Source organism: Neorhodopirellula pilleata (assembly GCF_007859915.1).
GTDB classification, from domain to species: Bacteria; Planctomycetota; Planctomycetia; order Pirellulales; family Pirellulaceae; genus Rhodopirellula; species Rhodopirellula pilleata.
Genome location: NZ_SJPM01000020.1, coordinates 1 through 57671, shown reverse-complemented (window position 1 = coordinate 57671; position 57671 = coordinate 1). Strand labels below are relative to the sequence as shown.

The 57671-nt window shown below is 56.3% G+C and carries 41 protein-coding genes and 1 tRNA gene (1 of these 42 running past the window's edge); 17 read left to right on the top strand and 25 right to left on the bottom strand.

Annotation, left to right across the window (positions count from 1 at the left end):
- The 16 genes from Pla100_RS27190 to Pla100_RS27105 all read right to left on the bottom strand — a co-directional run.
- Window positions 1-354: the start of an ABC transporter permease gene (locus tag Pla100_RS27190; protein WP_146581991.1), read on the bottom strand. The gene continues 2214 nt to the left of window position 1, outside the view; only the first 354 of its 2568 coding nucleotides appear in the window; its start codon is at window positions 352-354; its stop codon lies off the left edge, out of view.
- Window positions 351-2822, bottom strand: coding sequence for an ABC transporter permease (locus Pla100_RS27185; RefSeq protein WP_146581989.1), 2472 nt, complete (start codon window positions 2820-2822; stop codon window positions 351-353). The genes Pla100_RS27190 and Pla100_RS27185 overlap by 4 nt, the downstream gene beginning before the upstream one ends.
- A complete protein-coding gene (locus Pla100_RS27180; RefSeq protein WP_146581987.1) occupies window positions 2819-3775 on the bottom strand; it encodes an ABC transporter ATP-binding protein in 957 nt (318 codons plus the stop codon). The genes Pla100_RS27185 and Pla100_RS27180 overlap by 4 nt, the downstream gene beginning before the upstream one ends.
- Window positions 3776-3822: 47 nt before the next feature.
- A complete protein-coding gene (locus tag Pla100_RS27175) occupies window positions 3823-4230 on the bottom strand; it encodes a GntR family transcriptional regulator (RefSeq protein ID WP_146581985.1) in 408 nt (135 codons plus the stop codon).
- A 215-nt stretch (window positions 4231-4445) separates the two neighbouring features.
- Window positions 4446-4649, bottom strand: a complete 204-nt coding sequence (locus Pla100_RS27170; protein WP_146581983.1) for a cytochrome c — start codon at window positions 4647-4649, stop codon at window positions 4446-4448.
- 75 nt (window positions 4650-4724) lie between these two features.
- Window positions 4725-9038 carry an autotransporter outer membrane beta-barrel domain-containing protein gene (locus tag Pla100_RS27165; protein ID WP_197168272.1) on the bottom strand — a complete coding sequence of 1438 codons (4314 nt, stop codon included), beginning with the start codon at window positions 9036-9038 and terminating at the stop codon, window positions 4725-4727.
- Window positions 9039-9230: 192 nt separating this feature from the next.
- Window positions 9231-10169, bottom strand: coding sequence for a patatin-like phospholipase family protein (locus Pla100_RS27150; RefSeq protein WP_146581977.1), 939 nt, complete (start codon window positions 10167-10169; stop codon window positions 9231-9233).
- A 277-nt stretch (window positions 10170-10446) separates the two neighbouring features.
- Complete coding sequence (locus Pla100_RS27145; RefSeq protein ID WP_231603689.1) at window positions 10447-12372, bottom strand: acyl-CoA dehydrogenase family protein; 1926 nt, start codon at window positions 12370-12372, stop codon at window positions 10447-10449.
- A 98-nt stretch (window positions 12373-12470) separates the two neighbouring features.
- Window positions 12471-14663 carry a 3-hydroxyacyl-CoA dehydrogenase NAD-binding domain-containing protein gene (locus tag Pla100_RS27140; RefSeq protein ID WP_146581975.1) on the bottom strand — a complete coding sequence of 731 codons (2193 nt, stop codon included), beginning with the start codon at window positions 14661-14663 and terminating at the stop codon, window positions 12471-12473.
- Window positions 14660-15967 carry a thiolase family protein gene (locus Pla100_RS27135; RefSeq protein WP_146581973.1) on the bottom strand — a complete coding sequence of 436 codons (1308 nt, stop codon included), beginning with the start codon at window positions 15965-15967 and terminating at the stop codon, window positions 14660-14662. The genes Pla100_RS27140 and Pla100_RS27135 overlap by 4 nt, the downstream gene beginning before the upstream one ends.
- The gene (locus Pla100_RS27130; RefSeq protein WP_146581972.1) at window positions 15967-17691 is read right to left on the bottom strand and encodes a long-chain-fatty-acid--CoA ligase; all 1725 of its coding nucleotides are present in this window, start codon (window positions 17689-17691) and stop codon (window positions 15967-15969) included. Before Pla100_RS27130 ends, Pla100_RS27135 begins: the two co-directional genes overlap by 1 nt.
- A gap of 343 nt (window positions 17692-18034) precedes the next feature.
- Window positions 18035-19585 (bottom strand): DUF7133 domain-containing protein, encoded by a 1551-nt coding sequence (locus Pla100_RS27125; protein ID WP_146581970.1) that lies wholly within the window; start codon window positions 19583-19585, stop codon window positions 18035-18037.
- Window positions 19579-21900, bottom strand: coding sequence for a c-type cytochrome (locus Pla100_RS27120; protein ID WP_146581968.1), 2322 nt, complete (start codon window positions 21898-21900; stop codon window positions 19579-19581). Before Pla100_RS27120 ends, Pla100_RS27125 begins: the two co-directional genes overlap by 7 nt.
- 72 nt (window positions 21901-21972) lie before the next feature.
- The gene (locus Pla100_RS27115; RefSeq protein ID WP_146581966.1) at window positions 21973-22563 is read right to left on the bottom strand and encodes a pyroglutamyl-peptidase I; all 591 of its coding nucleotides are present in this window, start codon (window positions 22561-22563) and stop codon (window positions 21973-21975) included.
- A gap of 111 nt (window positions 22564-22674) precedes the next feature.
- A complete protein-coding gene (locus Pla100_RS27110) occupies window positions 22675-24834 on the bottom strand; it encodes a spermidine synthase (RefSeq protein ID WP_146581965.1) in 2160 nt (719 codons plus the stop codon).
- 178 nt (window positions 24835-25012) lie between these two features.
- Window positions 25013-29296, bottom strand: a complete 4284-nt coding sequence (locus tag Pla100_RS27105) for a spondin domain-containing protein (RefSeq protein ID WP_197168271.1) — start codon at window positions 29294-29296, stop codon at window positions 25013-25015.
- A 101-nt stretch (window positions 29297-29397) separates the two neighbouring features.
- Between Pla100_RS27105 and Pla100_RS32255 the strand changes: the two genes are divergently transcribed.
- Both Pla100_RS32255 and Pla100_RS32585 read left to right on the top strand, forming a co-directional pair.
- On the top strand, window positions 29398-30168 hold the full coding sequence (locus Pla100_RS32255; RefSeq protein WP_261344828.1) for a sigma-70 family RNA polymerase sigma factor: 771 nt from the start codon (window positions 29398-29400) through the stop codon (window positions 30166-30168).
- Window positions 30147-30461, top strand: a complete 315-nt coding sequence (locus tag Pla100_RS32585; protein WP_456238274.1) for an anti-sigma factor family protein — start codon at window positions 30147-30149, stop codon at window positions 30459-30461. Before Pla100_RS32255 ends, Pla100_RS32585 begins: the two co-directional genes overlap by 22 nt.
- Here the strand turns inward: Pla100_RS32585 and Pla100_RS27095 are convergent.
- The 6 genes from Pla100_RS27095 to Pla100_RS27070 form a co-directional block, all read right to left on the bottom strand.
- Window positions 30440-31213, bottom strand: a complete 774-nt coding sequence (locus Pla100_RS27095; protein WP_146581959.1) for an N-formylglutamate amidohydrolase — start codon at window positions 31211-31213, stop codon at window positions 30440-30442. The genes Pla100_RS32585 and Pla100_RS27095 overlap by 22 nt on opposite strands.
- Window positions 31210-32481, bottom strand: coding sequence for a carboxylate-amine ligase (locus tag Pla100_RS27090; RefSeq protein WP_231603688.1), 1272 nt, complete (start codon window positions 32479-32481; stop codon window positions 31210-31212). The genes Pla100_RS27095 and Pla100_RS27090 overlap by 4 nt, the downstream gene beginning before the upstream one ends.
- A complete protein-coding gene (locus Pla100_RS27085) occupies window positions 32481-33938 on the bottom strand; it encodes a RimK family protein (protein ID WP_146581957.1) in 1458 nt (485 codons plus the stop codon). The genes Pla100_RS27090 and Pla100_RS27085 overlap by 1 nt, the downstream gene beginning before the upstream one ends.
- 2 nt (window positions 33939-33940) lie before the next feature.
- On the bottom strand, window positions 33941-34693 hold the full coding sequence (locus Pla100_RS27080) for a C39 family peptidase (protein WP_146581955.1): 753 nt from the start codon (window positions 34691-34693) through the stop codon (window positions 33941-33943).
- Between the two features lie 116 nt (window positions 34694-34809).
- Window positions 34810-36102 carry an MFS transporter gene (locus Pla100_RS27075; protein ID WP_231603687.1) on the bottom strand — a complete coding sequence of 431 codons (1293 nt, stop codon included), beginning with the start codon at window positions 36100-36102 and terminating at the stop codon, window positions 34810-34812.
- Window positions 36103-36142: 40 nt separating this feature from the next.
- Window positions 36143-37678, bottom strand: a complete 1536-nt coding sequence (locus tag Pla100_RS27070) for a sialate O-acetylesterase (protein ID WP_146581953.1) — start codon at window positions 37676-37678, stop codon at window positions 36143-36145.
- A 143-nt stretch (window positions 37679-37821) separates the two neighbouring features.
- Here Pla100_RS27070 and Pla100_RS27065 point away from each other — a divergent pair.
- From Pla100_RS27065 to Pla100_RS27035, 7 genes are all read left to right on the top strand, one after another.
- Window positions 37822-37895 (top strand) — tRNA-Pro (locus tag Pla100_RS27065).
- Window positions 37896-38664: 769 nt separating this feature from the next.
- On the top strand, window positions 38665-38871 hold the full coding sequence (locus Pla100_RS27060; RefSeq protein ID WP_146581951.1) for an addiction module protein: 207 nt from the start codon (window positions 38665-38667) through the stop codon (window positions 38869-38871).
- Window positions 38864-39163: a type II toxin-antitoxin system RelE/ParE family toxin gene (locus tag Pla100_RS27055; RefSeq protein ID WP_146581949.1), complete on the top strand. Its 300-nt coding sequence runs from the start codon at window positions 38864-38866 to the stop codon at window positions 39161-39163. The genes Pla100_RS27060 and Pla100_RS27055 overlap by 8 nt, the downstream gene beginning before the upstream one ends.
- Window positions 39164-40951: 1788 nt before the next feature.
- A complete protein-coding gene (locus tag Pla100_RS27050; protein WP_146581947.1) occupies window positions 40952-42172 on the top strand; it encodes a DUF1559 domain-containing protein in 1221 nt (406 codons plus the stop codon).
- Window positions 42173-42705: 533 nt separating this feature from the next.
- Complete coding sequence (locus tag Pla100_RS27045; protein ID WP_146581946.1) at window positions 42706-43194, top strand: DinB family protein; 489 nt, start codon at window positions 42706-42708, stop codon at window positions 43192-43194.
- 284 nt (window positions 43195-43478) lie between these two features.
- Window positions 43479-43946, top strand: a complete 468-nt coding sequence (locus Pla100_RS27040; RefSeq protein WP_231603686.1) for a hypothetical protein — start codon at window positions 43479-43481, stop codon at window positions 43944-43946.
- 202 nt (window positions 43947-44148) lie between these two features.
- Window positions 44149-45264 carry an EAL domain-containing protein gene (locus Pla100_RS27035; RefSeq protein WP_146581944.1) on the top strand — a complete coding sequence of 372 codons (1116 nt, stop codon included), beginning with the start codon at window positions 44149-44151 and terminating at the stop codon, window positions 45262-45264.
- 8 nt (window positions 45265-45272) lie between these two features.
- Here Pla100_RS27035 and Pla100_RS27030 read toward each other — a convergent pair whose 3' ends face one another.
- Window positions 45273-45821, bottom strand: a complete 549-nt coding sequence (locus tag Pla100_RS27030) for a cell division protein FtsH (RefSeq protein ID WP_146582008.1) — start codon at window positions 45819-45821, stop codon at window positions 45273-45275.
- A gap of 14 nt (window positions 45822-45835) precedes the next feature.
- Between Pla100_RS27030 and Pla100_RS32525 the strand changes: the two genes are divergently transcribed.
- The 5 genes from Pla100_RS32525 (at window position 45836) to Pla100_RS27010 (ending at window position 51770) form a co-directional block, all read left to right on the top strand.
- Window positions 45836-45964 (top strand): hypothetical protein, encoded by a 129-nt coding sequence (locus Pla100_RS32525; protein WP_390620667.1) that lies wholly within the window; start codon window positions 45836-45838, stop codon window positions 45962-45964.
- Between the two features lie 96 nt (window positions 45965-46060).
- Window positions 46061-47227 (top strand): TIGR01212 family radical SAM protein, encoded by a 1167-nt coding sequence (locus tag Pla100_RS27025; protein WP_146581942.1) that lies wholly within the window; start codon window positions 46061-46063, stop codon window positions 47225-47227.
- Window positions 47208-48197 carry an exonuclease domain-containing protein gene (locus Pla100_RS27020; protein WP_146581940.1) on the top strand — a complete coding sequence of 330 codons (990 nt, stop codon included), beginning with the start codon at window positions 47208-47210 and terminating at the stop codon, window positions 48195-48197. Before Pla100_RS27025 ends, Pla100_RS27020 begins: the two co-directional genes overlap by 20 nt.
- 96 nt (window positions 48198-48293) lie before the next feature.
- Window positions 48294-49880 (top strand): methyltransferase regulatory domain-containing protein, encoded by a 1587-nt coding sequence (locus tag Pla100_RS27015; protein ID WP_146581938.1) that lies wholly within the window; start codon window positions 48294-48296, stop codon window positions 49878-49880.
- Window positions 49881-50075: 195 nt separating this feature from the next.
- Window positions 50076-51770 (top strand): hypothetical protein, encoded by a 1695-nt coding sequence (locus tag Pla100_RS27010; protein ID WP_146581936.1) that lies wholly within the window; start codon window positions 50076-50078, stop codon window positions 51768-51770.
- Window positions 51771-52140: 370 nt separating this feature from the next.
- On the opposite strand, the gene Pla100_RS27005 is transcribed toward Pla100_RS27010, so the two are convergent.
- A complete protein-coding gene (locus Pla100_RS27005; RefSeq protein WP_197168270.1) occupies window positions 52141-53058 on the bottom strand; it encodes a phosphoadenylyl-sulfate reductase in 918 nt (305 codons plus the stop codon).
- Between the two features lie 468 nt (window positions 53059-53526).
- Between Pla100_RS27005 and Pla100_RS27000 the strand changes: the two genes are divergently transcribed.
- The 3 genes from Pla100_RS27000 (at window position 53527) to Pla100_RS26990 (ending at window position 57403) form a co-directional block, all read left to right on the top strand.
- Window positions 53527-54792 (top strand): HEAT repeat domain-containing protein, encoded by a 1266-nt coding sequence (locus Pla100_RS27000; protein WP_231603685.1) that lies wholly within the window; start codon window positions 53527-53529, stop codon window positions 54790-54792.
- A gap of 134 nt (window positions 54793-54926) precedes the next feature.
- Window positions 54927-55955, top strand: a complete 1029-nt coding sequence (locus tag Pla100_RS26995) for a GNAT family N-acetyltransferase (RefSeq protein ID WP_146581934.1) — start codon at window positions 54927-54929, stop codon at window positions 55953-55955.
- Entirely contained in the window at window positions 55952-57403 is a 1452-nt protein-coding gene (locus Pla100_RS26990) for a sulfatase (protein WP_231603684.1), read from the top strand. The genes Pla100_RS26995 and Pla100_RS26990 overlap by 4 nt, the downstream gene beginning before the upstream one ends.
- An 82-nt stretch (window positions 57404-57485) precedes the next feature.
- Here the strand turns inward: Pla100_RS26990 and Pla100_RS31975 are convergent.
- Window positions 57486-57671: hypothetical protein (locus tag Pla100_RS31975; protein WP_231603683.1), on the bottom strand; the 186-nt coding region annotated here is incomplete at its 5' end.

Genomic DNA, 57671 nt, shown 5'->3' with positions numbered 1-57671 from the left:
CACGACAATCCGGTGGCTGATGGGAATCGTCCGCAACCAGTCCAACGTGCGGTCGTCGTTCTCACCACTGATCAACGCGGCCGGCAATCCCAGGGCGATTAAGTTGGGCAGCAAGACCCACAACGCTGAAAACGCGGATCGTTCGACGACCCATTCGCCAAGGTACCAGCGGAGCATCGCGGCCAAGAGAAACAGGCCCGCCGTTCCCAGCATCGCTACGGTCCACATTGGTGCCGCCAGCCGCGCATCTTTCCACAACAAACTGAAAAACACGCCGGGACGCCGCCGCACCGCAGCGACTTGATATTCCCCATTCGACTCTCGGACACGATCATGAAAAGAGATGGAACTCATAATGCCTCAGCCGCTTTCTGAAGTCGTGCAATCAGTTCTTCGTGTTCGATCAGGAAGATCGGGACATCCTCGGGGATGGCGAAGAAGGTGTCGGTCTGAATTCGCGCTGTCGGGGTGTAAATCGCTAACTTCCACAGACGAATCTGTTCCGGCGTTTGAAAGTCCATGCGAGATGGCAAGGTCGTCTCGAGCTGTTGCAGAACCGTGCGCGTGCCCTGGTCGATCAAACGACGGACGCGTCGCATCTCGATTCCCAATCGATAGCGTGGGTCCGAGAAAGAATGTCCAGCAAACGAGGTTGGACTGGACTGAAAACGTTTCCAATCACTCAGCAACGCGATTCGTCGCGACTGAAGTCGGAGTTGCTCAGACGGAATCAAACCGACTAAACGGACAAAGGCTGCCCGTTCGTCGACCTCGGATTGGGATGCTGGCGGTTTGATGTCGGCTTCGAACAAGCCTTGTGCCTTGGCAATCCGCTGAAGCCAAAACAGTCCTTCTCGTTCACTCGGTTCGGCCACCTGCAGCAAGAAAGAAAGTGAACCCGTTTCGGCGGCGTGCAGACGGGCGGCCGTCGCGTTGCGCAAAGCACGCGAGGCCGATGCGATTCGATGCCAGTGCGTCAGCGATTCCTGGTCTGCTGGGGCGAACGAAATTCGAATCTCTTTCGGCATCTGAGCGGGCTGATCGCTTGTTAGCGACCGAAAATCACTGGCGGAGAAGTCCTGAAAGTCTGGCTGGAAATCGTAATGCGATGGCAGATCAAACGATGGGCGACGAAGCCGGACCGCCGCGGCTTCTTCTGCGGTGTACTCAGTTTCGTCCCAAAGCCCGGCAGACAATTGCGGTATTTCAGACGACAAAGTCTTGGCTTTCCATGTCGGCATCGCCGGCGGTGTTGTCCACCAGATGCTTCCAAAGACTCCCGCCGAGATGACGCCCATGGCAAGCATCGCGTAAGCCAGTCCGCGAACCCACAATCCCGGCCCGGTTTGTCCCTCGATTAATCTTGGCATCAAACGCCAAGTGGCGAATAGCCAAACCACGGCGGCCGGCCACAATGTCCAAGACTGTTCAGGATAAACTATCAATTGATTAAAGACGGGTGAGCACCACAGCGACGTCCAGAATGGCGCGAGCAAGTAAGACAGCGTGGGCTTGCGTCCCCACTGGCTGGCCGCCGCACCGATCGAGAACAGCAGGAGTTGTGAAACAAAGATCGTGGGCAACATGGAAAACACGATCGGCATTGGCCGGTTAAACTCCCCTGTCCTGACACTTGCCATGCACAAAATCACGTTGGTCCCGATTACGAGGCTCACCAATAAAGACGGTAATAAACGTGTCCACCAAACCTTCGTAACCGAGATGCCTCGTTCGGCAAAAAAGCCAGTGCGTTGCCGTTGCCGATCACCGTAGAACGTGGTGACGCCTAATACGACGTGGATCGTAGCAAGAAATAGCAAGGCCAAGGGTGCAATTGCGGCACTGAAGACATGGTCGACCGGCATGCTCCCCAGATAGGCAGTCCCGGCAAACGCGACCGCGAGGCAACCGGCCAACACCCAACGGGTTTGTCGAACCTGTTGCCAAAGCAGCGACACCACGATGGGAGGCCGACCGCCGACGGCCATCGAGCGAGTGGGCACCCACGTCGACTCAGTGGCCAGTGCTGGTCGTACTCGGTTGGCACGCCCAAGCGATCGAGGCAATCCGAACGGTGATTGATCGCAGAAGCCCGCAAGTCGCCGTTTCGCCAAGACGAGCAATATCACGACGCCCGTAGCAACATGCCCAAGTGCCAAACAACCGAAAGCGGTATCGGATCGATATTGAGGGGGAAGGTTCCACGCAATGAAACTACTCAGCCATAAGCAACCACCCATCAGCGGAATCACTAACAGCGCGGCATAGATCGGACTGCGAAATATAAAACTGGATACGAAAGAAGCCAACATCACCGAAGCACCGCAGAGCAAGACAATCAACACCAATTCATGACTCTGCGACACACCTTGCCCAGGGCCGATTCCTCGGCTGATGCAAGTAACCTGCCAAAGCAAGATGGCGATGATCGCAAGGCTCAGCCAAACGCTCACGGCGACCAACGCTTTCGATGCCAAAACACCTCGCCATGAGATCGGCAGGCCCCGCACCCAATCCAAAGTCCGGTCTTCGTTTTCGGTCCCGATCAACATCGGCGGCAATCCCAACGCAACGAGGGTGGGGATCATGATGAACAAACCCATCAGTGCATTGGAATCCGGAAACTGCGACACCCACGGCAAACATAAAATCAAGAATACCACCGCGACCGAAATCAAGCCCGCGATCCACAGCGATCGCACCAATCGCACGTCTTTCCAGATCAATCGGCCGAAAGCGGAATGTCCCCAGACCGACGGCTTGGGCCGCGAAACGGAAACCGAATTGCTGGCGGAGTGCACGTCTCGAGTCACCACGCTCATGTCATCATCTCCGCTTCCTCATCGACCTCGTTCGGTTCAGTGGATGGTTCAAGCGGTTGGCCGCAAACCGCGATGAAAATCTCTTCGAGCGTTGGGACGGCCGCGTCGCAGTGTCGGACGCCTTCTTCGGTCGTGAAGTCGTCGCGCCAGTTTTCGGCCAACTTGCCGACGACCCAGCGACGTTGACGTCCGCTGATCGTCGAACTGAAGATCTCACCACGCGGCACCGGCGACTCGACATGGGCATCGTCCATTGTCGCGGTGACGATGCGAGTCTCGTGTTTGAGCGTCTCGAGTGGCTGGATCAATCGAATCTTGCCACCATGTAAGATCGCAATCACGTCGGCGACTCGCTCGACTTCGTTGATCAGATGACTGCTTAGCAACACCGTGCGTCCCGCCGCCGCCCGATCCACCATCGACTCCAAGAACTGACGACGAACGATCGGGTCGAGACCCGAGGTCGGTTCATCCAAGATCAGTAGTTTGGGATCATGGGCCGTCGCCAGTGCCAACGCGACCTTAGCGCGTTGACCTTTACTCATGGCTGAAATCTTGGTGTCGATCGGAACTTGAAACTCACGGATCAGTTGTTGGTAACGGTCGGGAAAGGCGTCATCGTAAAACGCGCTGGTGAACCAACCGATCTCCGAAGCCGTCATCCATTCGTACAGCGCAGGCGAGTCGGAGACATAACCGATTTGACGCCGGATCTCGACGGAATCCTTGCCGCAATCGTGACCTAACAATTGAGCCGATCCGATATCCGGTTTCAAAAAACCAGTCAGAATTCGAATCAAGGTCGTTTTCCCCGCACCGTTTTCACCCAACAGGGCGAGCACCTTGCCTTGAGGTACCAAGAGATCGACTTGGTCGAGCGCCTGACAATTGCGAAACCGTTTGCTAACGCCGTGGACTTCGATGACGTTCGGGGTTACCAGTTCACTGGACATGAGCGCAATGCCTTCTAGTGGATGGGACGTGAATCAAGAGAAGCCGGTCAATCATGAGGCACCCGTCCGTTGGACTGAGCCTGCAAGATTTGCAGTTCGGATTCGAACAAACTGCGCAGTTGGTCGGCCGTCATGCCGCCGGAAATCGCATCGGAGAGTGCCCGCCGGACGGCGTCGGCAACGAGGCTATTGCGTGCCGCGGTGCATCGGTCGATCGCATCACGTCGGACGACCATCCCCTGGCCTCGCAGGGGCTTGAGAATTTCTTGAGCCTGGAGTTCGCGATACGCCCGGGCGATCGTGTTCGGGTTCAGCGCGATGTCGCGAGAAAGCTGCCGGACACTGGGCAGCATTTGTCCGCCCACCAGCGTTCCGTCGGCGACGGCGAGCTTGACCTGGCGGACGATCTGCTCGTAGATCGCCACGTCGCTGGTGGAATCGATGCTGAAAAACACGCCACAACCTCGGACCAAAAGAACTAGTGTGCTAGCACGATAGCACGCCGGTCCTGGGTCGTCAAGACTTCAAGTAAGTCAATCGATTTGTGGCACGGCGGTCCCTGCCGTGTTTCACGGTGGGGACCACCGTGCCACGATGATAGGCACCCTAAAATCAAGTTGGAACAAAGCACTAAGAGGGTGAATTCTAAAAACTGTTTCGGAACGCTTCTTTAGGGTTGCAACTCAGGGGCGTGTCCGCCCGCGAGTTGCTGGTGGCAGTCGTTGCAGTTTTGCACCAATGCACGATACGCTTCAGTAGTCGCCTGGAAGTCCTGGTTTTGGGCGGCTTGATGGAGTTGCTTGCCCGCGACCTGCAGGTCGGCGGAAAGGCCTCGCCATTTTTGCATGTCGTAACCCGTGTCACGGATCGCCACCAAGTTCGCAATCTCGGCGGCTCGGCTACCACTTTGGGCGATCGCCTCCCATTGTTTCTTGGATTGTGGTTGCGATTACCAAGCCAACTCGATGCCACCGCCGCCGAGATGTAAGACTTGGTTCTTGCTCGCTTGCAGGTCGTAGTTGGCGACCAATCGGGTCGATCGGGTCCAATTGATTCCGACCTGGGTGCCGAAGGTGCCAAAGCTACGTCCGGTTTCCAATCCGGTTTGGACGAACGATTGCGCCGGTCCATCGAGCGAAGCGACCATGTCGGCGGATTGATCGGCGAGTTCGTACAAGAACGCGGCTCTCAATGCGTAATTCAGTCCGACGCCGCCGATCGCGAGATCGGATTGGCCGAATCGAATACCAAGCAGCGTTCGCAGCGAGTCGTGATCGGCTTGGGCGACGTCCAGTCCCATGTCGCCGGTTTCGCCGAACGCGTCCAAACCGACGTGAACGTATTGCAGGCCATAGTAAGGTTGCAGCAGCGAACTTCCGCCGCCGAAATCAAAACCGTTTTCGAGGTAAACGAGCGCCCGGCCGGCGTCGGCTTCGCCGGTGGTGGTTTGGTTGATTCCGGTGATCGCGCGGTTGGCGTCGATGTCATCGAATCCGCCCGCGGCCGCCATCAACAGGTAGGTTCCTGAACCACCGCATAGCCGGGCGAAACCGCCGAGAATTGTGCTGGACTGTTCCACCGACGAGGCCGCATAGGCATCGCGGAGATTGACGTCGGTGGCGTTGCCGAAGAACCCGAACGTACCCGTTCCGGCGATGTTTTTACCAAACCCGAATGAGGTTCCGCCGAGAGAATAATCCAGGCCGCCGTTGTTGCCGTCGTTCTGGGTGGCACCGCCGATGCCGAATCCGGCGACCCAACCGACCCATCCGCCACCGACTGATCCACCACCGCAAGCGGGCGACGTTTGATCGAGCGAGACGAGCTGGTTTGAAAGCGTTTGAGCGGCAAGCCCGGTTTGTTGGACCGCCAAGGTGACGCTCGACGCGTAGATCGCGCCACCGACCTGCGTCAATAACTCAAGCTGTTCGGCCGCCGTCGCGGTCGTGTTGAAATTCAGCAAATCGTTACGGTTGGTCGTGCTTAAATCAAACAGATTGTCGTCGAGGAAAGTCGCGACCCGCCGCGTGTTGATCGTTCCCGGTAACATACCGAACTGCGTTTGAACTTGGTTGATCTGCAGCAGGATGCTGTTGGCACCGAAGATCGTCGTGAAGTTATAGGCTGCCAAGTTGTCCGTGATCGTGGTGAACCCAGTCCCGCCGGTCGTTCCGGTCGACGTGAAGATGGTGTACTGGGTTCCGTTGGTATACGTTCCATCGACGGCGATCACGTCGAGGTTGGCTCCATTGATCGTGACGTTGCCATCGACACGAAGGATGTCATTGTGCGTTCCGGCGGTGTTGCCGCCCGGTGCGATCTCGACTTCGACGTTGCCTCCGGTTTGGGTGTAGTTGCCCGTTTGGCTCAAATCGCCGATGGAGTTGCCGACCGCGAGCGTTCCACTGTTGTTGATGTCGCCGTCGATGTTGCCTGATCCGCCGAGCGTTCCGTTGGTTCCGATCGTGAGGCCGCCACCGACATCGAGTTCGTCGTTGACTCGCAACACGCCGTCGTTCACCGCGAGCGAGGCGAAACCCGTTAATCCGGTGAAGTTAATGGTTCCTTCGCCGCCAATCGTCAAGCCGCTTTCACTACGAACGGTCCCGTTGAGCGTCACCTCGGCACCGGCGGCCGCTTGGAACAAGACATTGCCGGACAACTCATAGAGCCGATCCGACTCGGTCGATGCGAGGAAGATTAATGCCGCGTCGGCGACGTTGACTTGGTTGTTGCCGGCACCCAATGACGCATCGCTGGCAACGCCGTAGATCCCGTTGCGAAAGGTGGTCTCGCCCATATGGGTATTGGTTCCCGAAAGCGTCGCGACGCTATTGTTGAACTCCACCGAGCCGGGACCCTGAATACTGCCCGATAGCGTCAAGTTCGTGGCGTCGAAGATGATGAGTTTCGGGAGGTTCCCAATAAAGATCTGGTTGAGATCACCGATCACGATGTCATTGGCGATCGTCAATCCATTCGCGGACGAGGTGAGGTTGGATGTACCTAGGCCAAACGAAACCATTCCGGTTCCAAACGCATTTTGGTGTCCGACCGAGAGATTCACGTTTTCGCCGACTTGCGTCCCACCGGTGTAGGTGTTGTTCCCGTCGAGCGAGAAGTTGGAATCATCAGCGAATATCAAGCTATTGCCGATACCCGACTCGCCTATGTTTCCGGTCAAGTTGGCTTGGCCGGTGAGCATGGTTTGAGCTTGCGTCAGCGTGATCGGTCCCGAAAGCGTCGCGACGTTGGTCAACAAGGCGTCAAAGGTGAGCGAATTGCCGAGGTTGACCGCGTTGTTGAGCGTCAGCGCGGAGTTGACGGCCAGCGTGTTGTCGCCGTTCATTTGGATCAAGCCGCTGCCGAACGCGTCCGCTTGCGCGATGCGAACATTCAAGCCAAAGAAATCGGTCCGGCCGGTTCGGTTGCTGCCTCCGAGTAGTTCGAGTTGAGCCCCGGGGTTGACTCCCAATGATAACAACGTCGTCGGGTCGGAGGCGTTGATGGCCGACGTGATGGTCAGATCACGCTGTAGATTCAGGAGCGTTCCGGTTTGCAAATTGATATCGCCGTCGAAGGTCATGGTCCCATCGGTTTGTCCGTCGATGATCACAAGCCCGTTCCAATTCATGTCATTGGAAAGCGTTAAGTCTGATGCCGTTTGCTTATTGATCGAGCTGATCCCGTTGCTGGTCACCGAACCGGTTCCCAACGATGCGGCATTGTTCACGCCGATGTGGGCATCTTGAAGCGTGGTGCCTCCGGAGTACGTGTTCGCTGCGGTCAGGTTCAAGATTCCCGGTCCGGTGATGTTCAATCCACCGGCTAACGAATCTTGATCGGTGTTGAGATCATCGGAGATCACATCGCTGATCGTCTGCGTTTGGCCGATGGTGACGCTGATGTTGAGATCGATGCCGTCGTGCAGGTACATGCCCGTGCCACTGGTGCTGCCGGTTCCGGTTCCAGCGCCCGCGGTCAACGAACCGCCGGAGATGTCGCTGTTGATGATCGTCAGTGACCCGCCGCTACGGACAAAGATGGCACCGCCGAGGGCGTCACCACCGTCACCGGTTTGTCCATCGTCACCGCCGTCGCCGGCACCGAAACCTCCGGTGCCCGCCGTTCCTCCCGAGGCCGCACCGGCACCACCGCCCATAAAACCGCCAATGCCGGATGATGCCGTCGTGCCGTCTCGCGACGTTCCGGCAGCACCGCCACCGCCGAAATCTCCCGCGTTGCCACCGGTCCCCGAATTCGGGTCACCATCGCCTGCACCGCCACCGCCGCCACCGAAGTTCCCGCCGTCTCCACCCGAGCCGCTGTCACCGACAGTACCGTCAGGGCTCATTCGCCCGCCACCTCCACCTCCGCCGTATAGTCCGCCATCGCCGCCGGAGCCCGCGTCGCCTGAATTGCTAGCGCCGCCGCCTTGGCCGCCAAGACCGGTTGATCCGTCGACTCCGTCGGTTTGATCGTTCGCCGCACTGGAGCTGTCGCCTCCGTCCGAAAATCCGCCGCCGGTAGCCCCGGCAGTGCCGTTGGCAATCCCTCCCTCGCCGATCAATCCGCCGCCTCCGCCGCCTCCTTCTTTTCCGGACGCGACGTCGCCACCGTCACCGCCCCATCCCCCACCGCCAGCTCCGCCAGCAACGTCTGAAGAATTCAACGAACTGCCACCGTTTCCGCCGAATCCGCCGCCACCGCCGCCGCCCTGTGCGGCAGTCGCCGCGCCGCCCGCGCCACCCTCGGCCGAGTTTCCGGTCAAGGTGACTCCTTGAATCGTCACGACCGCTCCCGAGTTAACGAACAATCCGCCGCCCGCTCCGGCTCCACCGCCACCACCCCCGGCTCCATCGCCCCCATCACCGCCGTCGGCTTTGCCGTCTTTGAGCGTGATGTTTTCGATCGTGACGGTCCCGTCGGCGATGAAGAACAGACGGTGGTTGGTTCCGCCGTCGATCGTGTTTCCCGCACCGTTGATGGTGACGGTTTGGCCGGTTCCGAGGATCATCGGAAGATCTTCGGTGAGAGTGATCGAACCGAGACCGTTGTCGAAGTTGATCGTGTGCGATCCTGCTCCGGCGGCGTTCAGATCGGCAATCGCTTGATTAAGCGACCCGGCCCCGATACCCGCTGTGTTGGTGACGACGAACACATCCGCATGAGCCGATGAAGACTTCCAAAACGACAGCGAGGGCGTCAGCAGACCTAAAGCCAACCATAGTTGCCATCGCTTTTTGCTTCGGGAAAGCTTCATCGAGTTTAACCCACAACACGTAATCGGTACATTTCAACACGACACATTTCAACACGACGGGGTGGTGCAAGGACTGCCCGTATCATGTGTCATCGTTCCGAACCGGTGTACAAATTGAGTGTTTTCAGCGAATGGACGTTATTCGTGGTGCTTTGTCAGTCTTCAATCCTCTTATCTGGACGTAGCGAAAGCTTAAGCAACGCGGCGGTACAAATAATCGTTCAGTGTTCGCTTGGCCGCCGATCGGCCGAGTTCGATCACCGTTTCGGATGAACTGAAATCGAACCAAGCGATGTTTCCCACCTCGGGTCGGATGACGATGTCGGCGACCTCGATCACGTGTCGCCGCATCATCCGTTCGCAGATGTCATCGAGTCGCATCATCACGTCGAGCGCCGTGTCGCAACGTTGGATTCGCATCGGGTCTTGACCCACATCCACCGCGATCGTCAGATCACTGGCGTAACTTTGAGCGATTACGGTGGGGATGGATTCGATCACACCGATGTCGCACAACAACATGTCATCCCACGGGACCGGCGGAAAGATTCCTGGGATCGCCGTCGACGCCAAGACCGCTTTCCGCAACGACCCGCTTTCCAAAACCACCCGTCCTCCGCTGAGCAAATCCACCGCCACGATGCTCAGCGGGTTGGGCACATCGGCAATGTCCACATCAGGTAGCAAATGTTCGATCGATTCACGCAACGGCGCGTCGGAGATCAAACTCGATCCTCTGACCGCTTTGGTGATCCGCCGGTGAGCGTCGAGCACTTTCTTCAAGCGGCTGTACCACGAGAACGTGCTGCCGCTGTGCTCATCGTCGTCCGGTGGCGCGACGCCGCAAAGGTGCTTTTGTTTGGATTGAAAGATCGGCGAGTGCAGGAGCTGCAACGCGCGTGCTTGCACTTGTTGGATGTCCGGATCGAGGGCGCACATCGCCCCGACCAGACTCCCCATGCTGACACCCACGATGCGCTCGATTTGCACTCCTGACTCGCCGATGGCTTGCATCGCCCCGAGGTGCGCCAAGCCGCGAGCGCCGCCGCCGCCCAAAGCAACGACGGCCCGACGAGGCGACTCCACGATCTCGCTACTCGGACGCGGTGAAAATAGATTCAGCCAACTCATGATGAATTCCTTTGAAGCTAGTCCTTAAGGCGGCTACGCCGCAACCATACAAACCCGACGCGAAAGTTTTGAAATTGCACTTTTCTCGTAACCCGCTGCGTAAGCGAGGGATCATTGATATTGACTCATCCCTCGCTTACGCAGCGGGTTACGAAAAACCAATGCCACAGGCAAAGGTGCAACTTCAAAACTTGCGAGTCGGGCTTGTATCAATCCGGTTCAATTGAAATGAAACGCTGCGATAGCTGATATTTTGGATCTTGTGACCGATGCTTCATCACTTATAAGGCATCAAAATCCCTCCCGCACGGACGCCATCGAGTGCCTGCCAGCCTTCTTCGGCGATCGTCTTACCGAGCGTCGTGACTTCGCGATACTCGCGATCGGTCGGGAACTCGCCGGTGATCTTTCGGCGCAGTTCTTGGCAAACGGCTAGCCCCGCCGCACGTGTGACGGCGTCGTTGGTCTTGGCCGCATAAAGACTCGTCACCAGCATCACCAATGCGTTTTGCATCTTCAACGAGAGCTCCGACATGCGACATTGACGATCTGCCAGCTTGAGCTGATGACGGCGCATCGTGGCGCTGATTTCAAAACCACCCGACGAAAGGGTCCGCTGGGCAAACTTGGCATGACGACGCAGATCAGCCGACATGTCAGGAAGCTGCGTCCAGTGAGAACCACGCACGCGACGGCCGAGGTACCACGCCGCGTAGTCGGTCATCGGTTTGCGAAGCGCCCACAGATGACCGGGATTTGCCAGATTGGGCTGAGCGATCCCGCGTTCATGAAGCGTCCGGCCGATCGGTTCAAAGAACGTCTTGCCGTGATGTTTCACCACCGATTTAAAGAACGCCATGCCTAGCATTTCGCCTTCGCCCTCATAAATACACGGGGCCAAGAATTCGTGCACATTGTCGCCGAACAAATGCCCCTTCAAGAACGAACGTCCGCCGTGCGTTTTCATGAACAGCTCGATGGCGGCTTCTTTTTGGGCTTCGCTGCCGAAGATCTTGGCCACGATGCATTCCATCTCGCCACGAAAACCTTGGTCGAGCAGACCCGCACACCACTGCGTCATCGCATCACAAGCGACGATCAACCCGGCCATCCGGCCGATCCGTCGACGTACCAATTCACGACGATCGATCGCTTGACCATAGGTGCTGCGATAACTCGCCCACGGCAACATTTCGGCGAGCATCCACCGCATCGTGCCGGCCGCGTTGGCGCACAACGAGACTCGGCCCAGGTTCAAACCGTGGTAAGCGATCGTCAATCCGTCGCCACGAATCGGGTGCAACAGGTTTTCAGCCGGGACTCGAAAATCCTTGAACACGAGCCCGTTGTTATGAGCACGGGCGAGTGCGTAGATGCCGTACCGGTTCAATCGAAAATGTTCGTCCTGGTGATCCGGCAGATCCACGATCAGGACACTCGGCTTGCCGTCGATCTTGCAAACCAGACCGATCGTGCGTCCTTCGATGGCATTGGTGATGAATAGTTTTTCACCGTTGACGATGTATTCATCCCCGTCGCGGACGGCGGTCGTTTGAAGCGCCGTCAAGTCACTGCCGGCACCCGGTTCGGTCAAGGCGAACGCGGACAAACGTGTACCATCGGCAAGCTTAGGCAGGAAGCGTTGCTTTTGTTCCGGAGTTCCGAACGACCGTACCGGATCGACCGCACCGATGCATCCGTGAACCGACGCGAGTCCCGCGACGGTCGGGTCGATCGACGCCATCGAAGTGATCAGGTTGGCGAATTGTTGCATCGACGCACCGCTGCCACCGTACTCCGGTGACACGAGCGTTCCCCAGTAGCCGGCGTCGCCGAGGTCGGCCAAGACTTCGTCGGCGATCTTACCGTTCTCATTGAGTAGGGTGCCGTGATCGCGATGAAACCGCACCAATGATAGCGAACGTTGACTGACACGATTGACGTCTTCGCTGGGCATATCGACCGGACAATAAAACAACTCGGTCGGAACGTGGGCGTCCCAAATCGCGCGGTGGACCGGACTGTTAACCGTTTGATACTGCGGCGCGAACAGGTCTTCGACTTGATCGTCGGCGCTGTCGAGCACGCCGGTCCGACGGGCTTCGTCGGCGGACGCTCCTCCCAAACGCAAGGCGACTTCGGCGAACGACTCGCGATTCGAATTGTCCGAGGGAATCATCGGGGTTTTGGTATCGACACTCATGATCAATCTCCAGCGATGGGGTTGTTTTCGGAATCAACAAAACACGAAACGGCAAACGCCGCGGCGTGGTCACATGGCCTGCTACGACATTGGGCCGGCTACGACATCACCGGCCCGAGTTCGGCACGGCCGAAATAACATTCGCCACGCTCGGCCATACCGACGAGTTCATCCGGGGCGGCGAAACGATCGCCGTAGAGATGACGGAGTCGTTCGCAGTTGTGTACGACACGCTTCAAGCCGATCGCATCGACCATGTGCAACGGACCACCTCGGAACGGAGCAAACCCGGTCCCGAGGACCATGGCCAAGTCGATCGCCCAAGGCAGATCAACGACATGCTCTTGATGACACGTGACCGCCTCGATCAGCATCGGATACACCAACCGCCGCTGAGTAAGTGTCAAACCATCGGCCGCGAAATCATGTTCGCTTGGAAGATGAACGTCGCCGGAATGATCCAACGCCAAATCAAACGGTTTGCCTTTTTTGCCATTGCGGTAACGGTAGAAGCCCCCGCCCGACTTTTTACCCAATTGACCCGCGTCGACCATCCGCGTCAGTGGCGCAACCACTTCGTTCACGCCCGCACAGACGGTGTCGAGCGATCCGGCGACGTGCATCGCCACGTCCAAGCCGACTTGGTCGATCAATTCCAACGGGCCCATCGGCATCCCGAACCGGCGCACTTCGCGATCGATCGCATCCGCCTGATAACCTTCGCGGAGCATCCGAACCGCTTCGCCGAGATACGGGAACAACACGCGGTTGACCAAGAACCCCGGACGATCCGCGGTGACCACGGGCGTCTTTCCCATCGCTTTGACGAATCCGACCAAGCGGGCGACGGTGGCCTCATCGGTTCCATCGCACCGTACTACTTCGACCAGTTCCATCCGATGGACCGGATTGAAGAAATGCAATCCGGCCACCCGATGCGGTCGCATCGTCGAATCGCTCATCCGCGTCACCGACAACGACGACGTGTTGCTCGCCAAGACGGAATCGGGGCTGACGATCCGATCCATCTCCGCGAACACGTCGGCTTTGACACTCGCTTTCTCGACGACCGCCTCGATGATCAAGTCGCAACCGCGCATGTCTTCGGGGCTGGTCGTGTATTCGATGCGTCCCAAAGTCCGCGACCGTTTTTCTTCGCTCCATGATTGGCGATTGGCGACGCTCATCATTAACTTCTCGATCCGCGCGTGCCCTTCGCGTAGCAGATCAACGTTGACTTCCTTCACGACGACTTCGAAATCGCGAACTGCCGAAAGCTGGGCGATGCCCGCACCCATCGCGCCGGCACCGATCACGCCGACACGACGGATCGGGTTGTCATGAACGACCGAAGACGGCGTGGTGGTCCAGGTGGACAGTTTGCGAGCATTCTCACGGGCAAAGAACAGACTCAACAAATGTTTCGAGGTCGGCGTCGACAGCAGTTTGACGAACTCTTCCCGTTCGATTTGATAGCCCATCGGACCGCTATCAAAACTCGCTTGCATCGCCCTCATCGCTGCCGGCAAGGCGGGGTAGTGTTCCGATTTGCGTGCGACTTTCCCGCTAGCCATTTTGAAGACAGCGTGGCGACCGATGCGGCTACGCGACAAGGCAGCGACCAACCGCGAACGCCAAGAAAGTCGGCGCGTCACACGACCGGCCAAAACCGAATCAACGAATCGCTGCCGCGCCGCGTCCCAGTCGTCGGGATCGACGGCGAGATCGACCAGGCCGATCCGCATCGCCGCGTGCGCACCGAAATGCTTGCCTGTCAAAATCATGTCCATTGCCACGTGGGTCCCGACCAACCGAGGCAACCGCTGGGTTCCGCCCCAACCTGGAATCAATCCCAATTGAATTTCGGGTAAACCGATCTTGGTGTGGCTGCTGTTTCTTGCGATGCGATAGTCGCATGCGAGCGCCCATTCCAAACCGCCGCCCAAGCAGGGACCGTCGATCACCAGGATCGTCGGCATCGGTAACCAAGCGATGCGTTGAAACAGCGATTGTCCGGTCACGATCAATCGCGTCGCTTCGTCAGGCGAATCGATACCGGCAATGATCGAAACGTCCGCTCCGGCCAAGAAACCGCTTTCCTTGCCGCTTTCGAAAACGACCGCGCGAACGCCTTCGGAATGTTCGATCGCGGCAATAATTGCGGCGAGTTCATTCATTACCTCCGGTGTGATCACGTTGAGCGGTCGGCCGGGGACGTTGATCGAAACGGTCACGACCCCGCGATCGTCTTCAGTGACCTTGAAATTTTCATATTGGTGAAACGTTTTCATGACTTATCTCCTAAATCGGTTTCGAGAATCATGGCGAACCCTTGTCCCCCGCCGACGCACAGCGTGGCGAGACCACGGCGGTAACCCGCCTTCTTGAGCGAACGCAGCAACGTGAGAATCAATCGCGTCCCGGTCATCCCGACGGGATGGCCTAACGCGATCGCCCCGCCATGAACGTTCAGCCGTGAGGGATCGATTTGGCCGATCGCTTCACTGCGATCGAGTTCGTTTTGGGCGAACGTCTTCGACCCCAGTGCCGCCTGACAGGCGAGCACTTGAGCAGCGAATGCTTCGTTGATTTCAACGAGATCAAAGTCATTAATCGATCGTCCCGTGCGTGCCAACAGTTTGTTGATCGCGTAAACGGGTCCCAAGCCCATCCGTTTGGGATCGCATCCGGCGATGGCGTAATCGGTGATGTAACCAAGCGGTGGCCCGGAGAAACGATCCATCGATTCTTCACTCGACAACAACAAACAAGCCGCTCCGTCGGTCAACGGGCAACTGTTGCCCGCCGTGACGGTGCCGTTGCGATCGAAGATCGGTCGCAACTTTGCGAGTTGTTCCATCGACTGGCCGTAGCGAATGGCATTGTCTTTTTCGAAATCCTTGTCCATCACATCGGGAATTCGAACGGGGGTGATCTCGCCGGATAGGAAGCAAGCCTTTTGCGTCTCCTCGGCCCGTTGATGGCTTTGCATCGCGAACTCGTCTTGCTGCTTGCGGCTGATCCCGAATTCCTTGGCGAGAACTTCGGCGGTTTGGCCCATGTTCAGACCGCAGACCGGGTCGGTGAGCCCCAATTCGATGCCGACGAGGGGCTGAAAATGTTTCGGACGGAAGTCCATCAAGGCGCGAAGTTTGGCCGAAAGCGATCGAGCCCGACCGAGCCGCATCCAACGCCGGGCGGCCGAGGGTCGAAACAGCATTGGAATGTTGGACATCGATTCGGTCCCTCCCGCAGCGACGATGTTCGACCGCCCCGTCGCGATCGCCTGCCACGCGGCTATCACCGATTCCATTCCCGACGCACAGTTTCGATTGACCGTATGGGCGATGCGATCGCGGGGAATCCCCGCACGAAGTGCGATCACACGAGCAATGTTGGCCGAATCGGCCGGCCCGGCCACGTTGCCGAAGATAACCTCGTCGACATCGTGAGGGACCAAACCGCCACGCCGCAATACGTCCTCGACGACGACACGTCCGAGTTGGACCGCGTCGACGTTCTGCAAGTCGGTAAAGGCCTTGGCCATGGGGGTGCGAACGCCGTCGACGACCGCGAGGGGGGGTAACTTATTCATCAGACAGTCTCCATGGAGTCGGGGTTCGACGCGGAAGCTTGATTCATTGGTTCGTGACTTCGCAGTTCGCGACGAATGACCTTGCCCAGAAAATTTCTAGGTAAGTCTTCGCAAACTTCGAACAAGCGGGGCCGTTTGTATTTGGCCAACACGCGGTCGCAGTGCGCCCGAACATCGGATTCGTTCCATCCGGCGGAAGGTTCCAAAACGACGAACGCTTTGACGATCTCACCGCGTGCGGGATCGGGGACGCCGACCACGGCGGCATCGCGAATGCTGGGGTGTTCGCAGATCGCCGTTTCGACTTCGCTGGGGTAAACGTTGAAACCCGACGTGATGATCAGGTCCTTCTTGCGACCGACGATTTGGTAACGGCCCGCTTCGTCTTGGCACGCCAAGTCGCCCGTGTGCAGCCATCCGTCGCGGATGGCCGTGGCCGTTGTGGCGGGGTCGTTCCAATAACCAAGCATCACCTGCGGACCGCGGACGAGGAGTTCACCGACCTCGCCGGGCTCAACGCAACGATCGTGGTTTTCCGAGTCGACGATCCGGCTCTGAGTCCTTGGCAAGGGATAACCGATCGTTCCGTAGGCCGGCGATCGAAACAGATGGCCGACGTGCGTGACCGGCGACGCTTCGCTGAGTCCGTATCCCTCGACGACGAGAGCCCCGGTGTGGCGACTGAACTCCTCAGCGACTTGTGCGTCCAGCGTCGCACCGCCCGAGATCACCCATCGCAATCCGCGCAGGTTCGGCGGATACAAGCGGAATCGCTCGTTCATCGCCACCAACATCGCCGGAACGGCATGAAAGACCGTCGGCTGGTGATCGTGCAACAATCCGATCACTTGCTTGGTGTTGAAACGATGATGCATGATCAGCGTCGAGCCCGTCGCGGCGCCGCCCATCACCGTCGCCGACATCCCGTAACTGTGAAAGAACGGCAACACGGCGAGCATCTTTTCCCGCCCGAACGAACGCCGTGTCCAAACGTATTGTTGCCAAGCGTTGGCGACCATGTTCGTGTGACTGAGCGTGACCGCTTTAGGGACGCCCGTGGTACCACCGGTCGGCAAGATGTAAGCCGGATCGCGCAGCGGGTCGATCTCGACCCGGTGATACTCCGCTTCGGACATCGACATCTCGTCCCAAAACCAACGCGATCGATCATCGGCGGGCAAGGTCCAAACGCCCGTTCGTTTTCGGCGCATCCAAAGGTAACCGATTTGATGCAGCGACGGCAAATGTTCTCGTATCGAAACCAACAACAAGCGCACGTCGGGATCGGTCACGGTATCACTGAGCATGTCCAAACAAACCACCAAGCGGCAATCGGTTTGTTTGAGCAGCTTGTCGACTTCGTCCGCCACCATCAGCGGACTGATCGCGATCGCGACGCCTCCGGCTCGCCAGATCGCGTTGGCGGCGATCACAAACTCGGGGATGTTCGGCAATTGAATGCCAACTCGGTCGCCGGCACGAATACCCAAACGTTGCAACACCGCCGCGCAGCGAATAGCCGCTTGATTGAGATCGCGGTAAGACCAATGGGTCTCGCCATAAACGATCGCATCGCGGCCGGGCAGTTGCTCGGCGGCGTGCTGCAAAACCCCGTAGGCGGGGATGCCCTCAAAAGAATCTAACCCGCACGGCGGGCGATAGTTGATATGGCGTTCGAAACGCGAATCAAACAACCCCGAGTGATCTGGACGCCGGTGACCCATGATGGACCTCCCAACAATCCCGTCCCCTCCGTAGGAGCGGTCGGCTGTCGGCTCGGGTTCAGCCAGGACGATTCAAAGAGCGAAAAGCGCGGACCGGCCAAAACTTTTGACCGGAACAACATGAGTGGGGAAACCGGAAACCGAGCCGAAACCGTTTTCCTAACGCATGTGATGAAGTATACGCTCGAAAAACCTCTTTGTTGTCTATTTTCTCTTTAATTTTACCTAAAGGGGGCTTCCCTTCCATTAGCACCGTCCTCGAAACATCTAAGGGCGTCCTCGAATAGGCCAAAGTCTGGACTGCCAAAGATTGGACATTGTGGCGATTTCGCTTTGCGCATGTCTATCGTTTCGGGATTCGGTTGAGCGTGTAGTAGGCATTGGGATGCAACAAAGGTTCGCCGCTTTGATCTCGTAGCGCCGATGCGTCAAGCTCATGAACGAACAATGGACGTCGCTGTTCGGTGACGAGACGCACTCGGCGGGCATCATCGGACACGCTGGCTTGTTCGATCTTGACGGTTTGATTTTGAATCTCGTCACTGCCGTAGTTGCTGTGATACAGATACGTATAGCTTTGCATCGCATACGTTTTCGGATCGTTCGCGATCGCCACGTCGACCGGTCGGGTGAAAAGTAATTCGAACCCGTCCGGTGTCGCTCGCATCTCTTGGATTTCGAACGGCGTCTTGCCGGTCCAAACTAATCGCTGCAATCCATAGGCGGCCGTGCCTAGACTGCTCCATCCGCGATTGGTCAATCCGACAAACATGCTTCCGTCGACTCCTTGAGCCATTCGCAAGACCGCCGATGCGAGTCCGCGACGAAACGGGAAACAGGCTCCTTGATATTCTCCATCAACTTTTTCCAGGAAGACTCGGTTGATCGACGCTTGTGTGAACTCGCCGACGAAGAACTGTCCTTTGAACGGACCGAACCGACCGCCGCTTTGATCGAGCATGATGTCGGTGGCCGACTGACCGACCTTTTTGTACGGGAACCAAACGGCCGGCGGTTTGAGCTCTTTCATCGCCGCGATCGCTTGAGGATATGGCAATCCATCGGGGACGTTTTCAATGCCACGGATCGGTGACCCCGCTAGGTTCATCGACGCGAGCGATTCGGCATGGTGAAAGAATGCACCTTCACGCATGTGATGCAACGAATTGGTCGCGACCCAGTTTCCCTGTTGATCGGTGTAGAACATATCGCCACTTGTGTTAACGCCGAGTCCCGAGGGCGATCGCATCCCCGCGCACATCGGTAGCAATTCACCGTCGTCGGCGATCTTCAACCCCCAACCTCGCCATGCGGCTTGGCGATAACCCAACGGGGCGTCGGGGACGGCGTGCTTGAGTTCGTCTCCGTTGAGCTTCATCGCGATGTTCAGCGTGACCCAAAGATTGCCGTTGCCGTCAAGCTTGGGTCCATAGGCGTACTCGTGATAATGCCCGCTCACGCCCCAACCTTTGGCGATCGTATCGTATTGATCGGCGACCTCATCACCGTCAGTATCGGTTAACAATGTCAGTTCGGTTCGCTGCGCCGTTGCCAAGCCGCCTTGGTACCTCAAGAGGCCGAGGGGTTCATGCAGTGCCGTCGCGAATCGATGATAGGTGACTTTTGAAGGGTCCTCCTGATCGACGTGATCCAAGATCCATACTTCGCCCTTGCGAATCGCGACGGCGACACGCTGCTGATCCAAAACGGCGATACCACTGACTTCCAAGGCGATCCCGTCGTCGGCAGGCTTCCAATTCGGATCGCGAGAATCCGTTGCGGTCGCTGGCGTGGCGATCGAGACGATTCGATAGTATTCGTCTTCGCCAGCGGACGCGGAAACGCCTGTCCAGATGGCAACGCAAATCGCCAAGTAAGCTTGTCGCACTACCATCGGTAAGTCACCTTCAAGTCTTCGGAATCAGTCAACGGGAACCACTCGCCATCGTGCCGGATCCACAACAGCTTTGATTTCGATTCATCGGGAACCACTAACGATAAAGTGCGAATCAGATTCTTGTCCTGATACGGAACGATCCGGTCTTCGATCACGATGTTAAAGTATTGATATCGAAAGATGGGCACGCGATTGACATCAAGGCGATATCCCAAGAATCGCAACGCGATCGGAGTCGTTTGTCCTGTTGTCGCATCGCGTTCGAAAAAGATGTTCTCGCTATCGAGTATTTGAACCGGTTTGCCGAGTGGATCGACCGGCGGCGTGAATCGCTCGAACCAAGTGCTTCGGGCGTCCAGGAAACTCTCGCGCCATCCGATCGCCAAGCGGATGTTTTGCGAGTCGATGGCGAAGTGAACGCCTTCGGGAAATCCCACCGCGATGGCATGCGTACCGACATCGTTCATGAACGTTCGTAGGATCAGCGGATGTTCGGCCGGCTTGAGTTCGTAATCCTTGGCCCGCTCGAGTGCGATTTTATCGGGCGGCCCCAATCGATTGCTTTGAACGAGGTAAGCCCACATGGCGGCGATTTGCCGGTCCGCATCCCCGCCAAGGATTTGCGGCGTTTGGCTCTTGCCGTCGGGAAAAAAAGTCGGCATCCGAGTGCGAGCTTTCACTTCGCCGGGGTTGGTCAAGAAACGTTGAAACCACGCCGGATGAATTCGATCAGGAACGCTGGACAACTCCACTCCGATCACGCCCGGCAACGCTTGTCCGTTGAACTCGTGACATTGGATGCAGCCGATTTCCATCAGTTGTTTGCCGGTCGGTGCGAGCGACTTGATGTCTCCAAAGACATTGTTTTCAGAAGTCTCGTTCACCTGATCGGCGTCACCAAATTGATCGGCCAATTTCAAAACATCCGCGTGCGGATAAACCGGCATTCGGATCGTCATGTGATCGCGCAGGGTCGTTTTCCGATCGCCACGAAACAGACGGCTCAGCCATTTTGATTGCAGCTTTTCGCCCACGCCGGTCAACGGTGGCGGCAACCTGCCTTCGTCTCCGAGATCGGCACCGGAGACGGTTTCGAAATAGTTCTTTCGAAATCGGCCGACGCCGCCGAACTCGTCTCGCTGATGACACGCGTAACAGTTCATTCGCATCATCGTCAACAAAACGTGATCTTTTGCCGACGCAACCGGATTCGTGGCGAGTGATTCGATCGTCGATCGGATCGCTTGGCGTTGTGCCTGATCAAGACCGTAGCGGGGAACGTCGGCGGGCTGGTCCGCCAAACAAGATCGCGACGTTTGCTCAAGTGCGTTCGGTTCGAGTTCGCACTGGGCCAGCGGTTCGGACTGGAGCGATGCCTGGATTCCCGCGTCATGACAATTGGCGCATCCGAACTCGGCAAAATGCCGGCGTCCTTGTTGAACCAGCGATTCGTCTCGAACCATTTCCGTGGGATGATCGTCCTTTGCGAGTGATTCAAGCAAATACTCCGCGATATCGGCCGCTTCGTTGACGGATAGCTTGAGCGCCGGCATTCGTGAACTCGGACGGACATCCGCCGGATCGTAAAGAAAATGAGTTAACGAACGACGTGAATACTTCGCCGACAAGTCACCGTGTGGCACCGACTCAACGCGTCGAGCCGCGCCGGCTAAACCCATCTCGGCAAGCTCTTCCGGATCCAACTCATCAAGTAACGCGTCGATGGGCGAGGGCGGCAGTTCGGCGACTTCGTAGTCTGGATCGGGTGCATGACAAGCGACGCAGCCGACTTCGTGATACAAGCGTTCGCCCCGCGCGGCGTCGCCCTTGGTCCAATATTGAAACTCGACTGGATTCGCTCCCGTCGCCTTAATCTCGGGAAAGTCGGATTGCATCGTCGACAAGAAAGCGACAAGCCCATCAATGACTTCAGTACGTCGGTCGATTGGCAGATCCGACAGCACATCCGGCATCGTCGTGCCGGGTTTGATCGATGAAGGAGCCGCGAGATAATCGTGCAACCATTTGGAACTGACGCGCCGACCGACGCCCTTCAGTTCTGGGCCGCCTTTCGCGATCACCGCTGTCGATGGGTGACAGGCCGTGCAACTGAGTTCGCTGAGCAAGATCGAACCGGCAATCGCCTCGTCGATCTCATGATGTCGTCCAAAGCGATCGAAGGCCGAAACCAACGGGGCGGAGATGGATTGCGAACCATCGGTGGCCTCGGCGAACACGATCCCGTCGTCGGGTAAGCCCGTCAAGAACATGTAGGCAAAACATATGCCCGACAAAGCAAGATTGGTTTTCATATCACGGTGATCATCTGCAAGCGCGTATAAATTCACTCGCCTCCAAAGGATCCGACCCGTTTCGGAGACGCGTTAAGCCGTCTGACGACGCTGAACCAATTCTTGGATCAACATCGCCATCGCCGCGCTCACCATCGGCGTGCTCATGCTGGGCGAATCGGAATCATCGCGAGCGACCTGAGCCGGAGCCAAGGGCATGTGAATGAAGGCCGACGCGGTTTTCATCCCGAACGAGGCGATGTAATGTTGGCTCAAGTATAAGGCGGCGTTGCACAGATAGGTACCCGCGTGATGCGAGACCGCCGCCGGGATACCTGCGCTTCGAATCTTCGCCGCCGCCGCCTCTAACGGCAGATTGCTTCGGTAGGCCGCCGGTGCTCCCGAGAGAATCTCGCTACCGTCGGTTCGTAGATTCAATCCGACCGCCTCGAGACGCAATCGAGCCGATCCCGGCGCTTGGCCGCAGTGCAATGCGAAATCGTAATCCTCCTGAAGATCCGTCCGCATTTTCTCGCTCATTCGTCCCAAATCGACGGGATAGCGGCGGGTCACCAATTGAATGGGTCCGTCGAACCAATGCGTCAAATCCATCAGCGCCAACCAACTCGCATTGTCGGGCCAGCGGTCGTAGGGTTCGAATGCGGTGAGCAGAACTCGGGTCACGGGCGTGCCGAACAGTAAGTAGGAAAAAAACGACGAGCGGAAAAACGGCCGGTATGAAACAAATAGTCAAAACCAGGGAAGACGTGAGTCGAAGTATAGTTCACAACGCCCTTAAAGTGACCAATTCAAGACACTCGCCAAATTATGATGCTGGTCCGTCCATAGCGGTGCCCGGTTCAGCTGCTTTTCATTGGGGATTTTTGCATCGGCGAGCGAGCGATGAGCCCAAAATGAGTCTCCTCGGTCGCTCGCGATCACCCATCGGGCCGACCGGGTGCAGGTGGCCTCGTCACCGACACTGTGAATTTCACGACTGTCCAACTCGATCATCCGTGACAAACGATGCGTCAGCGGAACCAAGTCCAGGTGGTTGTTCGATAAATGGATCGCCAAAACTCCGTCGGTTTTAAGTTTGGATCGGTACAGTTGCATCGCCTCGATCGTCAACAGGTGCGCCGGGATGGCGTCGCTGCTGAACGCGTCAAGTACCAACAGGTCGTACTTTTGGTCGGCTTCTCGTTCGAGCAACAAACGACCATCACCAAGGAAATGTTCGATCGAGGAAGGGCAAGTATTCAAGAAACTGAAATGCGATTCCGCGATCTCGACCACCGCCGAATTGATCTCGAATAAGTCGAACGCGTCCGACGGCCGACCGTAAGCCGCCAACACGCCACAACCCAACCCCACCACGCCGATTCGCATCGAAGGTTGTTCGGATTGCATCCGCTGGATCACTTTCCCGACGCCGCTTTGAGTTCCGTAATAGGACGTCGGTGTCGCGCTGCGGTCGCCCAACAACTGAACGCCGTGGATCGTGTTCCCGTGGACCAACTGAACGCGGCGGTCATCTTTCTCGACTCGCAAGACACCGAAAAAGTTTCGATGCTGAGCGACCGTGTCGGCTCGTCGAGTCGTCAACGTCAATCCGGATACGACGAGAATCAAGACGCTCACCCCACACGCCATTGTTTGGGTCGATCGCCAATCGCATGCCGTCGCGAGCCAAGAGCGCGCGGACAGGAACGACAACGCGACGATTCCAATCGAGACGAGCAACGCGATCGGCAACTCGCTGTAATCGTTAAACAACATCGGGCATAGGATCGCGATCGTCAAACCACCGATCGCGCCGCCCAAGGAGATCAATGCATAATAGAGTGTGAGTTGCCGAGCCGGTGGTTTGCATCGCGCCGTCTCTCCATGACAAAGCAAACACACTCCAAACAAGATAATTAGATAGCTGACCGCTTCGACCGGCATGCGGATCGACGCAGGAACGAACTCCGCCAAACCGATCATCGCGAATGCGACCCCGGTCATCGTCGCGATCATCTTCGGCCGATACCAGTTCGGGGAATCGAAACTGATAATAAATGTCAAAAGATACAAACTCAGTGGCACGACCCACAAGAACGGAATCACAGCAATGTCTTGGCACACGTGACTGGTGATCACCAACAACATCATCGACGCGAACGCGGGAAGGGCCACCCAAGCAATCCATTGAGCGGTGGTGGAGCGTTCGGGTTCGCCATCAATGCTCGATGCTTCCTTGTCGTGGCGTCGACTTTCAGTCGACGTTTCAGTGATTGCCGACTGAAAGTCGCCACCACTTAAGGTTCCCACATCCGAAATGGAATCGAGTCGCGAACGGTATCGGCGAAACAATCCGACGGCGATCCATCCATCGACTAACACGAACGCGCAAAACGCCAACGACCAAACCAACGATTGCTGACCGACCGACAACCAAGGCTCCACCAGGAACGGATAACTCAGCAGCGCCGCCAACGAACCGGCATTGGACAACGCATACAGGCGATAGACCGATTCATCATTGTTTTCATAGCTCAGCCAAGCTTGCACCAACGGCCCCGTGCTCGAGAGAACAAAATACGGAAGGGCGACATGGGCGGCGAGCAGCACGAGCAGCGTCCAAGTCGGATCTTCCGTGCCGACCGGTTTCCAAGCGTCGCCCGGTTGGATCGGCAGCGACCAAGCCGCCGCAATCAATAGCGATAGGTGGATAACGCCTTGAAAAATCGGCGTACAAAAATGACGTAAACAATGGGCGTAAAGGTAGCCCGCGAACAAGAGCATTTGAAAGAACAGCAAGCACGTCGTCCAAACCGCGGGTGTGCCACCGAACCAAGGCAAAACGCACTTGCTAATGACCGGTTGGATCTGAAACACCAAGAACGCACTGAGCAGCGTTGCGATGGCGAAAACGATCCAGGGCGTAGGTTTGGTCGGCGAAGAAGTCGACATAAAGCGCAATCACGGAAACGGAACCGGCGCGGCGATTCCCCCCATGGAAACCTCTCCCGCATCGAACTCTAGGACACGGTTTGGTTTCCCGGCAAATTTCTTTCTGCCAATCTTTCGGCAAAGTAGAAAAGTAACGATTGTATCAATCGAACGCCGCACCGATCGCTCTTGGCGCATTTCAAAATAGCATGGCGATTACATCGTCCAATTCATCGTCATCGCTCGAAAAGGCTCCTGCAAGACCTTCCGAATGAACAAGAACAGCATCGACTGCTTCGACATCGCCAAAATGCGTCGGGCGAACCGACTCGCCAGCGGCTTGACTCGCGGTTCGGCGGTTTAGTTCATTGATCACCAATAGTGCGTCAAGTTCCGAGACAACCGAGTCGCCCCCCACATCCAGGTCGACACCAAACCGCTGTGCCTCATCGGTAACTGTCTCACGGCTCCCAAATTCATTGAGGAAATTTATGACAAGCAACGCGTCCAAGGCTGTCACGCTACCATCGCGGTTTACGTCGACATTGTTTTGGGTATTCTGCAAACTGACGCTTCGAACGGAGCATGCACCGTCGACCCCCGAACACACATGGGCTTCGGGATCGTGCAACGAAACCGTAAGCACCGCTAACGGCGTTAGCGGTCCGAAGGCGGAACCGAGAGTACTTCCCGTGGGTAAGCCGGTTCCAATGAAATCATCAAGACCGAGGTGGCGACGAATCACGGAGTTTTCATCCATTCCGTCTCCGCTATCGGGCGAAAAAGCCGCACCACCACCGACTGCGGAATTGACCTCGGTGCCCGCATCATAAACATCACGTCCGAAGATCGTAATTCGTCGTTCGCCACGGAAGTTACCTGCGGAATCGAAAAGCTCGTAGGAAGTCGGATTGAGGTTGGCAATGAAGGCATCATTGGAAGGAATAATCATGCTGGCGAAACTGAAGAAACGATTTTCGCGAGTATCGGAGATTTCGAGTATCTGACTGCTGGATTCACCGGGCTCAAAAACCGGTGCCCCGGGGAAACCGCCGGGTGCGGTTAACAACGCACCAGTGCCATCCGTTTGGATCTGGAATCGTTCGATCAGCTCGCTCGCGTCGCCCTCCTCGGCAATCAACTCAAGGCCAGGGAAATCCGACGCAAGACGACCTGTTCGAGCGATCTCGAAGGAACCGTCATGAAAGCCGACCCAGAATGGCGTTTGAGAAAGTCCACCAATCTCCGTCAAGGTCTCGATATTGACCTGCAATCGGACGCCCACATCGACATTGAAAGTACCGATTCGCCCTCTTGTTGCGGCTTGTCCGAATGTGTCGCGAGGCCCATCGTCGGTCAGGGCGATCGAGTAAACACCGTTATCTCGCGCCGTGAATGCACCATCGGAGGTCGCAACGGTGTAGGTTACCGCAACGGTATTCGGCGTGGTGCCGGGGATCGCATTGGTCGAAGCATCGGTTACGGTTAACTCTCGATTTAGACTACCCGTGACCCGGATATCGTCGGTGTCGATGGACGTCAGGTCGATCCCCGACGGGTCGTTGTAAACGACGGTGATGGTTTGAGATGCCGTCCCGGCGACTTCAATGGAAAGAGCGCTCGCCGAAGCCAAGGGACCTTCGGAATCAACGACCGAGTTTGCTTGACCGGCGATTCCAATGGTGATTCGGGCGATCGGAGTCCGGCTCCTGAAGGCGGACTCCAAGTTTCCGCCACTCGCGATCGGTGTTCCAATGAACTCGTTCAAACTGGAAAGACTTTGAATCACGCCATTCTCGTCGACGCCGTCGCCCGGAAGGGTCGAGAAAGCAGCCCCGGCGCTGATGCCGTTTTGCTCTGTCCCGGCATCCCAAATGTCACTCCCGTAGATCGTAATGGTCCGCGGGCCGGTGAAAAAACCGTTATGATCGAACAGTTCATAGGCACGAGGATTGAGGTTGGCGATAAACGCATCATTGGAAGGGATCACCATGCTGGCGAAACTGAAAAATCGGTTTTGATTGGTGTCGAAAACTTGCAAGTGTTCGGTCACCGACTCACCGGGTTCAAAGACTGGTGCGCCGGCAAACCCGCCTGGCGCGAGCACGACGCCACCAACCCCGTCGGATTGACCACTGAAGCGTGCCGCTAGCTCGCTGACGTCTCCCTCTTCGGCGAGTAATTCCAAGCCTCCGAATTCACTCGCGGAGACTCCCGCCCTTGCCACCTGAAAGCTTCCATCATGCACGCCTATCCAAAACGGCGTTTGAGCCAAGCCACCGATATCCGTAAGATTCTCGACCGTGATTTCTAGCTCCACAGCGACGCGCACTTCGAACGACGCCAAGGCTGTGACACCGGACTGGTTCCCAAACCCGTCGCCGACCTCGGATTCATTGAGGCTCACAAAATAGAGACCGTTGTCCTCGGTGCTAAACCCGTTTCCGTCCACCGGTGCGATTTCGTAGATCGCAGTCAAATTGCGGCTTGACTGAGCGTTTGCGGGCTCGATGGTAATGCCCACGACTTGCAATTCACGCCCGGTGGTAGAGACAATTTTCAAGTCATCGACGCCCACACTGGAACGATCGATCCCCGACGCATCGCTGTAGGTGACACGGATCAAATGCGTGGACTGCCCCTGACCGATCAACGACGGTGCATCGGCGGTGGCGAGTGGTCCCCGTTGGTCGATCGCCAGGGTCGGTGTATCGGACATCGCGATCGTAATGCGGCCGATCGGAGTCATCTGATCGAAAGCAGACCGAAGCGTTTCGCCACTCACCAATCCGGTGTCAACGAACTCATCCAATCCCAAGTGACGCCGAATGACTCCGTTCTCGTCGATTGATGTTCCGCCTTCGCTGCTAAAGGCGGCCCCCAAGTCGCTGCCGTTGACTTCGGTTCCGGCGTCCCAAATGTCTTGGCCGTAAATTGTGATCGTTCGTGTACCGGTGAATTGTCCGGATTGATTGAACAGCTCGATGCCTCGTGGGTCCAAGTTTGCGATAAACGCATCGTTGGAAGGGATCACCATGCTGGCATAGCTAAAAAAGCGATTCGTCGTTGGATCATCGACATCAAGTGTGCCCGAGAAAACCTCTCCGGGCTCGAAAACCGGCGCCCCCGCGAATCCGGATGGCGCGGTAATCACACCACCATTGCCGACTGTTTCGCTCCGAAAACGCGCGATCAGTGCATCCAACGCCCCCTCTTCGGCCAATTCTTCCAAGCCTCCAAAATCGCTCGCGGGTCTGCCCGCCCGGGCGATTTCAAAATTACCGTTGTGAGTGCCGATCCAAAGCGGAGTTTGACGCAAGCCGCCATCATCAGCCAGGCTTTCAAAAGTTACCGTCAGTCGCACCGGAGCATCCACGGTGAATTCGCCCAGCCGTTGACCCGAACTGGCAATCCCGAAAGAATCGTTAACCTGTCGGTCGAGCAAAACAACGCTGTAAGTTCCGTTGTCAAGCGATGTGAAAGTTCCCGATGAAGTCAGCGTCGATGGTGACAGGCGGTAGGTCGCAGTTACTTCCGTGACCGGTGTTCCACTCGTGATCGCCGACGAAGGCGCGTCGGTCGATACGGAGACCACATCCAATTGCGTCAGCAATGGACCGGTGATGCGCAGGTTTGCCGGCGAAATACTCGTCAGGTCGACCCCCGACGGATCACGATAGGTCACGGATATTTCGTGATAGTCGCTCCGTTGAACCAAGTCGTCGGCGGACAATACGGGAGACGGGCCGCTCGCGTCCTCGGGGCCGCTTGGTTTGCTCGCTAACGAGATGCTGATTCGCGCGATCGGCGTTTGATCCGCGAAGGCGCGCCGGAGTGGCTCACCGGTCGGCAAACCGACGCCGATGAAGTTATCGAGACCCTCGTGCAAGTGAATCAAACCGTTCTCGTCTGTCGAAGTGCCCGCGTCGATCACAAAAGCCGGCCCACCACCGACCGCATTCACCTCCGTGCCAGCATCCCATACCTGGCTCCCATAGATTTCAATCGTGCGATTGCCTGTGAATTGACCCGTTTCATCGAACAAGCGTATCGCTCGAGAATTCAAGTTGGCGATAAAGGCGTCGTTCGATGGAATCAGCATCGAGGCATAGCTGAAATACGGCGATAACGTCGTGTCATCCACCGTGAACGTTTGGGTGACGGTCTCACCCGGCTCAAAAATCGGAGCCCCCGCAAAGCCCAATGGGGCGGTGAGCACACCATCATTGCCAACCGCCTCGTTTGCGAATCGTGCACGCAGTGGGGCGACGTCGCCTTCTTCGGCGAGTTCTTCGAGCCCACCGAAGTCGTTTGCCGCCTGGCCGATCCGACCGATTTCGAAGTTGCCATCATGGGCTCCGATCCATAACGGAGTGTTTGCTAGACCACCTTCAACAGATAGGTTCTCAACCGAAATCTGAAGAACCTCTGCGGCCAGCAATTGCCGACGCTCAAGAGTCTCAAGACGAATACCACGACGCATAGAAGCTTTTCGGGGGAGTCGCGATTGAGTCACTGAACGAAAACGGCGGAACAAGCGGGCAACAGCAAACGACATGGCTACAACATTCCAATGACAAGGTTTTGGGAAAACTGGCGGAAAACCGAAGCAAAACGGCATTCCATCAGCATCGTTGTGGAGTACTCAACGGTGACGCTCGGTTAGTCGCTCGAAGAAAAAATTCTTCACATCAAAAATTCGAGGAAATCAAAAAAATTTCTCCCCACACCTCTCAACCAGCAAACTCGTCGAAGATCGTCGGGGATTCGCCGCCCGAAAACGACGCGAGTGCCCAACCGAACTCGGAGGAGATCGCGATCCGCGCGGAAACCTGGGTCGAACAGTTCGGGGATTCGATGTTCCGATTCGCCATCGCAAAAGTAAGCGATGCCGCACTTGCCGAAGACCTGGTCCAGGACACCTTCATCGCAGCAATCATCGGAAAGAAACAGTTCCGGAACGAGTCGACCGTTTCCACCTGGCTATTCGCGATCTTGAGGCGGAAAATCGCCGAGCACTATCGAAGGAGTCAGCGCAGCGATGCGTTCATTCAATCGCAAGCCGAAACGATTCGCGACTCCGAAACTCAACCAACTTCCCGGCAAGCCTGGCACGACGACCCGGCGGTCATCTGCGAAAACGCCGAGTTCCGCAATATTTTCGACATTTGTGTTGAAAAACTGCCCAACAAGTTGGCGGAAGTTTTCATACTGCGAGAAATAAACCAGCAATCACCTCAAGATATTTGTGAATTGCTTCGGATTTCTCCGACAAATCTTTCGATGAGGTTACAACGTTGCCGGTTGGCGATCCGTGATTGTTTGAATTCCCAATGGTTCAGGGGGAACCAGTAGACGTGAGAAAGCTCGCTCGACAAATCAAAATGATCTTGACGCTTCGCTGTGACGAAGCGTCTCGCCTCATGTCGGATTCCTTCGATCGACCCTTGAACTGGGATGAATGGCTTGCTTTGCATGGGCACTGGATTCCGTGCCGCGTCTGTCGGACATTCAAGAAACAAATGCAGGCAGTGGTTGAAACGACTCGGCGACGATCCGATCGAAACGATTCATCCGAAGTCTGCCTTAGTCCAGACGCGAAAGCTCGCATCCGAGCCGCCATTCGTCACTGTCGCGAATCCTCCTGATAACTTGCTGCGGGGCTCAACGGAGCTCCCATTGACGGACTCGCCAACCCGTGAATCAATCGATCCGTGATTCGCTCCACTCCCGTTCGCGATCGCTTGTGATAACGATGGTTGATCTCGACTTCGATGCCCAAGTATTGTTCGGCATCGAATAGGCCTCGGCAAGTTGTCGTCAAACCATCGTCGGTGCCCGCATACGGCTCATTGGCACTGACTCGCCAACGCCGGTTAGCCATTTGTAATTTTGAGATCCAACGTTCACAAAAAACGGCTTCGTGTGACCGAGCGGGATCGTACAAAATCCCCACGTCCACTTGGCGAAGCTGTCCTCGGAAACGTGGGACGAACGTGTGTATCGACAGGTGAATGATCCGCTCGTTTGGTTTGATGACCGCGTCTAAGTGGTCAATCACCTTTTGACGGTAGGGCCGATGAAAACGGCGAATCAACGACTCGCGTTGGCCATCGCTGAGCACGCGAGCAAACTCCGAGATCACATCGGACGACGATTCGCTGCGATTCAAGTCGACCAGCAAACGAGTCGTGGTGGAGGATATCAACGGCGCGTCCAAGGCGACCGCGAACCGCTTTGCCGCATCCAACGCCCCCGGGTCGTAACCGCGATGACTGTTTAAGCACCGTTTCGCGTGAGCGGATTGAAAATGCACGGCGTACGCCGCAGGGACGTCGTTGCCACCGTGCTCGCACGTGATCAACCAATGCGGTGAAGTGGGGCCGGTGACTCGATTCACGATGGATAGAACGGTTCCCAGCGGCTCAAGCAATCGGCGAGTTCCTGATAAACGTCATGCAACGCTTCGGGCGAGATCGGATCGCCAGGTCGAACGTCCAGCGTCTTCAAGATCCGCGTCGCCAACGTACCATGTTTGCGGATGACTTCCAACGGCGCCGCCACCGCATCGAGACTGGAGTCGCCATCGCGAGCCCGTTCGATCAAGATCGTCCACAAATCTTTTGCGGTGATCTTGGGTTCGTCGATCGCAAAATGTTGCAAGAACTCCAGGTCAGTGATCACGGTCCTTTCGCCGTCGACGATGATTTGATCCAAGAGCGTCCGCAGCGATGAGGTTGGCATTTCTTTTTGCCGGTCCAGCGACGTCCATGTTTCGGCGACCAAGAGCTTGGCGACGCAAACCACCAATCCACAAATCGCCAGATCCGCGCCGGGGTACTCTTGCACGTCCATCACGCGGACCTCGATCGAACCGCGATCGAATCGCGCGATCGCACCACGAGCGTTGAGGAACTCGTGGTTCATCACTTGATTTGGATCGTGCGGCAGGATGTCTCGGCGTATCGGAGCGAAGATGGTGGATTCGTAAGTCGATTCGTCGTAGACCGCTTCGGGAATGATCGGCCCGGTCAACGAAGGAATCACGCGGCAGTGATCGATGTAGTATTGCAACCGAGAGTCCCGGCGTCCGGTCGCCCTGCCATCGACGATCGGCGAACTCGCCGCCAAAGCCGGCAAGATCGGCAAAAGCAAACGCACTGCCGCATGCAATTTGGCAAACTCCTCTTCGCCATGAAACGGCAAGTTCAAATGAACGCTCTGCACGTTCGCCCACCCGTGCGACCGACAATCGAAGATCCGGTCGTAGGTTTCGTAAATTTCATGATACTCGTGCGGCCAAAGCTGCGTTTGAGTCGCCGGATTCATCCACGGATGCATGGCCGTCGGAAGCAAACGCAACCCGTCACCCGAGAGGGTACTCTTGATCGCCGACAACGCGTTCTCGAAATCGCTCGCCACCCGCGATAAACGCTTGGCGGGATCGGTCGTCTTGAGTTCCAAGACATGACGGGCGAGTTCATTGGACCAAGTGATGGCTCCCTGCTCAAAATCCGTCGGCGGGACCGTGATGCTTGAATCGTTCAAACGATTCAGGGCCAACAACACATCGTCGGCTCGCGGAGCGATATCGAGTGTTTCTTCGTCGACGATCATGTATTCGAGTTCGATGCCGAACGCGTCGAACAAATGCAATTCACTCATCATCAAGCCTTCTTCTTTTCCAATCGACGGACGAACGATTCCATAATCCGCAGATACAAGTCATCCCGAAGTAACTTGTCTTCGACGCCGGAGTCCAAATTCGGATTGTCATTGACCTCGATCACAAAAAACTGTCCGCCGCTCTCTTTGATGTCGACGCCATACAAGCCGTCGCCGATCAAGTCAGCTGCCTTTTGAGCGACGGCAACCGCCTTGCGAGGTGCCATTTCGATTGGCAAGGTTTCGAACTTACCGAACGTCGGGTCTTGGGCTTCGGTGTGTTTGGCGATCTGCCAATGACCGCGTGCCATGTGATACTTGCAAGCGAACATCGGTCGCCGATCGAGGATGCCGATCCGCCAATCAAAGTCGGTCGGCATATAGGATTGAGCGATCACCAGTTCGGACGCTTGAAAGAAATTGGCTAAGTGATCGTGCAGTTCGCGTTCCGTGTTTGCTTTGACGACGCCTTGCGAAAACGCGCTGTCGGGTCGTTTGAGCACGCACGGCAATCCGAGTTTTTGAGCAACGAGGTCCTGGTTGCCCCGATGGACGATCATCGTTTGGGGAATAGGAACCTTCGATTTTTCCAGCAACTCGGCCAGAAAAACTTTGTTCGTGCATCGCAGAATCGATTGCGGGTCGTCGAGCACCACCAAACCTTCCCGTTCGGCTCGCCTGGCCATCCGGTAAGTATGGTGATCGACGGCGGTCGTTTCGCGGATGAACAACGCATCGAATTCCAACAAACGTCCGGCGTCGTCTTTGGTGATCAATTCCGCCGCGATTCCCGACGCGGCGGCGGCCTTGACCATCTTTTTCAACGCGGCCGAATCGGAGGGCGCCAAATCACCTTCCTCGGGATTGTGTAAAATCGCCATGTCGAAGCGGCTCGACTTGTGCGTCGTTCGAATCGACTGATGCCGGGCAAAATACTCGTTGGCAAATTCCACCACGAATGGTCGGTGAGCTTCGGGGATGTCGCTGACGCCGAACGTGCAAGCTTTTCGTAAACGCCACTTGCTACGTCGTGAAAACTCAAACCGCAACAACGGAGCTTGGAAAAGATTGAACAGATCCTTAGCTAATCTGGCGTGGCGTTTTGCCGTGTTTTGTCCGAAGTAGACTGACAAGGTGAACTTGTCCGTTTGCAACGACTCGAGACTTTGTTGAATCGTTTCTTCCAAGGACTTCGGGATCAATCGCACCGCCGCCCGTCCGGTCAAATCCTGCACCGTCATCACGCTGGGCACGGGGCGGTGCCCACGCGCGTCGGCCAACAACGCGACGTAGTAGCCGATGCTTTGGTACTGGAACGTTTTGGGCAAACAACAGACCTTCACGCCACGCTGGCGACTCCATTTTGGGTCCGTTAGGTACTCCGTCGCGTCGACGATCGCCACACCGGCGATCTCTTTGATCCACGGGTCGCTCGATTCCGTAACAATCACTCGGTCCATCGTCAATTCGACTTTTGTATCATCAACAAGTTGGCATCGTACGTCACGATACCCAACAAGATCGCCGCAGCCACGTTGGCCAATGGCATGGAATAAGAAGACGTCGCCGAGAACGGATTCTTGGCCAACGGATCGTTCACCATCACCTGACGTGACTGGGGATCGTAGCCACTCAGGACGACAAAGTGTCCGGCCGGTTCACCGCCGACGTCATCAGGGATGCTGCTCTTGCCGAATTGATTCGGCGGGTGCGACCGTTCGCGAGGTTCTTGGTACAAGAACGTCGCGCTAAGTCCGCTCAACACAGGTACATTGGCGCTCAACGAACGAATCAACAGTTCTTCTTCAAGCGGCTCCATCCGTAACCGTCCGCCGAGTCGCAGGTATTTGAGGTAGGCTTCCGTGGCCGGACCGATCCGTTCGTCGAAGCCGCCTTTAAGTTCCGCTTGGCGCGACAACTTCTCGGCGAGCAACGCTTGCCGCTCCGAAGAGTCTTCCGCCCCGCGACCAAACCAAGTCGGATCAAACAGCAGTAGATTGTATGTATAAATCGTCGCGTGGTATCCGCGCATCAACGCATGACAAGCCAATTGCACCGCCATCGTGCCGCCGTTGGGCAATTGGCCGACCTCATCAATCAACTGGCTCAGATCCACCGGGTCATCGTAAAACGCATAAACCGACTGCAGGCACGTCGGCCCACAGGTCGAATCAGTCGGTTGGGCCTGAATCCGCAGACGCAGAGAATGTTGCATCAAGTGCCATCCAAAGACAAGCCGCTGAGATAGCGGCGGCGCGAGTTGTACTCATCGCGTTTCTTGGACACCAGTGGGTTTCACTAAAATTCTAGAAAATAGCTCTCCATCGAACTTCAAGTCCATCTCATAGCTTTCCAGTGGCGACGGAGCAAACAAACCATCCCGGCCGCTGCCACCCACGGGATCAAGACCGCCCACCAATAGATAGTTAGCGACTCAAAGGGAGCGTTTTCGGCATAAAGGAACAATGCCGATGCCGTGAGCACCTCAGCGATCGGCTTGAAAATACCTTTGATCACCACGATCGCACCTCGCCGCATCCGCTCCCGCAACAGCGAAAAGGAAGCGATCACGGCGGGGTCATGGATCGATCGACGGATCACATCGCTTCCTTTGGCAAGCGTCAACAGCAAAAACCAACCGTAAGCCGAGTGCACGCCATAAGACAATCCGCCTAGCGCGAGAAGCAAAACCGGAAAACCGATCAGCGCAAACGGGATTCCGAACCGATCGAGCAACCGACCGGCAAGCAAAATCTGAGTTGCCAAAATAATGACGTCGGTCACCGCAAAATAAGCGGCGAAATACGCAATCAACGCGGTTTCGTCTGAATGCAAATAGTTCGAAACGGCGAACTTCCACTGGTAACCGATCAACGTCAACGCGACCGTTTTCAAAACGATCAATGCCCCCAGATAAAACCGATAGCGGTACATAAACCGAAGGATATCGGGGAGGGGACCATCAGACTCCTCGGGTATCGATTCCTCGGGAATGAAAACCGCTCGGTCGGACTCGGCGGGCGAGTCGTCGTTTGCGAGCTCACTCACTTGGTTCCTCGAAACGCGAAACAGAACCAAACAAACCACCACCGCAACATCCAGTCCCGCAATCATCTGCATCGTTTGAACGTCGGTGATTTCAGATGCCTCGTAGTTAAGGATCAATCCGGTGGCGATGCCGGCTACCGGGGCACCCGCCGAAACGAGGGCGTAAGGGCGTTTACTCGGAAGATGTCCGAACGCGTCCGTCATCACGGTCGTTAAGAACACCGTATTGAGACAACCACGGATCTCCGCCAACACATAAATGGCCCCGAGCAGATAGACCGAGTGGTCGGAATCCTCCAGACCAACCGAGAGGGCCAGCGACGCAGCGGCGAGTAAACCCCAAATCGCAATCATGCAACGCTTCGCCGGCACCCAAAGAATCACCAAATAGGTCAAGGCCGAAACGATGACGACCGTAACGGCCGACACGACCAAGACCATCGGCAACGCGTTCGCGCCGATCCGGGCCAGGTACAAGCTAACCCCGAGCGTGCTGTTGAGGACGTAGGACGCGGCGCTGAGAAAGGCGAACCCGAACAGAACGCCGGTCGTGTGAGAAGAGGCTCCGTTGATCACGGTTTCCGTTCGGGTAAAAAGCCGATGATTCGATTGGGGACTACTCCGCCGGAGCCGTCACGCCCGGCCACTGGTCCGTTCGAAACGGTGTCAACGGAAGTCCATCACGGCTTTGCACATTGCTCACCGGGTTGTCCGCCCAAGCGTAACGGACGGCGACCGGTTCGGGCACCTCTGTCGAACTCACGATGATCTTGTTTTTGCCCACCAGTTTGGCATCGGCGGTATGGAAAACCCTATCCTCACCCGCGATCGCAAAACCGATCGGTTCGTTGACGTCAAATGTGTATAGCCCCGCGCCGACATAGTCGAACGTCAGCGTCGCCTGCTTGCCATCGAATTGAACGTCGGCAAACGTCGGGCTTTGATGAACGATGTCGTAACCGTAGTCCTTCGCCAGTGCCCATCGCGCCAACCGGTTGGCCACAATTTGTTTGTTGCGAGGGTGAATGTCACGCCCTTCGCCGATGTCCACGATGACGGCTTGCCCCGTATTGGCGAGCCGCGTCATGGTCATCGTTTGGGCTTCACGCAGCTCGGCCCAATCGCTGTCGGTCGGTTGGTCGGTTTCGGCTCGGAAGTCGGCCAACTGAACCCAGTAAAATGGAAAATCACCTTGGCTCCATTTCTCACGCCACGTTTGAATCATCAGTGGAAACAGATCGCGGTATTGGTACGCCCGCGACGCGTTCGATTCGCCCTGATACCAAATCACCCCACGCATCGTGTAACCGATCGTCGGCAACAACACACCGTTGTAGATATTGGCCGGCCGATGATTGCCTGCGGAATCGTCCCGTGGCCGCCGAGGCGGGTTGCCCTTGCGTCCGTCGGCCACCCATTTGCGATGCTTCGTTTCCCAGTCCGCCACGATCGCTTGGTAGTCATAGTTTGCCATTCGCTGATCCCAATCGGCGAGTAATCCATCATACTTGCCATCCTTTTCCAGTACGTCCCGAGGGATCCAAGCCTCCGCCGACGAACCGCCCCAAGCGTTGTCGATCAATCCGATCGGAACATCCAAGACTTGATGCAGACGTCGACCAAACAGAAAGCCGACGGCGGAGAAATCGGCAACCGATTCGGGCGTTGCCGCTTTCCAGCTACCTTCGAAATCGCGTTGTGGTTCCTGGGTGCCGACCTGGGGAACGGAAATCAACCGAATCTCAGGAAAATTCGCCGACAGCATTTCGAGATCCGCGTCGTTGGCCGACTGGATCGGCCAAGCCATGTTGGATTGCCCCGAGCAAACCCACACTTCACCGACGAGCACGTCGGTAAAAACCTTTTGTTCGTCCGCGTTGATAACGAGTTCGTAAGGCCCCCCGGCGGGCAGCGGGTTGATCATCAAGTCGAACCGGCCCGAATCCGATGCGGTCGCTTTCCCCGAACGATCACCCAACTGCGCCGTCACTTCCTGCCCCGGATTGGTCCAGCCCCACACGTGAACTTTTTGGTCACGCTGGATGACCATCGAATCACCAAAAATCGAAGGAAGCTGCAGTTCGGCCTGGGCGGAACCAACGAATCCAAGCAGCCAGAAGAACGAAAATGAGATTGGGAGCGAACGAAGCATCGATTTCCTCAAGGCGGGGGAGTTGTGTCTCGTAAATCCGAAACAACGGCGGGGAAGGCCACCAGTGTACTCGAACAGGTTGAAAAATAGGACATTGACGAGCGGAGAAAAAGTAACGAACATATCCACCACACCAACCACATCGGGGCGTGGCTCAGCCTGGTAGAGCGCTGCGTTCGGGACGCAGAGGTCGCAAGTTCAAATCTTGTCGCCCCGACTTTCAAGAAAAAAACGCAACGAATGGATACCGCACAGAAGGCTGCAATTGCGGAACATCGAGTCATCGCAAGAGCACTGGAGCTCGGATACACGGTGTCCGTCCCAGGTGACGTCAACCGTTCTGGCACGAAGTGTCTCTCGTGCTCGTGCTCAGTGAAACGGTGCTCGTGCTCGTAATCGAAATGGGGATGTTCGCGTTGGGCTGTCAGCGAAGCTCCACTCCCCTTACGCCGAAGGCGTTGTCAGCCATTAGCCGGTGGTCGAGCGAAGCGAACACCACCGGACAACGGAAAACCACATCGTCTTGGCCCCCGAACGGGGTCGCAGCCCATTCAGTCCTAATGCCGTGACCCCGTTCGGGGTCGGCTTCGTCGTCACGTGGTTACCGCTTGACGATTTTGATGACCACTGGGTCATCCAATTCCAGCAATCGCGTGGACTACTCTATTTTCTCCGCAAGCGTCGGCCTGGCCTTATCATCAAACTCGCGCATGACCTTGATTCTCTCGTCCGTAATCGCTCGGACGTTTTCAGCGAAGTCAAATGGTTAACTGAATCCGAGTTCCTTGATCTGTTGATTGATGACTTGCGTTTCTTCAAACGCGTCGACACTGACTTTGATCCAATTTGGCAGAGCGTTTGGGCTCGTCTTGGCGTAACTCAGAATGTAATTGACGGGATACTTGCAGAAGTTGGCATCGCTCGCTTCGTTCAGGGCGGTGTCGTAAAACCTTCCGTTGTGCGACCTAATCGGTTATACTACTGGCATGAACACATCTGATCTAAGCGGCCTTCCTGTCAGCGAGAAGCTCCGAATCGTAACTCAATTGTGGGACGAGATCGCGTCTTCGCCTGAGCACATCATTGTGCCGCCTGACGTGATCCGCGAGGCATCCCGTCGGTCTGCCGAACTTGACGCCGACCCCTCGATCGCAATTGACGAGGACGAACTTTGGCGTCGCGTGGATGGTTAAGAAACGACGCTTTCACCCAATGGTCGTCGATGACTTGAAATCCGCGACCGACTACTACGACGACATTTCTGTCGATCTAGGTAATCGCTTCCGTTCCGCATTTCGCGATCGCTTACGTGACTTGTCGCAACGCCCAGAGTCTTTTGGCTGCGTTTATGGAATCATGCGTGTGGCAACGGTTCATCGTTTTCCCTATGTCTTGCTGTTCGAGAACCGCGACGAGTTTGTCGCAATCCTTGGCGTCTTCCATGCCGCCTCTGATCAGAGTGGGTGGTTCGAGCGTTCAATGTGACGCAACGGTCGCGATGGAGGCTCGCGCCGGGATCAAACGCGGGATTCGGGATTGACGGTCGGTAGAAACCCGAAACCCGGGTCTGCCTCCGAGCGAGGCGTTCTCCGAAGCTTTCTGCGATCCGTCCCAGGTGACGTCAACCGTTCCGGCACGAAGTGTCTCTCGTGCTCGTGCTCAGTGAAAAGGTGCTCGTACTCGTAATCAAAATGAGGAGGCTCGCGTTGGGCTGTCAGCAAAGCCCCACTCCCCTTTACGCCGAAGGCGTTGCCAGCCATTAGCCGGTGGTCGAGCGAAGCGAACACCACCGGACAACGGAAAACCACATCACCTTGGCCCCCGAACTGGGTCGCATCCCATTCACTCCTCATGCTGTGACCCCGTTCGGGGTCGACATTCATTCATTTCTTCGTTTTCCACAGGCGCGCTGAACGACCTGCCACAGGTCGTTGCGAAGTGCGATGCGTTCTTTACACTGATGCAGAGTCTTATCGGCAACGGCGACGCACGCTCAGACACAAATGCAGAACCAAGCGATCCACCCAAATCGCCGGTCAGCCGCAATTTTGAATCATAGTTTTTTTGCGGCGACTGGGTGATCGCCGTCGTTCCGCCAAATAAAAATAGGGAAGACAATGACGATAACGAAAGCGATGGGGATATTTCTAGTTGGATCCGTTCTCCTTCATTTTACCGTCATAATCAACGCAGATTGGCTGCAGGCACAAGACGCAAATCGAGCGGCAACCACTCGGTGGGAGTATAAAATAGTCGATCACTTATCGGGCACGTCACAAATTCAGAAGGCCCTTGAAACGGCTCCCGACGAAGGTTGGGAGATTGTAGGGACCGTGTCGGAGACGGCAAACGTTGGTAGTTTTAGGGTTCGAAAAGGAGATTCATCGGGTAGCCTATCCGTGAGAACGCACGTAAGCCTGATTTGCAAACGCCCGAAGCCTTGATGTTTTTAACGGTTCGTTGGGGAGTTCTTCGCAAGGGTCAGACCCGGGATTCGGGATTGAAGGGCGGCTGAAACCCAAGACTGATCCCGAGCGTAGCACGCTCGCGGTCCCTCAACATGCGATTGGTGGGCGGCACCACTTCTGGTCGGGTTCAAGGACAACGCAGTTTACCATGCTCGCAGATGCTGTTGCGACGCTTCAGAGCCGGCGACCAGCGTTTCTGGCCTCGGCGAGTTCGATCCAAGTGTCTCGCTTTGGACGGAGAGAGGCAGACGGCAAAAAACCAGACATAACAATTTTTTAACCAATTTCTTAAACCTGGACATTTAGAGCAATTTCGGGAAGAAACTAGCACAATAGTGCCAGGTTACTTGCGGTGGGGGGGCGAGATGAGGCGAATCCAAGCCGCCGGAGGGGTCTTCTGTCGCGGTTTCAGCTACTGTGATACCGATAGAGGCACTGAACTTCCCTTTCGAGATTTGCAAAAACCTCGCTCAACGCTAGTATCTAGACGCGTCGCGGCTGATGATACATCGTCCGCACGCCTCAATACCGTACATTGCGTAAGCAATTCGATTCAGCAATTTACTCGTGTTGATCTTTGGATTTGTTCTGAACGTCTGCAGACAAACTTGGCCTGCTGGAGTTGTTGTTGATTTCGATGTCGCGGTGTTTGAGCGGCTGTTCGGGTGGTGTCTCCGCAAAATTGCCCGTCCAGAAGACTGAGTTCCAGCAGGACAGCGAGGAGCATACCGGCGCAGCCGACTAGGAGTTGTCGGATGGACTTTTCATTTTTTACTATTTCGCAGTATTTAGGGAGTGTTTTTAGATGAGTGAAAACAGGAATCGTGACGCGTTCACGTTGGTTGAGTTGCTGGTGGTGATTGCCATCATCGGTGTGTTGGTTGGTTTGTTACTACCTGCGGTGCAAGCGGCCCGGGAAGCGGCTCGGCGAATGAGTTGTAGCAACAATTTCAAACAAATCGGCTTAGCGATCCATAACTATCATGCGGCCTACGACCTATTGCCGATTCATGGCACAGGCGGACCCATCCCTCCAGGAAATCGCGTGGGCGGGTCGGCGGCGGCCGTTCCCCGTGCCACCACGGGTCTGGAAACCAACATGCTGGTCGGTTTGACGCCTTTCATGGAGCAGCAAGCCTTATGGGAGCAGATCTCCAATCCGCTGAGAGATCCTGTGACTGGTGCCCTTTGGCCACCGATGGGACCTAACCCACGGATGACGATCACGAACCATGCTGCGTCACGTTATGAGCCCTACTTGACCGAAATTCAGGGTCTTCGTTGCCCGAGCGATCCAGGCACTGGGTTGCCTGCTCAAGGTCGTACCAACTACTTACCGTGTCTGGGTGATTCTGCCCGCTCCATGGGTGGCGGGATTAGTGACGCCGGAGCAGATTCAGGAGCAGTTGCGGCCCGCGAATCCTGTCGCGGTTTCTTCGTTCACCGACGCAAGTCGAGATTCCGCGATGTCCTCGACGGCCTTGCCAACACGATCTGCGCTGGTGAGATTGCGACCGATCTGGGCGACAACGACAAACGCACCAGGGGCAATCAATCTCCTGGTAACGTAATCGGGCAAGCCAACAGCAATTTGAGCTGCGACGGTTTCGTTGACGCCACGCGTCCACTTTTCTGGGCAACGCTGCCTGGGGGAACCTATGAGACTGCGGGCGGGCATCCGGCGGCCGAAGCTCGACGCGGATACTGCTGGGCGATGAGCCGTGGGATTTGGGGAACGATGAACACCATCAAACCGCCGAACGGTTACGTCTGTTCAAATACCAACGTATTCAATGATGGCATTTATCCACCTAGCAGTCGTCACCAAGGTGGCGTTCACGTGCTAATGGGCGACGGAGCGGTCAAGTTCATAACCGACTCGATCGAAGCTGGAAACCAAAACAGTGGTCATGTTGGGGTCACCGGGGCCACTGGGGGGCCTGCAGCCGGTTCCCAAAGTCCGTTTGGACTTTGGGGACAACTCGGAACGCGCGCAGCAAAAGAAGTCATTAGCGGCGAATTTTAAACACGAATCCGCGTGTCCCGTTGCGTAGGCAAGTCGTCGCTACCGAGCAGCGGATTGCTTTTTTCTGGTTTCAATCTGTTCAAACGAAAAGGACAAAATGAAGTTTACCTTACGTGCGTTTGCATTGTCAGTTTCTGTCTGCGTACTTCCAATAACATTTGGTTGTGGTGACGGATCTGGTGGTGCTGCACCAGTCTCTGATCAATCTGAAATTGACAAGTACGTTGAAGAAAACCCGAGCCCAGTCGTAGCAGACGAATCATCGATCGATGGAAGTTAATTCCGCGATCCGTTCACCGGCAGTTCACATCAACCTCGATCAATTCAATTGGTCGAGGTTTTTTTGTTCGATGTGAATCGAGTTTACAGGAGTATGAAAGGTTCCACCCATGAATGGCACAGTCGTTTTTTGTCAATTCCGCCAATCGAGGCCACTTCACTTTCGGGCAAGCCGTCAGTCGTTTTTTGACCTCGCCCGGGTTGACGTTTGACTGATAAGAATTACAAAACTCGCAAGGAAAGGACCAAGAAAGATGCTGATCGCTGAATTAATGTCCGCCGAATTGACTGGTGAACTGGCAATGACACGCGGCTTGTTGGCGAGAATTCCAGACGACAAGATGGAATGGAAGCCCCAGGGTGAACTTCATTCGATTGCGTGGAATGCAAGCCACCTCGTAGAAATCTTGGGCTGGGTTCCGGGCATCGTCGGAGAAGGTGCTTGGGACATCGCGCCAATTGGTGAGGAGCCATACGTAGCACCAGTCGTTACGCAGACAAGCCATCTCCTGGAGCTGTTCGACAAGCACAGCCAAGCGGCTGTTGATGCACTTGAAGATGCACCCGATTCCGTAATGCATGAACCGTGGTCATTGAAGATGGCGGGTCAGACTCTATTCACAATGAAGAAAGGTGCCTGCATTCGCAAATGGGTTTTCAGCCATTCTGCGCATCACCGTGGTATCCTTTCGGTATATCTACAGATGGCCGGGCTACAGTTTCCTTCGGTCTACGAAGAATGAGATCGATTCAAAAGTTCCCGATTCCACTGCCGACGCAGTGGGCTAGCCGCTGCCGTCCCTACCGGGACTAAATCCTGCGTTTGATCTGAATCGGCGTGATCGTTCCGCTGGAACACGTCGAGTGGGGTTGCCCGACAACAGCGTGAATGGATTGGAAGGTCTTCGCGATGGCAGACGAGCAGGCAGGATAAATCGCAAATTGCTCTTGCATCGATCGGTGGAAAATCGCGATAGCGGGTGCTTACGTGTTTCTGGAAATTTCGCCGAACATCTGGAATTCCTCGATGTGCCCAGCTATCCCTGAATCGATTAAACGCCTGTGCCTCCTTTCGTCGGTGGTGATCAGTCTGATCGCACTATCGGCCGAGAATGTTTCGGCACAGCAACAACCCAGCGCGTTGTCGAAAGTCGCTCAGAAGATCAACCCGGTCAATTGGAAAATGCCGTCTCTTCGGTTGCCCAATTTCTTGGTGCCCAATACCGAGCAGGATCGTATCGTCCAGCGGAAGAACGGCTTGGTCCAAGATGTGAAGGAAACCAGTGCCAAATCTTGGCAGCGAACCAAACAAATCTTCAACCCGGCAAGGCTCAACCCGATGAACTTGCTAGCCGGCCCCAACGGAGCCGACACGACACCAAAAGATCCGGACAAACCAGGCTTCTTTAGCTCGCTGCTTTCACCGGGGCCTGCTGAACCGACCGAACGTGTCGCAACGGTCAACGAATTTTTGGGACAAGAGCGACCGAAATAATCGGCACCACCATTACAACCTGTTTTGCGGCTGACAACTTGACGCAAAACTGTATTCGATCTCAAGACACCCGCTACGGGTGTGCAGATACTTTGCCGGAAAACGAAAGGTGTTCATTGGTTCGGTTGAAATCATAACCTAGTCTTCGACAGGATTGATTTCGATCCCATGCAAGCCGTTTCCTCCAAGTTGTCTAGTTGTTATGGCATCCGTCGATAGCGTATCGCTCGATTCAGTTCGCCGAAGTACGTCGATCTCCGAAGATGTGTGGTTCCTTTCGGGACCGACCGGCCCGAATGATTCGTTGCAGCACACTCCGATCGATCGTCAGCCCTTCGTAGTCGGTCGGCAGTCGGGAACGTCCATGAAGCTGCAGTTCCGAACCGTCAGTGGCAACCATGCTGAGCTTCGGATAATCGACGGACGATTGGTCATTCGCGATCTAGAAAGCACCAACGGTACGTATGTTAACGGAAAACGAATCACCGAACCGACGATCGTTAGCGATGAAGACCTGATCCACTTCGCCGAAGCTCCCTTTCGTATTCGTCGTCAATCGCCAACCGGCATGACCGCCGGCACCATCAGCGAGAACGTCTGCGACCAAGCGCTCGCCTTGGTTCAGTTCGATCGCTTGATGAACCAGCGTCTCGTTCGCCCGCACTTTCAGCCGATCGTGACCCTGATCGGCGCCCGTCCGATCGGATACGAAATACTTGGTCGCGGGAGTGTTTTCGGATTGGAATCCGTCGGTGCGATGTTCCAAGCGGCCGAGCAACTGAATTTGGAAGTGGAACTGAGCCGATTGCTGCGATGGGAAGGATTGCGGGTCGGCCGCGAGATTCCCGATCAACCGGTCCTTTTTGTCAACACACACCCGAAAGAAATGAAAGACGGTCCAGCACTGATCGATTCGCTTTCGAAGGTTCGCACGATGGCGTCGAACACGAAGATTGTACTGGAGATCCACGAGGCCGCCGTGACGGATCCCGCGTTCATGCGTCGGCTTCATGCATCCATCAAAGATTTGGATATCAAGCTCGCCTATGACGATTTTGGTGCCGGTCAAGCTCGGTTAGCGGAACTGATCGAAGCGCGGCCTGAGTTTGTCAAGTTCGACATCGGCTTAATCCGAGGCCTCGCCGTTGATGATTCGCACCGCATGCGAATGATGCAGTCGTTAGTCAAAATGGTCCAAGACCTCGACATCGCCGCGTTGGCCGAAGGCATCGAAACGGGCGAAGAGGCCCATGCATGCCAGGAACTCGGATTCGACCTTGCACAAGGCTATTTCTACGGTCGCCCCGCTCCGGCATAAGCGGGTCCCTAGGTTCGCGAGAACCAAAACCGGACTAATTCCGCCACGCGGTCAGCTTCGATCTCATCCCCGATCATCAACTCATCGGCCAAGGCTGCGATCGCGGGCCAAAGTGGCGGATTCGCGATCGCGATTCTCAACCTCGCAATCGCTTGACGCAGAATCCGTCCCTGCTTTTCCGGATCCGGATTCAGCACCGCAGCGCACCGTTGAGCCTGCCGCCAATCCATCGCCCATGCGGCCGCGATTTCCGATGCTGCGGGGTCCCTCTCATCGAAATCCTCGTCTCGGTAATTCATTTCGGCGATCGGCCCGGCGAGGATCGTCAATAGCTCTCGCTGTTGTTGCCAAGCCTGATCCGGATCGACGCGTCCCCAATTGACCATGCAATCGCCGAACCGTCGGGGTAGCCCATCGTCGCCATCATCAAATTGGCTCGCCTGGGACAGCGAAACCGAATCGATCCGAGCCCCCAGCGCACACCCCACGATCGCGTGCCCGGCCTCATGGTAGGCCGTGATCGTTTCCTCTTCGTCCCATTCCCATTCCCATTCCATTCGATGCACTTGCCTTGTTCGTTATCGTACGAGTCTTCAGTGCGGTGATTGTCACTGAGCCCTGGCATGATATCGTGAAGGAGGCTGGGTGGAGGAGGCTCTGCGACGAACACCCGGCAGGATGGCTGTTGGCGATTGGCTAACACTCGATCCGCCGGGTCTCCGCCGAAGCGGCTGTGACCCGGCCTACTGATCGCAGCCGAACGCCCTCGCCCATCGCAAACTCCGATAACGATTTAATGAATTCACCGCCAACGACCAACGACTTGCCTGCTGACTCCTTGGCGAATGAGGGCGAATTGGCTTGGCAGACCGAAGGATTGCGTTTCAATGCTTTCGGTCGCGCACTCCGGCGTCGCTTCGGCGGACGGGTGCAGCGGGTCAGCATCGACGCCGGGTTCACGTGCCCCAATGTCGACGGAGCGGTGACCCAAGGCGGTTGCAATTTCTGCGACAATCGGTCGTTCAGCCCCTCGCGGAGGGTGCGGCTCAAACGGGTCAGTGAACAGTTGATCGCAGGCATCCAAACGGTGACGAAACGCTACGATCGCGTGGACGGGTTTATTGCTTATTTCCAACCCGCGACAAATACTTACGCGCCCGTTGAACAACTCGACGAGATTTTTCGCTTGGCCTTGAACGCCGATCCCCGTGTCGTCGGGCTTGCGATCGGTACCCGTCCCGACTGCGTCCCTGAAAGTGTTTTGTCTTTGCTGGAAGACTTGGCACGTCACTACGTCGTTTCGCTTGAGTATGGAATGCAATCTGTTCATGATGACTCATTGCAATGGATGAATCGGGCACACACTCACGCCGACATGATCAACGCCATCGATCGATCGCGCGGCCGCGGATTCGAATGCACCGCGCATGTCATCTTGGGCGTCCCCGGCGAGACACATGAGATGATGATGCAGACGGCCGAAGAAATCGGTGTGCTCGGGTTCGACGCGATCAAACTGCACAATCTGTATAGTGTCAAAGGCACACCTCTGGGCGACGAAGTACTCGCCGGAAAAATCAAGATGATGGATCGCGACGAATACATTTGCACCGTGGTCGATTTCCTCGAACGAATTCCACCAGCGACCGTCGTCGAACGAGTCAGCGGCGAGGCACCACCGCAGTACTTAATCGAGCCGAAATGGTGTTTAGAAAAATCCGCGATCCGAAATGAAATTGGTGCCGAATTTCGCCGGCGGGGGACGCGCCAGGGTGATCGGTTCATCCCACCCGCACTCGCTCCGGAAGACCGCGAGGTCCCTCCCGATTTGACGCCGCAGACCATTCGTGACCAAATCGAATCGCGTGGACGTTTGCCCGTCCTCAAAATGCAACCTCCTGAATCGACCCCTGACTCGACCATGACTAGCGACGGAGATGCCGGTGGACTTCACAGCGATTGATTTTGAAACCGCGACGCGCGCGAGTGACAGCGCGTGTCAGCTCGCCGCCGTCCGCGTTCGAGGCGGCAAGATCGTTGATTCGGCGTCTTGGTTGATCCGACCACGGCCGTTCTACTTCAGCCCTCAAAATATCCAAATCCACGGAATCACTCCTGCGAAGGTACGCGGGGAAAAGGAGTTCGGGGAACTGTGGCCGACGATTCGACAAACTTTCGGCGACGATTGCTTGATCGCACACAATGCGAGCTTCGACCTGTCCGTCTTGATCGCCTGTTTGACGACGCACGATCACCCCATTCCTGAAATGCAATACAGCTGCACAAGGGCGATAGCCAAGCGAGCATGGCCGCATCTGCCGCGATTCGGTTTGAAGCCTTTGTCGGATTGGTTGGGCGTTCGTTTTCAACACCACGACGCGCTCGAAGATTCGATCGCATGTGCCAAGATCGCGATCGCCGCCGCCGAAGAAGCCAACGCCGAGTCGCTCGAAGACCTCGAAAAACATCTGAAACTTTCCCGCGGCACGGCGGGACCGTGGGGCAAGAATGGGCCGAAGTTTGTCCGTTCCGGCCGGGCGAGTTCGTCGGCAACGAGCCGTTTACCAAAACCTGCGCCCGAGCCGATCGTCGACGCGATGATGACCCGCGAAGGCACCGATTTGCAACGACTCTTGATCCGGGCCGAGTTCGTTCGTCCGCTTACCGGAAAACGGGTCGTCTTCACCGGCACCCTGACGCGCTTGCAGCGAGAGGAAGCCGAACAGTTGGTCGCCTGTTGCGGCGGGCAATGCCAATCGACCGTGAGCCGACAAACAAGCCTATTGGTCGTCGGTCGCACCGACGCGAGAACTCTCGACGCCGGTCGCCGGATCAGTACGAAGGAAGAAAAGGCAAGGCAATTGATCGCCGCTGGGGCACCGGTCGAAATCGTTAGTGAAGACGATTGGCTTGCGTCGATCGCATCACTCTAGCAGGCTTTTGATTTAGTCGTTTTAGTCGTTGCACTCGTTCCTAGGCCCCCGCCTCCCGATCCCCAAGTTCCGTACCGACTGAACGAGAAACGAACCTTGAATCGTAACGAAACGGCCTATGATGCCTTGCCTTATCCCGATTTCATCCATGCAAAGACGAACCCGAATAACCTGGCCGCGCTGGCGGTGGTGATGGGAATGTCACCGCGTGACCCACACGCATGTCGCGTCCTGGAAATCGCTTGCGGAACCGGTGCGAATCTGATTTCGTTAGCGACGATTTATCCCGATTCACAATTCGTCGGTTTTGATTTGTCCGCCAAGCAGATCGAACAGGGCTCGCGGTGGATCGACGAATTGAAGCTTTCTAATATCGAATTGCATTGCGATGCGATCGAGTCGTATTCGCCCCCTGCGGAAGGATTCGACTACGTGATCGCCCAAGGCATTTACAGTTGGGTGCCCGAGGACGTCGCTGATGACTTATTGAAACTTTGCGGTCGTGCCTTGTCCGATCATGGACTCGCCTTCGTCAGCTACAACACGTATCCCGGTTGGCATGCGAAGCAAATGGTTCGTGAGCTATTGCACCAACCCACCGATGAGGGCGTTCCGCGTTTGCAACGGTTCGAACGGGGCATGCAGTTCTTGCGAGAAGTCGTCCAAGCTGTTCCCGAGGAAACCGCCTACGGCATTACGCTCCGCGAAGAACTCGCCGCACTCCAGCGATCCGATCCTCGATACGTCGCCCACGAACAGTTCGAAGAGATCAATCGACCGAGCTATTTCAAGACATTCGCAGCCGCCGCGAAAGCACACGGCTTGGCTTACTTATGTGAAGCCAACTTCAACAACCTTCATCGGGCCAATTTTACCGCGTCGCAGATTCTGGAACTACAGGATTTACCATTGATTGAGCGTGAGCAGCGGATCGACTACTTCCGCAGGCGCACATTTCGTCATTCGGTATTGACGCGAGTCGGCACGATCGACACCTCGACATTGTCTTGGGGCGTCCCGAAAGCCTCCCAGATGAATCGTTTATCGATGACTTCCAGCGTCGTCAGCGAACGGCACCCGGCCGAATGGGATGAATTGCTTCGATGGGTGCAAACTCACGATGCGGTGCGGTTTGGGACCACCGATGGGATCGTGGCGACGGTTCAATCGCTGCCGACAAAACTCGCATTGCTGCTACTTCATCGAACGTGTCCGTGTTCGATGACGCTGACCGAGTTGGTCGCCGCGATTCGGCTGATCACGCCCGCCGCCTTGGACGCGGGGAGTCCCCCCGACCTCGCTAACGAATTGATGGAACTGGCGGTTGCGGGAATGATTGAAATTCACATGGCCCCGGTCCAAATTTCGACGGAGGTATCTTCAATGCCTACCGCAGCTCCGCTCTCGCGGCGGTACGCCTTGACGAGCGACCAAGTTCCTAATCGATTCCATCAATCGATTCGCCTCGATGAACCGACGCGATTGATCATTCAGCACGCCGACGGTGATCATGGTCACGCCGATCTCGAAAAATTGCTCGTTGATTTCTTCAGCAGCGGCCCAGCGACGCTGCAACTAGACGGAGCCGATGTGATCGATCCGGAGAAAATCGCGCGGTATGTGTCCGAGAAACTGCCCGGCATTTTGCGAACGCTCGCCGAAAAAGGATTTTTCATCGCGTAAATCCGGCTGAAAATCCGACCGAATGTGATCAAAGCGTTGATTTTTGTTGACGCAGACGCCGTAGTCGGTGAATAATGGACATTCTCGTGTTGTCGGTCTTACCGCACCCGATCTCCTCTCTTTTCCGTAGGTGCCCTGTTGCGTTCGCACATTCACCCCCCGCGCCCGTCCGTTTCCTCCGCTCCGGCCGCATCCTTGGCTTTCTCTGCGGACACCTGCACCGAACAAGCTCGTTGGAAGCAGCGTTTCGCCATTTGGGCGTTGATGGGAATGTTCGCGACTGCTTGGTGGATACTCGGCGGCATCGCTTCGGGGCAGCGTTTTGAAACGATCGAGTTGCCCAAGGGATTCGAAGCGTTCAAAGATCCCAAGAAAGCGGCTGAACTCCAGCGAGCGGCTGGACAGTTGGTGACGGCTAAGGACCTATCCAAACTGGATGCGAAAGTCCCAGGAATGGCAAAGTTTTATCTGGAGACTTACATCCCCTGGAAGATGACCCAGCGGGAGTCTTTACCAGAACTAACCGACACGATCGAAAACCTCTTAAAGGACCTCGAACGGGCCCAACGCAGCGATTCGGGTGGCTTGCGAACACTCCTAGGCGGGACCTTCATGGGGCTAAAGAAGGTCGCCGAAGGCAACTATCTCCCGGCCGCCCGCATCAACGCGATCAACGGTTTATCGCGGATCAATGCGAGTCCGCTGGATATCACCAATGGTAGGCCACCCGTGCCGCTGAGTTACAGCTTCCCGGTCTTGATGAAACTCTACACCGATGAAGCGCAAGTCGACGGCATTCGCGCCGCCGCACTTCACGGGCTGCACTACTACGCGAGCCTCGCGTTTCCATACATGAAGCCAGAAGAAAAGAAGCAGCTTGCCGATGAGATGAAAAAACTGCTCGATTCAAAGTCCCCGACCTCGCGGGATCCGGCTGCTCATGCTTACCTCCAACGATTCGCCGTTGATGTCTTGGACCTGTTCCGCAATCCCAACGACGGAGCCTTGGGGACTCAATTGATCAGTATCAGTACAACCGAAGAATCACCTGACGTGATCGCGTTGTATTCCGCGTCAAAACTGGGAGCGTTCAAAAAGGAGCTGCAAGGGCCAGCCAAAGACCCTGCGCCGATCGTCAAGAAATGGTCGCTCCGAGCATTCCAAAACGTTGAGTCCGAAATCGCCCGACTCGCCGCCTTGAAACGCCCGTCTCCCGCCCTGCAACAGCCGCCCAATCCCAAAGACTTTCTTCAAAGGTCCGCCGATATAAAGAAAAAAGTTGCCGCCACACCGCGAGGCGGAATGGGAATGGATTCGGGAATGGGAATGGACTCCGGGATGGGAATGGAGAGCGGAATGGACATGGGAATGGAATACGGGATGGACATGGGAATGAACATGGGCATGGGAATGATGGGAATGGGACGCATGGTACCCGTCGCCAAACCACAACCGCCCGAAGTCGATATCTCGCGTCGTCACCTCACCCACGTTTTGCAGCAATTGCTACGAGGTGCGACCGGCTCACGCAGCGGCCAGTCCGAAACCCCAAGCGGGCTACTAGCCGCAGCCGAACAGCCCAACCAAGCGGCGCTGAAGACTTGGGTGGAGACGATCTCGGGAGTCCTGGCCGCGCTCAACGATGATTTGCTCGACACTCAGGAAAAATGGGTCGAAACCCTTCAAAAACAACGATTGGTTTTAGGGAACTTGGCCGGCCTGGAAGTCGAAATGCCCGAACAAGAGGAAGCGGACGTCAACCGCCCAGGACTTCCCGGATTTGCCCCACTCCCCGGCTTCGGAGCCCCACAGCCGGCGCCTGCCGCCGACGCGAAACCCGAAAACGTCCCCGCAGGACTGCCCGGTTTGCCGGGCCTTCCTGAGAACTAGTGGTTTACCCGGTGCTTGTGAACCGATGCTGCTAACGGCCTGTTGATTTAGTGAGCCGACGGCGCCGGCGGGCTGTTGGTCCAATCGTAACCCGAAGCGTGAGCGAGGGATTCGACCCCGTTCATTCTTTTTTGAGTATCCCTCGCTCACGAACGCGTTGATTTAGTTCGCATCGTAACCCGAAGCGTGAGCGAGGGATACATACAGAGGATTTAATGGCGCTCAATCCCTCGCTGACGCTTCGGGTTACGATCAAGACTAAATCAACACGCCGTTACGCTTCGGGTTGCGATGCGAACTAAATCAACACGCCGCTAGTGCCGTCGGCTCACTCGATCAACGGTCTGGTTCGCGGCGAAGTTTGATCGCCTTAAGAAGAATGCAAACCGCATTCGGTCTTTTGAAATCCGCTCCATCGTCCAGACCGTTCGTCTTCGCCAGGCAAGACCGATCGGGTGCATGGTTGGCATCCGATACTCGGGTAGCCTTGGTCATGCAGTGGATTGTATGGGATCTTCTCTTTCATGATTAACGACCACACGTCGTTCTTGGTCCAGTTCGCCAAAGGACTGATTTTGACGAGTTGAAACTTTTTGTCCCAACCGACGATCGGCGCGCGGGCCCGGTCTTCGCTTTGATCCCTTCGGATCGCACTGGCCCAAGCGTGCCAACCTCGAGCGGCTTGATGCAGTACCCGAAGTTTGCGTTCGAAGCAGCACCGGTTCGGATCGGTCAAATACACCGGCCCATGATTGGCGGCCTCAAACTCTTCCACGGTTTGCTCGGGATATTTGTACTCGACCGTGATGCCGTACCGCTCCAGAACGGTCTCGCGTAGTTGCAACGTTTCCTGGAACTGGTATCCGGTTTCCAAGTTGAACACGGGCGTTTCGGGCGCGATCTCGGCCAACATGTGGATAATCGTCATGCCTTCGGGGCCGAACGCGGTCGCCATGGTGAATTTTGGTGCGAACCGGTCGACCGCCCACTTCAGGATCGCCTGCGGAGTCTCGTTTTCCAACGCATCGCTTTCGCGTTGTAATTCCGCCAGAAACTCGGGTGTGGGTTCCAACGGCGGCTCCGCGACTCTAGCCCCGCCCATTTCGGGGATCGCGTTGGCCGCCGACTTGGCCGCCTCGGTTTCTTGAGCCCGCTTGGCCGCTTCGGCCGCAGCCGCCGATTCCTCCACGGTCAGGATTTTCAGTGTCGGATTCGGACGTGCCGATCGACTCTCCGGATCCGAAGAGGCCGGTTTCCCGTTATCCGAAGAGAATGAGGCGGCGGTCACGAGAATCCAGTCTCAGGGAAAACGAGAAATTTAAGGGGTAAAATGATGACAAAACGTGGGAGCCCACCCAGCAAGCGGGCTATTGATTTAGTTTGCATCGTAACCCGAAGCGTGACTTTTGAAGTTGCGTTTTTGCTTGTGGCATTGGTTTATCGTAACCCGACGCGTAAGCGAGGGATGAGTCAACATCAATTATCCCTCGCTTACGCAGCGGGTTACGATTAAATCAACAGCCCGAAAGCGACCAGGCTTCAAAACACGTATCGGAATCAGATGCTCACTACCGTGACATTACGATACAAACCTGACCTGATTGGTCAAGTATCTCCATCGACCGAGAACAGCAATTCGCTTGAGTGGTTTCGTCGGCACGCCCGTTTTTGGGGTTGAAAGTTCGACTTTTGGCCACCATCGGCTACGATTAGATGACTAGCCAGCCTTTTCGACCAGCGGGACTTTTGGATGTCAATGACTTCTCCACTGCCAATGACTTTGATCGGTAGGCTTGTAACCACGTTCGGGTCGGTCATTTTTGCGATGATCGGGGTGACGTTGATTTTTGACGCCTCGAGTCGTCCGGTTCAAGCGGGCAAGGTGGAACTGAGCGGCGGAGGCCAGTTGACCGGTGCGGTGCGTCGGGTCGAAAACCCCGACGGTTCGACAGCCCATGTGGTTGTTCGCATTGATCCGGAAATGTCCGTCGCAGTGCCAGGAGTCCATACGCGGCGAGCAGTCGGGGATGAGGACTTACGAGAATATCGCGATCGAGCTGCGGCGGCCCAGCAAAACGCCGATGCGCAGTTCGAATTGGCGAGATGGTGCAAGTCCCAGACGCTGTTGCATCAATATCGATTCCATCTAGTGCGCACGATCGATATCGATCCGGATCACCAATTGGCCCGGGCTGCGTTAGGTTTCGTTCGGGACGGAAATGGCTGGGTCAGCTACGAACTACTCCGCCGTTCCCAAGGACTCGTCCAAGATAACAAAAGTCGATGGGTACTGCCCGAAGTGCTTGCCGAGCGAGAGCAAAGCGACTCGTTCGACGAAGCGTCGAAATTGTGGATACGAGATTTTCGACGGTTGCATACCCGCGCCGCTCGGGGCGACGCCGAAGCGATCGCGGAGATCCAAGCCATCGATGATCCGATCGCGACGGCCGCCATCGCGGGGGAGTTCGCACGATCACGTTCATCTCGCAGCGATCTTCGCAACTTGCGGCTGATCTACGTTCGCTTGCTCGGAAAGATGAGAAACGGGATTGCGGTGAAAGCCCTCGTGGAAGCTGGCGTGCTCGAGACCGACGCGTTGATCCGCGAAGAAGCTTTGCGTTTACTGACGCAGTATGGCGCGTCATCAGCGGTTGCGAGTTACTTGCCGCTGTTGCAATCCAACTCCGCCAAACAAGTCAAGGTGGCGGCGCGGGCGTTGGCCTTTTTTCCTGATCCGGAACTCGCGTTCGAATACATCCCGGCACTCGTGACCGAAGAAAAGACTCGCACGCCCGTCGGAAGCGCCGGGACCAATGCCGCGTTCGGCAACAACGGAGTCGCCGGATTGTCTTCGGGGAGCCAGATCGTCGAACGCACGCAGGCGATTCGCATTCCGGAAGTGCTCGATCTGATTAAACAAATCGCCCCCGGCGAAGACTACGGCTATGACGAAAAAGCCTGGAAGAAGTACTTCGCAGATCTGCGAAACCCACCCCGCCGCGACCTCCGCCGCGACCTTTAATCGGGATGATTCACATCTCAGCGCACGATGGCTTGATCTAATCGTGCGTGAACGCAAACAGGGGGGCGTCGAAATCGGCGATTCAATCCGGTAGGCTTTCGTGTCTATCCAATGCAATCGTCGCGAGAACGTTCATGGCCCTGATCCGTCCTTTTCAAAATTCAGACCTGCCGGGCGTCTTTGAAGTCTGGATGCGACATTGGCACGCGGCCAAGCATCACCCTCCGGTTAGTGTTTCGATTCTGGAACGCGCGATCATGTCGCGACAGTTTTTTGATCCCCAAACCCTGATCGTGGGCTTAGCCGACGGGCAAGTAATTGCTTGGGCTCATTGGTTCGCCGATCCAAAAACTTCCCCTGATGCTTCGGGTACGCAAACGCACGAGGCTCTTGACGAAGGCGTTCGCGGGGCCACGATTGCGGCTTTCTGTTTGGCCGACGAACCGGGGCTCGCGATTTGCGATCAACTGTTGTCGGAAGTTGAAGTCGGTCTTCGCCAACGTGGTATCCACCAGGTGCGCGTCGGTACGGTTCGCGATGAACGCAATGGTTACGCCGGCTTGGCTCCGATCGGACATGGGATCGGAATTCCGGTTGCCGACGCCCGTACCAACTCCATGTTGTCGCGGCACGGTTATCACGTCGACCGCAATTTCGATCGGATGGTCGTCCATACTTCGACGTATCGACCACCGGTCAACCGTTCGTTTCTGCAATTCCGTCGCAGCACCCGATTGGATCATCTTCCGGTGCTGCCCAGCGGTGAACGCACCAGCGCCGCGATGAGTCATTTCGATATCGAACGTCATATCCTGATCGACCACCGTCAACAAGAACCGCTCGCCGTTTGTGGTTTGTGGATGGGCGATCCGGAGGTTCAGGTGATGGAAAGCTCGCGAGCGATCTTGTCGCTGCGACTGCTCGCAGCCACGGACTTTCACGGCAATCCGATTCACGTTGATGCCGCAGTCGTTCGTTCGAAGGAGCTTTCCGAAGAACAGCAATTCTTGATCACATCCATGGTCCAATCCTTATCGAACCGACAAATTTTCACGGTCGAAACGTCCGTCGATCGCAGTGATACCACTTTGATCGAACAACTCAAACAGTTGAAATTCGAATGTGTCGAACAGGGACGCCAGTGGTTGAAGGTATTGTCATGAATCGCAGAATGGGTGTCGTCGGTTGCCTCGCGTGGTTGATCGTTGCGGGACAAATGATGGCGGACGAAGTCTCCCGTAACGGTTCGGGTTCGGATGTCTCTGTTCCTCCGCGAACCAACATCATCTACATCAATGCCGACGATCTTGGCGTCATGGATGTGGGGTTCCAAAGCGATCGGTACCATACACCGAATCTCGATCAGCTTCGCGCCGACGGAATGCTGTTTACCAATGCCTATGCCCCGGCCGCGAATTGTGCACCCAGCCGGGCATGTGTATTCAGTGGCCAGTACGGCCCTCGGCATGGTGTCTATACCGTCGATAGTTCCGCACGGGGCAAGTCCAAACATCGACGTTTAGTCCCGATCAAGAACACGAAGTTTTTGCCATCGGATCAACTGACAATCGCGGAAGTCTTCCAAGATGCGGGCTACCGGACGATCCATTTGGGTAAGTGGCACGTCGGCAGCGACCCGACGACCGAGGGATTCGACATCAATATTGGTGGCGACGGCGGAGGCAGCCCGAGCGGTGGCGGTTATTTCTCGCCGTATTCGGGCGGTCCGATGAAACGGTTCAGTGATCAATACCCACCTGGAACTCATCGTGTTGATATCTTTGCCGATCAAGCTGTCAAGTTCCTGAATGAATCACGCAACGAGCCGTTCTTCATGCATTTGGCGTTCTACTCGGTTCACACGCGAATCGAACCGGTGCCGGAATTCGTGGAACGCTACAAAGGCAAGAACGTCGACGCCGCGTATGCCTCCATGGTCGAAAAAATGGACCAGGGCATTGGAAAGATTCTTGATGAACTCGATAAGCTCGGCTTGGCCGAACGCACATTTGTCTTGTTCACCTCCGACAACGGGGGCGTTCGCGCGATCTCCGACCAAGCCCCATTTCGCTCCGGCAAAGGCAGCTACTTCGAGGGCGGCATCCGGGAACCTTTGGTGGCACGCTGGTCCGGTCAAATCGCTGCGGGAAGCACATCCGATGTTTCCGTGATCGGACTCGATTTCTTCCCAACGTTTTTGGAGGTTGCCGGGATTCCAGCGCCCTCGAGCAAAGTGCTTGATGGCGTCAGCCTCGTGCCGCTCTTGAAACAAACGGGAACGATCCCCGATCGAACTTTGTTTTGGCACTTTCCGATCTATTTGCAGGCTTATTCTGGAGCAGGCGACGATTCACACGACCCGAGATTCCGAACCCGCCCCGGATCGGCGTTGCGAAGCGGACGCTGGAAGTTGCACGAGTATTTCGAGGACGGTCGCCTTGAACTGTATGACCTTCAAACTGATATCGGCGAACGCCATGATTTGTCGGCGTCGATGCCCGAGCGAACCGAACAGTTGCATTCACGTTTGAAACAATGGCGAGAATCCGTCGACGCTCCCGTCCCCGCACAACCGAACCCGGATTACGCGGAAACTACCTCCGCTCCGTGAGTGTCGATTAATGCCGATCGGTAAAGGAGTGATCTCGTTCACACGCTGCCGGGTCTTCGCTATCGCTTCGACCCAGCCTACATCAGTTATCGCCGCATTCGGCGTTTTTTTGCGGTAATTGATCCAAGCCCGACGCGCGAGTTTTGAAGACTGCCATATGGTTTTCAAGTGGGAAGGCAATTTTGTTACGGGTACATATTTTCACCGGTCTGCTCGGAAGCAGTTTTCGATTCGCAATCATCGGAACTGACGCTGGATTGAAAAATCG

Bases quoted from the DNA above. Each gene is read 5' to 3' on its own strand.
- Pla100_RS27050 (WP_146581947.1), top strand. From the start codon at position 40,952: ATGAGTGAAAACAGGAATCGTGACGCGTTCACGTTGGTTGAGTTGCTG.
- Pla100_RS27180 (WP_146581987.1), bottom strand. From the start codon at position 3,775: ATGTCCAGTGAACTGGTAACCCCGAACGTCATCGAAGTCCACGGCGTT.
- Pla100_RS27185 (WP_146581989.1), bottom strand. From the start codon at position 2,822: ATGAGCGTGGTGACTCGAGACGTGCACTCCGCCAGCAATTCGGTTTCC.
- Pla100_RS32585 (WP_456238274.1), top strand. From the start codon at position 30,147: ATGGTTCAGGGGGAACCAGTAGACGTGAGAAAGCTCGCTCGACAAATC.
- Pla100_RS27110 (WP_146581965.1), bottom strand. From the start codon at position 24,834: ATGTCGACTTCTTCGCCGACCAAACCTACGCCCTGGATCGTTTTCGCC.
- Pla100_RS27070 (WP_146581953.1), bottom strand. From the start codon at position 37,678: ATGCTTCGTTCGCTCCCAATCTCATTTTCGTTCTTCTGGCTGCTTGGA.
- Pla100_RS27045 (WP_146581946.1), top strand. From the start codon at position 42,706: ATGCTGATCGCTGAATTAATGTCCGCCGAATTGACTGGTGAACTGGCA.
- Pla100_RS27040 (WP_231603686.1), top strand. From the start codon at position 43,479: ATGTGCCCAGCTATCCCTGAATCGATTAAACGCCTGTGCCTCCTTTCG.
- Pla100_RS27120 (WP_146581968.1), bottom strand. From the start codon at position 21,900: ATGAAAACCAATCTTGCTTTGTCGGGCATATGTTTTGCCTACATGTTC.
- Pla100_RS27140 (WP_146581975.1), bottom strand. From the start codon at position 14,663: ATGAAAACGTTTCACCAATATGAAAATTTCAAGGTCACTGAAGACGAT.
- Pla100_RS27125 (WP_146581970.1), bottom strand. From the start codon at position 19,585: ATGGTAGTGCGACAAGCTTACTTGGCGATTTGCGTTGCCATCTGGACA.
- Pla100_RS27085 (WP_146581957.1), bottom strand. From the start codon at position 33,938: ATGGACCGAGTGATTGTTACGGAATCGAGCGACCCGTGGATCAAAGAG.
- Pla100_RS27060 (WP_146581951.1), top strand. From the start codon at position 38,665: ATGAACACATCTGATCTAAGCGGCCTTCCTGTCAGCGAGAAGCTCCGA.
- Pla100_RS27025 (WP_146581942.1), top strand. From the start codon at position 46,061: ATGAATTCACCGCCAACGACCAACGACTTGCCTGCTGACTCCTTGGCG.
- Pla100_RS27145 (WP_231603689.1), bottom strand. From the start codon at position 12,372: ATGAGTGTCGATACCAAAACCCCGATGATTCCCTCGGACAATTCGAAT.
- Pla100_RS27030 (WP_146582008.1), bottom strand. From the start codon at position 45,821: ATGGAATGGGAATGGGAATGGGACGAAGAGGAAACGATCACGGCCTAC.
- Pla100_RS26995 (WP_146581934.1), top strand. From the start codon at position 54,927: ATGGCCCTGATCCGTCCTTTTCAAAATTCAGACCTGCCGGGCGTCTTT.
- Pla100_RS27035 (WP_146581944.1), top strand. From the start codon at position 44,149: ATGGCATCCGTCGATAGCGTATCGCTCGATTCAGTTCGCCGAAGTACG.
- Pla100_RS27105 (WP_197168271.1), bottom strand. From the start codon at position 29,296: ATGCGTCGTGGTATTCGTCTTGAGACTCTTGAGCGTCGGCAATTGCTG.
- Pla100_RS27080 (WP_146581955.1), bottom strand. From the start codon at position 34,693: ATGCAACATTCTCTGCGTCTGCGGATTCAGGCCCAACCGACTGATTCG.
- Pla100_RS27000 (WP_231603685.1), top strand. From the start codon at position 53,527: ATGACTTCTCCACTGCCAATGACTTTGATCGGTAGGCTTGTAACCACG.
- Pla100_RS27090 (WP_231603688.1), bottom strand. From the start codon at position 32,481: ATGATGAGTGAATTGCATTTGTTCGACGCGTTCGGCATCGAACTCGAA.
- Pla100_RS27130 (WP_146581972.1), bottom strand. From the start codon at position 17,691: ATGGGTCACCGGCGTCCAGATCACTCGGGGTTGTTTGATTCGCGTTTC.
- Pla100_RS27055 (WP_146581949.1), top strand. From the start codon at position 38,864: ATGGTTAAGAAACGACGCTTTCACCCAATGGTCGTCGATGACTTGAAA.
- Pla100_RS26990 (WP_231603684.1), top strand. From the start codon at position 55,952: ATGAATCGCAGAATGGGTGTCGTCGGTTGCCTCGCGTGGTTGATCGTT.
- Pla100_RS27150 (WP_146581977.1), bottom strand. From the start codon at position 10,169: ATGAGTTGGCTGAATCTATTTTCACCGCGTCCGAGTAGCGAGATCGTG.
- Pla100_RS27135 (WP_146581973.1), bottom strand. From the start codon at position 15,967: ATGAATAAGTTACCCCCCCTCGCGGTCGTCGACGGCGTTCGCACCCCC.
- Pla100_RS27165 (WP_197168272.1), bottom strand. From the start codon at position 9,038: ATGAAGCTTTCCCGAAGCAAAAAGCGATGGCAACTATGGTTGGCTTTA.